General features: G+C 74.1%; 52 protein-coding genes (1 of these 52 cut by a window edge). 17 read left to right on the forward strand and 35 right to left on the reverse strand.

What is annotated here, in order from left to right:
• Positions 1–172 precede the first annotated feature (172 nt).
• From nusB to DPM19_RS20985, 5 genes are all read right to left on the reverse strand, one after another.
• Positions 173–589: a transcription antitermination factor NusB gene (gene nusB / locus DPM19_RS20965; RefSeq protein WP_111869684.1), complete on the reverse strand. Its 417-nt coding sequence runs from the start codon at positions 587–589 to the stop codon at positions 173–175.
• Complete coding sequence (efp, locus tag DPM19_RS20970; RefSeq protein ID WP_111869685.1) at positions 589–1,146, reverse strand: elongation factor P; 558 nt, start codon at positions 1,144–1,146, stop codon at positions 589–591. The genes nusB and efp overlap by 1 nt, the downstream gene beginning before the upstream one ends.
• A gap of 30 nt (positions 1,147–1,176) precedes the next feature.
• Positions 1,177–2,241 (reverse strand): M24 family metallopeptidase, encoded by a 1,065-nt coding sequence (locus DPM19_RS20975; RefSeq protein WP_111869686.1) that lies wholly within the window; start codon positions 2,239–2,241, stop codon positions 1,177–1,179.
• 61 nt (positions 2,242–2,302) lie between these two features.
• On the reverse strand, positions 2,303–3,349 hold the full coding sequence (locus DPM19_RS20980) for an LLM class F420-dependent oxidoreductase (protein WP_111869687.1): 1,047 nt from the start codon (positions 3,347–3,349) through the stop codon (positions 2,303–2,305).
• A 60-nt stretch (positions 3,350–3,409) separates the two neighbouring features.
• Entirely contained in the window at positions 3,410–4,066 is a 657-nt protein-coding gene (locus DPM19_RS20985) for an enoyl-CoA hydratase/isomerase family protein (protein WP_111869688.1), read from the reverse strand.
• A 111-nt stretch (positions 4,067–4,177) separates the two neighbouring features.
• Here DPM19_RS20985 and DPM19_RS20990 point away from each other — a divergent pair, with 111 nt between their 5' ends.
• Positions 4,178–4,756: a TetR/AcrR family transcriptional regulator gene (locus DPM19_RS20990; protein ID WP_233510546.1), complete on the forward strand. Its 579-nt coding sequence runs from the start codon at positions 4,178–4,180 to the stop codon at positions 4,754–4,756.
• A gap of 88 nt (positions 4,757–4,844) precedes the next feature.
• On the opposite strand, the gene DPM19_RS20995 is transcribed toward DPM19_RS20990, so the two are convergent.
• The 10 genes from DPM19_RS20995 to DPM19_RS21040 form a co-directional block, all read right to left on the reverse strand.
• Complete coding sequence (locus DPM19_RS20995; RefSeq protein WP_233510547.1) at positions 4,845–6,212, reverse strand: alpha/beta hydrolase domain-containing protein; 1,368 nt, start codon at positions 6,210–6,212, stop codon at positions 4,845–4,847.
• A gap of 221 nt (positions 6,213–6,433) precedes the next feature.
• On the reverse strand, positions 6,434–6,895 hold the full coding sequence (aroQ, locus tag DPM19_RS21000) for a type II 3-dehydroquinate dehydratase (protein WP_111869690.1): 462 nt from the start codon (positions 6,893–6,895) through the stop codon (positions 6,434–6,436).
• The gene (gene aroB, locus DPM19_RS21005; RefSeq protein WP_111869691.1) at positions 6,892–7,968 is read right to left on the reverse strand and encodes a 3-dehydroquinate synthase; all 1,077 of its coding nucleotides are present in this window, start codon (positions 7,966–7,968) and stop codon (positions 6,892–6,894) included. Before aroB ends, aroQ begins: the two co-directional genes overlap by 4 nt.
• Positions 7,965–8,471: a shikimate kinase gene (locus tag DPM19_RS21010; protein WP_199485220.1), complete on the reverse strand. Its 507-nt coding sequence runs from the start codon at positions 8,469–8,471 to the stop codon at positions 7,965–7,967. The genes aroB and DPM19_RS21010 overlap by 4 nt, the downstream gene beginning before the upstream one ends.
• 2 nt (positions 8,472–8,473) lie before the next feature.
• Positions 8,474–9,655, reverse strand: a complete 1,182-nt coding sequence (aroC, locus tag DPM19_RS21015; protein WP_111869693.1) for a chorismate synthase — start codon at positions 9,653–9,655, stop codon at positions 8,474–8,476.
• Between the two features lie 65 nt (positions 9,656–9,720).
• Positions 9,721–10,344, reverse strand: coding sequence for a prepilin peptidase (locus DPM19_RS21020; protein ID WP_233510554.1), 624 nt, complete (start codon positions 10,342–10,344; stop codon positions 9,721–9,723).
• 168 nt (positions 10,345–10,512) lie between these two features.
• Entirely contained in the window at positions 10,513–11,208 is a 696-nt protein-coding gene (locus tag DPM19_RS21025) for an SseB family protein (protein ID WP_111869695.1), read from the reverse strand.
• Between the two features lie 80 nt (positions 11,209–11,288).
• On the reverse strand, positions 11,289–12,395 hold the full coding sequence (gene bar, locus DPM19_RS21030; RefSeq protein ID WP_111869925.1) for a barbiturase: 1,107 nt from the start codon (positions 12,393–12,395) through the stop codon (positions 11,289–11,291).
• Positions 12,396–12,407: 12 nt separating this feature from the next.
• Positions 12,408–13,376: a carbamate kinase gene (locus tag DPM19_RS21035; RefSeq protein ID WP_233510562.1), complete on the reverse strand. Its 969-nt coding sequence runs from the start codon at positions 13,374–13,376 to the stop codon at positions 12,408–12,410.
• 136 nt (positions 13,377–13,512) lie between these two features.
• A complete protein-coding gene (locus DPM19_RS21040) occupies positions 13,513–14,679 on the reverse strand; it encodes a pyridoxal phosphate-dependent aminotransferase (protein WP_111869696.1) in 1,167 nt (388 codons plus the stop codon).
• 77 nt (positions 14,680–14,756) lie between these two features.
• Between DPM19_RS21040 and DPM19_RS21045 the strand changes: the two genes are divergently transcribed.
• Positions 14,757–15,551 (forward strand): carbon-nitrogen hydrolase family protein, encoded by a 795-nt coding sequence (locus DPM19_RS21045; RefSeq protein WP_111869697.1) that lies wholly within the window; start codon positions 14,757–14,759, stop codon positions 15,549–15,551.
• Positions 15,552–15,626: 75 nt separating this feature from the next.
• Here the strand turns inward: DPM19_RS21045 and DPM19_RS36415 are convergent, their stop codons facing one another.
• The gene (locus DPM19_RS36415; protein WP_111869698.1) at positions 15,627–17,450 is read right to left on the reverse strand and encodes a carboxyl transferase domain-containing protein; all 1,824 of its coding nucleotides are present in this window, start codon (positions 17,448–17,450) and stop codon (positions 15,627–15,629) included.
• Positions 17,447–18,841 (reverse strand): acyl-CoA synthetase, encoded by a 1,395-nt coding sequence (locus tag DPM19_RS21055; protein WP_111869699.1) that lies wholly within the window; start codon positions 18,839–18,841, stop codon positions 17,447–17,449. The genes DPM19_RS36415 and DPM19_RS21055 overlap by 4 nt, the downstream gene beginning before the upstream one ends.
• 163 nt (positions 18,842–19,004) lie before the next feature.
• On the opposite strand from DPM19_RS21055, the gene DPM19_RS21060 reads away from it, so the two are divergent.
• Positions 19,005–19,628 carry a uridine kinase family protein gene (locus tag DPM19_RS21060; protein WP_199485206.1) on the forward strand — a complete coding sequence of 208 codons (624 nt, stop codon included), beginning with the start codon at positions 19,005–19,007 and terminating at the stop codon, positions 19,626–19,628.
• Positions 19,629–19,646: 18 nt separating this feature from the next.
• Here the strand turns inward: DPM19_RS21060 and DPM19_RS21065 are convergent, their stop codons facing one another.
• Positions 19,647–20,288 carry a maleylpyruvate isomerase family mycothiol-dependent enzyme gene (locus DPM19_RS21065; protein WP_111869700.1) on the reverse strand — a complete coding sequence of 214 codons (642 nt, stop codon included), beginning with the start codon at positions 20,286–20,288 and terminating at the stop codon, positions 19,647–19,649.
• Positions 20,289–20,365: 77 nt separating this feature from the next.
• Positions 20,366–20,725, reverse strand: a complete 360-nt coding sequence (locus tag DPM19_RS21070) for a VOC family protein (RefSeq protein ID WP_111869701.1) — start codon at positions 20,723–20,725, stop codon at positions 20,366–20,368.
• Between the two features lie 73 nt (positions 20,726–20,798).
• Between DPM19_RS21070 and DPM19_RS21075 the strand changes: the two genes are divergently transcribed.
• Positions 20,799–21,854 carry a sigma-70 family RNA polymerase sigma factor gene (locus DPM19_RS21075; RefSeq protein ID WP_233510572.1) on the forward strand — a complete coding sequence of 352 codons (1,056 nt, stop codon included), beginning with the start codon at positions 20,799–20,801 and terminating at the stop codon, positions 21,852–21,854.
• A 189-nt stretch (positions 21,855–22,043) separates the two neighbouring features.
• Positions 22,044–22,238 (forward strand): hypothetical protein, encoded by a 195-nt coding sequence (locus DPM19_RS21080; protein WP_111869702.1) that lies wholly within the window; start codon positions 22,044–22,046, stop codon positions 22,236–22,238.
• A 257-nt stretch (positions 22,239–22,495) separates the two neighbouring features.
• Here the strand turns inward: DPM19_RS21080 and DPM19_RS21085 are convergent, their stop codons facing one another.
• From DPM19_RS21085 to DPM19_RS21100, 3 genes are all read right to left on the reverse strand, one after another.
• Positions 22,496–22,867 (reverse strand): ClpX C4-type zinc finger protein, encoded by a 372-nt coding sequence (locus DPM19_RS21085; protein WP_111869703.1) that lies wholly within the window; start codon positions 22,865–22,867, stop codon positions 22,496–22,498.
• Positions 22,868–23,030: 163 nt separating this feature from the next.
• Complete coding sequence (locus DPM19_RS36420; protein WP_233510602.1) at positions 23,031–27,176, reverse strand: hydantoinase B/oxoprolinase family protein; 4,146 nt, start codon at positions 27,174–27,176, stop codon at positions 23,031–23,033.
• 81 nt (positions 27,177–27,257) lie between these two features.
• Positions 27,258–27,893, reverse strand: coding sequence for a DsbA family oxidoreductase (locus tag DPM19_RS21100; protein WP_199485207.1), 636 nt, complete (start codon positions 27,891–27,893; stop codon positions 27,258–27,260).
• 120 nt (positions 27,894–28,013) lie between these two features.
• Here DPM19_RS21100 and DPM19_RS21105 point away from each other — a divergent pair, with 120 nt between their 5' ends.
• The gene (locus tag DPM19_RS21105) at positions 28,014–28,388 is read left to right on the forward strand and encodes an FKBP-type peptidyl-prolyl cis-trans isomerase (protein WP_111869705.1); all 375 of its coding nucleotides are present in this window, start codon (positions 28,014–28,016) and stop codon (positions 28,386–28,388) included.
• A 7-nt stretch (positions 28,389–28,395) separates the two neighbouring features.
• On the opposite strand, the gene DPM19_RS21110 is transcribed toward DPM19_RS21105, so the two are convergent.
• Both DPM19_RS21110 and DPM19_RS21115 read right to left on the reverse strand, forming a co-directional pair.
• Positions 28,396–29,295: a carbon-nitrogen hydrolase family protein gene (locus DPM19_RS21110; RefSeq protein WP_111869706.1), complete on the reverse strand. Its 900-nt coding sequence runs from the start codon at positions 29,293–29,295 to the stop codon at positions 28,396–28,398.
• 44 nt (positions 29,296–29,339) lie between these two features.
• Complete coding sequence (locus DPM19_RS21115; protein ID WP_233510605.1) at positions 29,340–29,966, reverse strand: SRPBCC family protein; 627 nt, start codon at positions 29,964–29,966, stop codon at positions 29,340–29,342.
• A 176-nt stretch (positions 29,967–30,142) separates the two neighbouring features.
• Between DPM19_RS21115 and DPM19_RS21120 the strand changes: the two genes are divergently transcribed.
• Positions 30,143–31,000, forward strand: a complete 858-nt coding sequence (locus tag DPM19_RS21120; protein WP_111869707.1) for a polysaccharide deacetylase family protein — start codon at positions 30,143–30,145, stop codon at positions 30,998–31,000.
• A gap of 17 nt (positions 31,001–31,017) precedes the next feature.
• On the opposite strand, the gene DPM19_RS21125 is transcribed toward DPM19_RS21120, so the two are convergent.
• The 6 genes from DPM19_RS21125 to DPM19_RS21150 all read right to left on the reverse strand — a co-directional run bounded on the left by DPM19_RS21125 (position 31,018) and on the right by DPM19_RS21150 (position 39,209).
• On the reverse strand, positions 31,018–31,941 hold the full coding sequence (locus DPM19_RS21125) for an SDR family NAD(P)-dependent oxidoreductase (protein WP_111869930.1): 924 nt from the start codon (positions 31,939–31,941) through the stop codon (positions 31,018–31,020).
• 173 nt (positions 31,942–32,114) lie between these two features.
• Complete coding sequence (gene cutA / locus DPM19_RS21130) at positions 32,115–34,508, reverse strand: aerobic carbon-monoxide dehydrogenase large subunit (RefSeq protein WP_111869708.1); 2,394 nt, start codon at positions 34,506–34,508, stop codon at positions 32,115–32,117.
• Positions 34,505–35,005 carry a (2Fe-2S)-binding protein gene (locus DPM19_RS21135; protein WP_111869709.1) on the reverse strand — a complete coding sequence of 167 codons (501 nt, stop codon included), beginning with the start codon at positions 35,003–35,005 and terminating at the stop codon, positions 34,505–34,507. Before DPM19_RS21135 ends, cutA begins: the two co-directional genes overlap by 4 nt.
• Positions 35,002–35,889, reverse strand: coding sequence for an FAD binding domain-containing protein (locus DPM19_RS21140; protein ID WP_111869710.1), 888 nt, complete (start codon positions 35,887–35,889; stop codon positions 35,002–35,004). Before DPM19_RS21140 ends, DPM19_RS21135 begins: the two co-directional genes overlap by 4 nt.
• Positions 35,886–37,319, reverse strand: coding sequence for a uracil-xanthine permease family protein (locus tag DPM19_RS21145; RefSeq protein ID WP_111869711.1), 1,434 nt, complete (start codon positions 37,317–37,319; stop codon positions 35,886–35,888). The genes DPM19_RS21140 and DPM19_RS21145 overlap by 4 nt, the downstream gene beginning before the upstream one ends.
• 189 nt (positions 37,320–37,508) lie before the next feature.
• The gene (locus tag DPM19_RS21150; RefSeq protein ID WP_111869712.1) at positions 37,509–39,209 is read right to left on the reverse strand and encodes a PucR family transcriptional regulator; all 1,701 of its coding nucleotides are present in this window, start codon (positions 39,207–39,209) and stop codon (positions 37,509–37,511) included.
• A 190-nt stretch (positions 39,210–39,399) separates the two neighbouring features.
• On the opposite strand from DPM19_RS21150, the gene DPM19_RS21155 reads away from it, so the two are divergent.
• From DPM19_RS21155 to DPM19_RS21175, 5 genes are read left to right on the forward strand one after another with little or no spacing between them, the layout of a single operon-like run.
• Positions 39,400–40,365, forward strand: coding sequence for a DUF2877 domain-containing protein (locus DPM19_RS21155; protein WP_233510611.1), 966 nt, complete (start codon positions 39,400–39,402; stop codon positions 40,363–40,365).
• A gap of 16 nt (positions 40,366–40,381) precedes the next feature.
• Positions 40,382–41,869: an FdrA family protein gene (locus DPM19_RS21160; protein ID WP_233510612.1), complete on the forward strand. Its 1,488-nt coding sequence runs from the start codon at positions 40,382–40,384 to the stop codon at positions 41,867–41,869.
• Positions 41,870–41,922: 53 nt separating this feature from the next.
• Positions 41,923–43,347, forward strand: coding sequence for a YlbE family protein (locus DPM19_RS21165; RefSeq protein WP_111869713.1), 1,425 nt, complete (start codon positions 41,923–41,925; stop codon positions 43,345–43,347).
• A gap of 42 nt (positions 43,348–43,389) precedes the next feature.
• Positions 43,390–44,301: an aldose 1-epimerase family protein gene (locus tag DPM19_RS21170; protein ID WP_111869714.1), complete on the forward strand. Its 912-nt coding sequence runs from the start codon at positions 43,390–43,392 to the stop codon at positions 44,299–44,301.
• On the forward strand, positions 44,298–45,512 hold the full coding sequence (locus tag DPM19_RS21175; protein ID WP_111869715.1) for a DUF6986 family protein: 1,215 nt from the start codon (positions 44,298–44,300) through the stop codon (positions 45,510–45,512). Before DPM19_RS21170 ends, DPM19_RS21175 begins: the two co-directional genes overlap by 4 nt.
• Before the next feature lie 141 nt (positions 45,513–45,653).
• Here the strand turns inward: DPM19_RS21175 and DPM19_RS21180 are convergent, their stop codons facing one another.
• Together DPM19_RS21180 and DPM19_RS21185 are read right to left on the reverse strand one after the other, a co-directional pair.
• Positions 45,654–46,415 (reverse strand): SRPBCC family protein, encoded by a 762-nt coding sequence (locus tag DPM19_RS21180; protein ID WP_233510613.1) that lies wholly within the window; start codon positions 46,413–46,415, stop codon positions 45,654–45,656.
• A 121-nt stretch (positions 46,416–46,536) separates the two neighbouring features.
• Positions 46,537–47,139 (reverse strand): nucleotidyltransferase family protein, encoded by a 603-nt coding sequence (locus DPM19_RS21185; RefSeq protein ID WP_111869717.1) that lies wholly within the window; start codon positions 47,137–47,139, stop codon positions 46,537–46,539.
• A 151-nt stretch (positions 47,140–47,290) separates the two neighbouring features.
• On the opposite strand from DPM19_RS21185, the gene DPM19_RS21190 reads away from it, so the two are divergent.
• From DPM19_RS21190 to DPM19_RS21200, 3 genes are read left to right on the forward strand one after another with little or no spacing between them, the layout of a single operon-like run.
• Complete coding sequence (locus tag DPM19_RS21190) at positions 47,291–47,815, forward strand: PadR family transcriptional regulator (protein WP_111869718.1); 525 nt, start codon at positions 47,291–47,293, stop codon at positions 47,813–47,815.
• Positions 47,812–48,498 carry an ABC transporter ATP-binding protein gene (locus DPM19_RS21195; RefSeq protein ID WP_111869719.1) on the forward strand — a complete coding sequence of 229 codons (687 nt, stop codon included), beginning with the start codon at positions 47,812–47,814 and terminating at the stop codon, positions 48,496–48,498. The genes DPM19_RS21190 and DPM19_RS21195 overlap by 4 nt, the downstream gene beginning before the upstream one ends.
• Positions 48,495–50,765, forward strand: coding sequence for an FtsX-like permease family protein (locus DPM19_RS21200; RefSeq protein ID WP_111869720.1), 2,271 nt, complete (start codon positions 48,495–48,497; stop codon positions 50,763–50,765). Before DPM19_RS21195 ends, DPM19_RS21200 begins: the two co-directional genes overlap by 4 nt.
• Before the next feature lie 31 nt (positions 50,766–50,796).
• Here DPM19_RS21200 and DPM19_RS21205 read toward each other — a convergent pair whose 3' ends face one another.
• Genes DPM19_RS21205 through DPM19_RS21215 form a run of 3 tightly spaced genes read right to left on the reverse strand, consistent with a single transcriptional unit; the run spans position 50,797 to position 53,913 of the window.
• Positions 50,797–51,897 carry an XdhC family protein gene (locus DPM19_RS21205; RefSeq protein ID WP_111869721.1) on the reverse strand — a complete coding sequence of 367 codons (1,101 nt, stop codon included), beginning with the start codon at positions 51,895–51,897 and terminating at the stop codon, positions 50,797–50,799.
• Positions 51,890–53,011: a vWA domain-containing protein gene (locus DPM19_RS21210; protein ID WP_111869722.1), complete on the reverse strand. Its 1,122-nt coding sequence runs from the start codon at positions 53,009–53,011 to the stop codon at positions 51,890–51,892. The genes DPM19_RS21205 and DPM19_RS21210 overlap by 8 nt, the downstream gene beginning before the upstream one ends.
• Positions 53,008–53,913 carry an AAA family ATPase gene (locus DPM19_RS21215; RefSeq protein WP_199485208.1) on the reverse strand — a complete coding sequence of 302 codons (906 nt, stop codon included), beginning with the start codon at positions 53,911–53,913 and terminating at the stop codon, positions 53,008–53,010. The genes DPM19_RS21210 and DPM19_RS21215 overlap by 4 nt, the downstream gene beginning before the upstream one ends.
• 107 nt (positions 53,914–54,020) lie before the next feature.
• On the opposite strand from DPM19_RS21215, the gene DPM19_RS21220 reads away from it, so the two are divergent.
• Positions 54,021–55,265 carry a sulfite oxidase gene (locus DPM19_RS21220; RefSeq protein WP_111869723.1) on the forward strand — a complete coding sequence of 415 codons (1,245 nt, stop codon included), beginning with the start codon at positions 54,021–54,023 and terminating at the stop codon, positions 55,263–55,265.
• Positions 55,266–55,329: 64 nt separating this feature from the next.
• Positions 55,330–56,461 carry the 5' portion of a selenium-binding family protein gene (locus tag DPM19_RS21225; RefSeq protein ID WP_111869724.1) on the forward strand. 266 nt of this gene lie beyond the right edge of the window, so only the first 1,132 of its 1,398 coding nucleotides appear in the window; the start codon lies at positions 55,330–55,332; the stop codon falls past the right edge of the window.

Below are 56,461 nucleotides of genomic sequence, written 5' to 3' on the forward strand. Positions count from 1 at the left end.
TGGGGCACGAGGACCTCCTACGGGTGCGGAGTGGCTGTGTGGTAGCTCCACACCACACCTGGGAGGTCCTCCCTATTTCAACAACATCCGGCCCGTGTCGCCGTCACCAACGTCCATGAGCAGTACACCTAGCCAGGACCGCCGACCCGGATCGCCGGACGCCGCGGATTCGTTACAGCGCCAGGGAGGGCTTGAGCCGTTGCAACCGTGAGAGCAGGCCGTTGACGAACCGGGGCGACTCCTCGGTGGACAGCTCGGTGGCCAGCGCCACCGCCTCGCTGATCGCCACCGCGTCCGGCACGTCGTCCACCCACAGCAGCTCGTAGGCGCCCAGCCGGAGGATGTTGCGGTCGACCGCGGGCATCCGCTCGAGCGTCCAGCCCACCGCGTAGGTGGCGATCAGCTCGTCGATCCGCTCCCGCTGGGCATGGGCGCCCTCTACCAGCCGCACGGCGTGCGGAAGGGCGGCCAGCTCCTCGCCCTCGGGGCGGCGGCGCTGGGCCAGCACGTCGACCGGGGACTCACCGCGCACGTCGGCCGCATACAGCACGTCGAGGGCGAGCTTGCGCGCCTTGGTGCGGGCGGCCATCAGCCGCGGCCGAGGTAATCGCCGGAGCGGGTGTCGACCTTGACCTTCTCGCCGGTGGTGATGAACAGCGGGACCTGGATCTGGGCGCCGGTCTCCAGGGTGGCGGGCTTGCTGCCGCCGGTGGAGCGGTCGCCCTGGAGCCCGGGCTCGGTGTGGGTGACCTCCAGCACGACCGCGGCGGGCAGCTCCACGTAGAGCGGGTTCTCCTCGTTGAACGCGATCACCGCCATCTGCTCGGGCAGCAGGTAGTCGGCCGCGCCGCCGACCGTCGCCGCCGGGATGTGCGGCTGGTCGTAGGTCTCGGTGTCCATGAAGACGAAGTCCTCGCCCTCGCGGTAGAGGTACTGCATCTCCCGCTTGTCGACGCTGGCCACGTCCACCTTGGTGCCGGCGTTGAAGGTCCGGTCCACGACCTTGCCCGACAGCACGTTCTTCAGCTTGGTGCGGACGAACGCGCCGCCCTTGCCGGGCTTGACGTGCTGGAATTCCAGGACGGTCCACAGCTGGCCGTCGAGGTTCAGCGTCATGCCGTTCTTGAGGTCGTTCGTCGTCGCCACGCGTCGTCTCTCCTGTTACGGCGCCCGCGCCTAGAGCACGAGCAGTTCCTTGGTCGTCCGGGTGAGGATCTCGGGACCGTCGGCGCGGACCACCAGAGTGTCCTCGATGCGCACCCCGCCCCGGCCGGCGAGGTAGACGCCGGGCTCGGCGGTGATCGGAACCCGGTCGGCCAGTTTAGCGGTCCGGTCGTACCCCATGAGCGGTGCCTCGTGGATCGCCAGGCCGACTCCGTGCCCGAGCCCGTGCGGGAAGTCGTCGCCGTGCCCCGCCTCGACGATCACCGTCCGCGCCGCCGCGTCGACGTCGTGGGCGGCGGCGCCGGGGCGGGCCGCCTCGATCCCGGCCCGCTGGGCCGCGTGGACCAGGTCGTAGATCTCCCGCTGCCAGCCGGCGGGCTCGCCCACGGCGACGGTGCGGGTCATGTCGGCGTGGTAGCCGCCGTACAGGGCGCCGAAGTCCATGGTCAGCAGGTCGCCCGCGGCGAGCGGGCGGTCGCCGGGGCGGTGGTGCGGCACCGCGCCGTTGGGCCCGCCGGCGACGATCGAGGCGAACGCGGGCGCCTCCGCGCCGAGGTCGACCATCTGCCGTTCGAGCGCGATCGCGATCTGCCGCTCGGTCACCCCGGGGGCGATCGTGGGCAGCACGGCGTCGAAGGCGCGGTCGGTGAGCGCGCAGGCCTCGCGGAGCAGGGCGATCTCGGCCTCGTCCTTGACCTGGCGCAGCCCTTCCACCGCCCGGCCCAGCGGGACGAGTTCACCGTCGGCCGCGGCGGCGATCTCGCCGTGCCGCTCGACCGTCACCTGGTGCTCCTCGTACGCCAGCCGGGCGGCCTTGGCCCGGGTGGCGAGCTCGACGGCGACCGGGCGGGTGACGAGGAGTTCGAGCTCCGGGCAGACCCGCCGGGCGGTCCCGGCGTAGCGGGCGTCGGTGGCCAGCAGCGCGGTGCCGTCGGCGCGCACCAGCAGGGCGGCGTTGCTGCTGGCCAGCCCGGTGAGGTAGCGGACGTTCACCAGGTCGGTGATCAGCGCGGCGGGGACGTCCCGCCCGGCCACCAGCTCGGCGAGCCGAGCGCGGCGGAGCTCGTGTTCTTCCATGTGGGCGACCCTATGCGGCCGTCGCCGTGCCCCGTCCGGGCGGGGCACGGCGACGGGGGCGTCACGCGTCGGCGACGAGCTCCCTGATCTTCTCGATCAGGGCCAGCCGGCCCTTGTGGTCACCGGCGATCGGGTTGATGTTGAGGGTGGTGACGCCGGACTCCTTCATCGCCGCCAGCCGCTCCCGGACATGGCCCTCGGGGCCGATGAGCGACATCTTCTGCAGCAGTTCGGCGGGGACCTTGGCGGCGGCCTCGTCCTTCTTGCCGGCGAGGTAGAGGTCCTGGATCTCCTCGGCCTCCTTCTCCCAGCCGTACCTGCGGCACAGGTCGTTGTAGAAGTTCCTGCCCTTGGCGCCCATCCCGCCGATGTAGAGGGCGGCCATCGGGCGGCCGAACTCCAGGTAGCTCTCGACGTCGTCGCCGATGGCCAGCGGGGCCTGGGCGACGACGTCGAGCTCGCCGAGCGAGGGGTCGCGGCGGGCCCGGCCGGCGGCCAGCGAGTCGCCCCAGACCTCACCGGCCTTCTCCGGCAGGTAGAAGATCGGCTCCCAGCCTTCGGCGATCTCGGCGGTCATCTCGACGTTCTTCGGCCCGATGGCGGCGATCATGATCGGGATGCGCTCGCGCACCGGTGTGTTGATCAGCTTGAGCGGCTTGCCCAGGCCGGTGCCCTGCTCGAGCGGCAGCGGCAGGGTGAAGTGCCGGCCCTGGTACTGGACGCGCTCGCGCCGCCAGACCTGTCGGCAGATGTCGATGACCTCGCGGGTGCGGCCCAGCGGGGCCCGGTAGGGGACGCCGTGGAATCCCTCGATCACCTGCGGGCCGGACGCGCCGATGCCGAGGGTGAACCGGCCGTCGGACACGTAGTCGAGCCCGGCGGCGGTCATCGCCAGCAGGGTGGGGGTCCGCGAGTAGATCGGCAGGATTCCGGAGGCGATCTCCAGCCGCTCGGTCTTGGCCGCGATGTAGCCCATTTGGCTCACGGCGTCGAAGCTGTACGCCTCCGCGACGTACACGATGTCGAGCCCGGCCTTCTCGAAGTCGGCCAGCTCGTCGACGGCCTCCTTGAAGCCGCCCGAGTAGCCGAGCGCCATCCCGATGCGCATCCGACGTCCCTTCTGTAAACCGAATCAGGTTCGGATCGAGTCCAACGATAGAGGGTCCGCTCAGGCTCCGGACAGCGCCTGGAGTACCGGCCGGTAGATGTCCGTGCGGATCTTGGCGATCGTCTCGCCGGCCTTCGGCGCCAGCGGGCCGGCCAGGCCCAGCGCGACGGGCAGCACCTCGGCCTCCGGCGCGGTGCGGTGCACGATGCCGGCGGCCAGCGCCTCGGCCGCCGGGTAGCGCCGTCCGGTGATCATGGCCTCGTGCGCGGTCGCGCTGGGCAGCCGGGTGGTGATCAGCGCGTTCATGCCCGGTGTGAACGACAGCCCGAGGTCGACCTCCGGCAGGCAGAAGTAGCCGCGGTCGTCGCGCATCACCAGGAGGTCGTGCGCCAGCGCGAGCATGCCCCCGGCGGCGAAGGCGTGCCCGTTGATCGCGGCCACCGTGGGCAGCGGCAGCGTGAGCAGCCGGGCGAAGAGCCCGTGCACCCGATCCAGGTAGGGGCCCCACTGGTCGCCGTTGGCACCGAGCCAGTCGAGGTCGAGACCGTTGGAGTAGAACTTTCCGGTTCCGGTCGTCACCAGGGCCCGCGGCCCCTCGGCCTTCTCCACGGTGTCGAGCGCGCCCCCGACGGCGTCCAGGAACTGCGGGCTGAACCGGTTCTCGCCGGCGTCAAAACGCAGGACGAACACGTCGCCGTCGCGCTGCAGATCGATCACGGGGGTCCCTTCGTTCGGGCCTGGCGGGCCACGCCAGGTGTATGACAACCGTCATATGAAGTTGCCGTCTTGGCCAGGTCGCGATTCTATGATGAATGTCATAATTCTGGGGTGAGCAAGTCGGACAGCAGGGATCGCATGGTCCGCAGCGCGGCGTACCTCTTCCGGGAGCGCGGCTACAGCGGGACGGGGTTCCGCGATGTCATCGCGCACAGCGGGGCACCCCGCGGCTCGATCTACCACCACTTCCCCGAAGGGAAGGCGCAGCTCGCCGAGGAAGCCGTCCGCTACGCCGGCGACTTCCTCAACGCCGGCATCACCGCCGCGGTGAGCGGCGACGACGCCACCGCCGCGATCGACGTCTTCGGCGGCTGGTGGCGCCGGGTACTGGTCAAGAGCGACTTCCGGGCCGGCTGCCCGGTGGTGGCCGTGACGGTGGAGTCGCACGACGACGCGCCCCGGCTCACCGCCGCCGCGGCGGCGGCCTTCGCCCGGTGGGAGGACACCCTGGCCACCGCGCTGGCCAACTCCGGCGTGCCCGACGAGCGGGCCGGGCGGCTGGCCACACTGATCGTCTCGGCGGTCGAGGGCGCCACCATCCTGTGCCGGGCCCGCCGCGACGCCCAGCCGCTCGACGACGTGATCGTCGAGCTCAAGGCCCTCACCCGGGCGGCCGTCCTCCCGGAATGAGGCGGGACGGGGCGGGGAACGCCACCGTCCTCGCCCTCCCGGAAACGCGCCGGGAAGGCGAGGACGGTCCGAGGTCACCTGACGGAGATCATTTGCCGAGGTCGGCGGCGAGGGCGTCCTTCAGGTTCAGCGCGGCGTCGGCCGGGGTGATGTAACCGGCGCGGATGTTGCGCAGGTCGGTCGCGACCACCGCGGCGACATAGCGGCCCTTGCTCGGGTAGAGCTTCTTCAGGGTCGCCTGGTCGTAGGGGGTGTACGAGCCGAAGAGCCGGCAGAAGCTCTCCCCGGAGTTGTCACCGTCGTTCAGCGCGGTCGGCACCGTCAGCTGGGACAGCCGGATGCCGCCCTTGACGAAGCCGTTCTCGTCCCGCGCCTTGGTCCCGTCGGCGTTGAACTGGATGACGGGGGCGGCCGGCGGCGGGGTGCCGCGCTCGGCCCAGCGCGCCAGGTGGTCGTAGGCCGTGCCGGTCACCTGGTGGATGGGCATCCGGCTGAACGGCTGCCGGTCGCAGTTGTACTGCGTGACGCCGCCCAGGTCGCGCTCGGAGAGCGGGCCCCGGTACTCCTGGCCGTCCCAGCCGGAGTGCGCGGAACCGGCCACCTCCCAGCGGCGGAACACGTTGCTGTCGGCCCGCCGGTCGGGGGTGCGCACGTCGGTCTCCGAGAGCACCTGGAAGACCGGCTCCTTGCCGACGCGGGTGGGTGCCCCACCGACGATGAAGCCGTAGCCGTCGAAGACGGGCTGGATCTGCGGCAGGACGCGGTCGTAGTAGACGACCATCCGGCCCGCCGACTGCGAGGCGCCGATCGCCAGGATCGTCTTGGCCTTCAGCCCGCCCAGCAGCTTGGTGCCCTGGGGCGAGCGGATCGCCTGGGCCGCCTGGCTGAAGATGTCGTAGGACAGCTGGTCGGTGGTGAACTGGCCCGCGCCGGTGACGTCCAGGTCGCCGTAGCGGGCGGGGCTCCAGCCGCGCAGCTGGTCAACGCCGACGCGCTGGGCCGACACCCCCACCCAGGCGTAACCCTCGCGAAGGATGTCCCGGTAGTTCCAGAGGGCGTCCAGGTCGTAGCCGGCCGTGACGTTCTGCCACTCGACCAGGACCCGGCCGTTGAACTTCTTGGCGTTCGCGGGACGCCGCACCACGACGCGCGTCTTGTACGCCACGTCCGTGCCCTCGACGGCGCCCGTGGCGCTGTAGGCGTCGGCCTTGCCGGAGAGATGGAACTCCTCCTCCACGAAGCCCGCCTTGCGCAGGTCCAGGTAGGTGGAGAAGAAGGGGTAGGTGTCCTTGATGTTCGGCGACTTGGGGTCGCCCGGCGCGGTGCCGGGGAGGGGCCCCTGCACGGTGGGCCGTGCCACCGGGGACGGCGCCGCGGAGGCCGCCGCCGGCGCCAGGGCGACGAGTGCCGCCGTACCGACGAGAACGGCGAGCGTTCGTCGGGTGAATCCGACCACGTCAGGTCTTCCTTTCCTCGACGTGTGAGGTGGGCCGGATCAGGATCGCCCGAAACCAGGAAGATGACCATGGAAAAACGGCGAAACCGGCGAAAATACCGATCGCACCACCGATAGGTGACGCCAGATACCGAATCCGGACAAATCCCCGGCAACCCGGCCCGCCGAGCAGCGGAAACGCCCCTCCGGGCCGCCACGGACGGTACGTGCCGGCAAGGCGTTCAGGCGCCGGCGATCGCCTCCGCCGCGAGCATGTCCGCCACCGCCTGCAGGGCCAGGACGTACGACGTCATCCCGAACCCGGCGATCGTGCCGGTGGCCACCCCGGCGACCACGGAGGTGTGCCGGAACTCCTCGCGGGCCGCCGGATTGGAGATGTGCACCTCCACCAGTGGCGCGGTGCGCTGGGCGAGTGCGTCCCGCAGCGCGTAGGAGTAGTGGGTGAACGCCGCCGGGTTGAGCACGATCGGCAACCGGGCGTCGGCCGCCTCGTGCACCCAGCCGACCAGTTCCGCCTCGTCGTCGGTCTGCCGGACCTCCACGTGCAGGTCCAGCCGGCGACCGGTCTCCCGGCACAGCTCCACCAGGTCGTCGAACGTCGCCGCGCCGTAGACGTCGGGCTCGCGGGTACCCAGCCGGCGCAGGTTCGGCCCGTTCAGCACCAGGACCGTACGGCCGCTCATCCGGACACCCGCCGGTAGGCCGCGGCCAGCAGGTCCTCGGCGGGGGCCGCCAGGCGGCCCGGCTCGGCGAGGCCGTCGAGCACCACGAACCGCAGGGTGGCCCCCCGGGACTTCTTGTCCACCCGCATGCCCTCGCGCAACGCCGGCCAGGCGTCCGCCCGGTAGGAGGTGGGCAGCCCGACCGAGGCGAGCACCGCGCGGTGCCGGTCGACCAGGCCGGCGGGCAGCCGGCCGGCCAGCCGCGACAGCTCGGCGGCGTAGACCATGCCGACGGCCACCGCGTGCCCGTGCCGGAACCGGTAGTCCTCAGCCTTCTCGATCGCGTGCGCCAGGGTGTGGCCGTAGTTCAGGATCTCCCGCAGCCCGCTCTCCCGCAGGTCCGCCGCGACCACGTCGGCCTTGACCCGCACGGCCCGCTCCACCAGTTCCCGGGTGTGCGGCCCGGCCGCCCCGCAGGCGCCCTCGGGGTCGTCCTCGACCAGGTCGAGGATCACCGGGTCGGCGATGAACCCCGCCTTGATGACCTCGGCGAGGCCGCTGATGTAGTCCTCGCGCGGCATCGACTCCAGCGTGGTCAGCTCGCACAGCACCCCCGCCGGGGGGTGGAAGGCGCCGACCAGGTTCTTGCCCTGCGCAATGTTGATACCGGTCTTCCCGCCGACCGCCGCGTCGACCATGCCGAGCAGCGTGGTGGGCACCAGCACCGCCCGGACCCCGCGCAGCCAGGACGCCGCGGCGAACCCGGCCAGGTCGGTGGTGGCCCCGCCGCCGACACCGACGACCGCGTCGGACCGGGTGACGCCCACCTCGGCGAACCGGGACCACAGCCCGGCCAGCACGCCGACCTCCTTGGCCGCCTCGCCGGCGGGCACCGGCAGCGGGTGCACCACCAGCCCCGCCGCCTCCAGCGCCTCCCGGACCGGGCGGGCGATCTCAGGCAGCTCCTCGTTGTGGACGACCGCGACGGTGCGCACGCCCTCACCCAGCAGGCCGGGCAGCTCGGCCAGCACTCCGGTGCCGATCACCACGTCGTAGGGGTCGGCCCCCCCGACATGCACCCGGGACGACGTCACGACAGCGCTCCGGTGAGCTCCTCGGCCACCTCGGCCGGGGCACGGCCGTCGGTGGCGACAGTGATCACGGCCAGCGACTCGTACACCGGGCGGCGCTCCTCCATCAGCGCGCGCAGCCTGCTGCGCGGGTTCAGCACCAGCAGCGGCCGGGCCGCGGCGAGGCCGACCCGCTGGACGGCGTCGGCCAGCCCGACCTCCAGGTAGACCACGGTGTGGCCGGCCAGCAGCTCCCGGGTCGGCTCGGCCAGGATCGCCCCGCCGCCGAGCGCCAGCACGCCCTCGTGCTCGGCCAGCGCGGCGCGCACCGCCGCGCGCTCCAACTCGCGGAAGCGCTCCTCACCGTCGTCGATGAAGATCTCACCGATCGGCTTGCCGGTGGCGGCCTCGATATCGGCGTCGGTGTCCCGGAAGGGCACGCCGAGCCGCTCGGCCAGCGCCTGCCCCACCGTGGTCTTGCCCGAGCCCGGGGGGCCGATCAGCACTGCCTTGGGTCGTGTCATGATCCCTACTTGATGGCCAGCGAGGACAGGTAGCCCTGCGCGTTGCGGGCGGTCTCCTCGACGGAGTCGCCGCCGAACTTCTCCAGCGTCGCGTCGGCGAGCACCAGCGCCACCATCGCCTCGGCGACGACCCCGGCGGCGGGCACCGCGGTCACGTCGCTGCGCTGGTTGATCGCTTTGGCGGGCTCGCCGGTGGTGACGTCGACGGTGTCGAGCGCGCGGGGCACGGTCGAGATCGGCTTCATGGCGGCCCGGACCCGCAGCACGTCACCGGTGGTCATGCCGCCCTCCACACCGCCGGCGCGGTTGGTGCGCCGCCGGATCCCGTCGGGGCCGTTCTCGATCTCGTCGTGGGCGCGCGATCCGGGCCGGCGGGCGGTGGTGAAGCCGTCGCCGACCTCGACTCCCTTGATCGCCTGGATGCCCATCAGGACGCCGGCCAGCCGGGAGTCCAGCCGACGGTCCCAGTGGACGTGGCTGCCCAGACCGGGCGGCAGCCCGTACGCCAGCACCTCCACGACGCCGCCGAGGGTGTCGCCGGCCTTCTTGAGCTCATCGACGTGGGCCACCATCGCCGTCGCGGTGCCCGGGTCGAAGCAGCGCACCGGGTCGTCGTCGATCGCGGGCAGGTCGGCCGGGGCGGGCGGTGGCGCGTCCTCGGGGACGGCCACCTCGCCGAGCGCGACGACGTGGCTGAACACCTCGGCGCCGAGCACCTGCCGCAGGAACGCCTTGGCCACCTCGCCGAGCGCCACCCGGGCGGCGGTCTCGCGGGCGCTGGCCCGTTCGAGGACCGGCCGGGCGTCGTCGAACCCGTACTTCTGCATGCCGACCAGGTCGGCGTGGCCGGGCCGGGGCCGCGACAGCGGGGCGTTGCGCGCCTGGGCGGCCAGTTCCTCCGGGTCGACGGGGTCGGCGGCCATCACCGTCTCCCACTTGGGCCACTCGGTGTTGCCGACCTCGATCGCCACCGGGCCGCCGAGGGTGCGGCCGTGCCGGACACCGCCGACGATGGTCACCTGGTCCTGCTCGAACTTCATCCGGGCGCCCCGGCCGTGGCCCAGCCGGCGCCGGCGCAGCGCCTCGGCGATGTCGGCCGAGGTCACACGTACCCCGGCCGGCAGTCCCTCCACGATCGCGACGAGTGCGGGCCCATGGGACTCCCCCGCGGTCAACCAGCGCAGCATGCCGTGAATCCTTTCATCCCCGCACGAGGGTACGCGTCCGCTTCCGAAGCGTGAGACGGCGGTCTTCAGGCGTGGACGAGGATCGCCAGCAGCGTCCCGGCCACCATGAACGGGCCGAACGGGATGGCGCTCTTGCGGTCCGCCCGGCGGGTGACCAGCAACGCGATCGAGAAGAGGCCGCCCAGCGCGAACATGCCGAAGACCCCCAGCAGCCACGCCGAGGAACCCAGCCAGCCCAGGTAGAGACCGAGCGTCCCGGACAGTTTGACATCACCCAGGCCGATCGCGTTCGGCACGACGAACCACTGCACCGCAAAGAACAGCCAGAGCGCGCCCAGCCCGGCCAGGGCGAACACGTAGCGGGCGGCTCCGTCGTCGGTGAACGGGACCGCCACCGCCAGCAGGACCAGCGCGATCGGATACGACGACAGGGTGAGCGGGTCGGGCAGCCGGCGCAGCGGGATATCGATGGCGCTCAGCACCACACCGAGCACCCCCAGGTAGACGTACGCCGGCAGTTCGGGCCGCGCCCCGATCCGCCAGACCAGCAACGCCACCACGGCCAGCGCCGTCAGCGCGATCGGCCAGGGGGCGCGGGCCACCGGCGCGAACCAGTGCGGCCCGGTGACGGTGTCGTCGGCACCATCACCGGCCGGTGCGGTCGGAGAGTCGGGGGGATACTCGGCCACGAACCCGACCCTAGCGGCTCGGCGGAGCCGCCGGCCGCCTCGTCTCATTCGTTCACTGCACGGCCACTTCGCGCGCTTCCCGGTCCGGCGGTGCCGACGTGCCGCCCCGCCCGTCCCCGGGCCGGCCGTACCGAACGCCACACGCGTTCGCACCGGCCGTCCCCCGGCTCAGCGGCGGACCACGCCCAGTTCGACCCCGCCGACGATCCGGCCCTGGAGCAGTTCGGCGAGGCGATCGGTCACCCGCTGGACCACGGCCCGCTCGTCGTGGTCGGAGTCGACGCCGAACCGGATCGACAGTTCGGCGGTGTCGCCCGCCGCCACCCGTACCCCGACGACCCCGGGCTCGGTGCCGAAGGCCGCCTCGATCGCGGCCAGCACGTCGGGGTCCTCGTGCGGCGGCGGGATCGGCCTGCCCTCGCCGAGCAGGTGCAGCCGGACGCCGTCGACCGCGAACGGCACCGGGCCGGCCACGTCGATGACCAGGGCGTCGGCGCCGTCGTCCAGCGCGGCCCGGCACGCCTGCCGGGTGTCCACCGGCACCGGGCGGGCGTCGGAGCGCCAGCGTTCGAGCGTCTCGGCCGAGGTGAACCCGAGCATGCCGCGCCGGCCGTCGGCGCCGATCAGGGTGGGGACCGCCATCTCGCTCTCCTTCTCCCGGCGCAACCCGTCGGGAGAGGTGTCGTCCAGTTCGGTCACCACCGCGACGACCGGCATCAGCAGCCGCGCGCCCGACAACTCCTGGAGCACGGCGTGCTCGCCGACACGCCCGGCGGCGTACCCGGTGAGCGCCGCGCTCAGCCGCGGGTCGGCACCGCCGTCGTCGTCGGGAAACCGGGGTTGGATGAGACTGGGTCCTGCCACCCTGGCAGCGTATAACCCCGACGACCACTCCTCGTGTCCATCCGTGCGCTTCGTGACACTTCCGGAACGTGCCGTGCGGTTCAGCCGAGATCGGCGACGGCGGCGACCGTGCCTCCGCCGGAGGGGCCCTGGTGGACGGCGGCGACCGAGACGAACACGGCCGGATCACCCGTGACGGACGCCGCGACCCCACCCACACAGGCCTTGATCTGGCGGTGCCAGTGCACGTCGGAGTCGTCCAGCATGATGTTGCGGCGGCCCCGCACCGAACCCGAGGGGTCGGCCTCGCACTTGATGAACACGTTGACGAGCCGGTCGTCGAGGTCGGTGGGGTGCGGCCGGTCGGGCAGGTCCAGCCCGGCGGAGCGGATCGCCGCCCAGATCCCGTCGGCGTCCAGCGCGTCCGCCATCACCCCGTGGCCGATGCGGTAGCGACCGCCGATCCCGCGGACGTTGCCGACCACCACGATCTGCGCCCGGTCGAGTTCCACCCCCGAGGAGCAGGACGCCACCGAGGAGTACAGCGCCAGGTCCCGGTGGATCTGCTCGGCGGCGGGCATCTCGATCTCGCCCAGCGCGACGGCGATGCCGAGCGCGGTGGTGGAGTTGGAGATGTCCATCGACTTCAGCGTGTCCTCGGTCACCACGTCGTGGCCGCGCCGTTTGGCGTCGTTGATGGTGTCGAGGGTGAGCAGCGGGGTCTTGGTCTGCACGTAGTGGACGTCGGCGGGGTCCTCGATTCCGGCGGTCTTCATCGCCGTCCGGACGCCGTCGGCGACGGTCTCCACCATGGCGGGCCGGCCGATGTCCTCAGGGCGGATGATCTCGCTCATCGCCACCCCCACCGACACCCGGGGTTCGTCGGTCACCGGGGCGTCGGCCGGATCGACGGTGGCGAAGATCGTGGCGTGCGGGCTGAGAACGCCGTCGGTGCCGCCCGACCACACCAGCGGCACCCGCGCGACCTCGTCGGCGCTCCGGCTGCCCCGCTCCAGCAGCACCTCGCGGAACGCCCGGTCGGCCAGGATGCGGGTGTAGTCGTTGACGCCGCCGTTCCCCTCGGTCTTGCCGACCACCGCCAGTACGCGGTCGGCCTCGATCACACCCTCGTCGATCAACCGGGTCAGGCCGGAGGCGTCGGTGACGCTGTCGATCGGGATCTTGCGCACTTCGATCGGGTCGGGCATCGCCATTCCTCGCTACTCCTGGGTTCCGACGGTCACGTTCTCGGCCTCCACGATCGTTCCCGCCGTACCGGCGGCGGCCGCGGCGATGCCGTCCAGCGAGGTGATCGCGGCCCGCCGGCCGCCGCTCGTCACGAACCGCACCGCGGCCTCCACCTTCGGGCCCATGCTCCCCTCGGGGAAGTGCCCGGCGGCGGCCAGGGCGCGCAGTTCCCCGACGGTGGTACGGCCCAGCGACCTCGCCTGCGGGGTGCCGTAACCCGCCTGCACCCGGTCCACCTCGGTGGCGATGACCAGCACGGACGCCCCGACCAGGCGGGCCAGCAGCGCCGCGCCGAGGTCCTTGTCGACCACGGCCTCGACGCCGCGCGGGGCACCGTCGACGGGGACGACCGGCACCCCGCCGCCCCCGGCCGCCACCACCACGTGGCCGGCGTCGAGCAGCGCCGTCACGGCGGGCGCCTCCAGGATGTCGAGAGGGTCGGGGGAGGCGACGACCCGGCGCAGCCCGCGCTCCCCGTACGACCGCCAGTGACTGCCGAGGATCGCGCACCGCTCGGCCTCCTCCGGTGAGAAGTACCGGCCGATCGGTTTGGTGGGTGCGGCGAAGGCGGGGTCGCCCGGGTCGACCAGGGTGCGGGTGACCAGGGCGGTGACCGGCCGGGAGGCCCCACGGTCGGCCAGCGCCCGGTCCAGCGCGTTCATGATCAGCACGCCGACGGTGGCCTGGACCTGCGCGTCACACCAGTCCAGCGGGACGGGTGGCACGACCTGCGCGGCCAGTTCGTTCTTGATCAGCAGGTTGCCGACCTGGGGGCCCGAGCCGTGGGTCAGCACCACCTCGGCACCGGCGGCGACCAGATCGGCCACCGGTTCCATGGCGGCGGCCACGGCCCGTGTCTGGGCCTGCGGAGAGGCGCTCCCGTCGGGCGCCGTCATCGCGTTGCCGCCGAGGGCGACGAGGACCCGCTCACCGATCACCACATGCGAAAACTACCGTCCCGAGGCCGCCGGCTCCCGGGCACAGGTCGCCCAATCCCGGGGTCCCGGCTGGCAGAACCTGCCGAGACAGAGCGGCGGACCCCGCGCAGCCCGGCCGCCCGGTGGGCGGTACCGCCGTTCACAGGCCGAGGCCGCGCAGCCGGTGGGCGGCGGCGTCGATGACCTCGTCGCGCTTGCAGAAGGCGAACCTCAGGTAGTGGGCGCCCTCGGCCTGGCGGTCGTAGAAAACCTGGGTCGGGACGGCCGCCACACCGGCCTTCTCCGGCAGCGCCCGGGCCAGTTCCAGGCCGTCGGTGAAGCCGAGCGGCCGGATGTCGGCCTGTACGAAGTAAGAACCCTGCGGCCGGTACGTCGTGAACCCGGCCGCCGTCAGGCCGTCGATCAGCCGGTCGCGCTTGGTCTGGAGCGAACCGCGCAGCCCGGCCACCCAGTCCTGCTCGTGTTCGAGGGCGTGGGCCACCGCCCGCTGGTAGGGGGCGCTGGCCGTGTAGGTGAGGAACTGCTTGACCGTCTGCACCGCCCGGACCAGCGGCCGCGGGGCGGTGATCCAGCCGACCTTCCAGCCGGTGGCCGAGAACGTCTTGCCGGCCGAGGAGATCGCCACGGTGCGCTCGCGCATGCCGGGCAGGGTGGCCAGGGGGACGTGCTCGGCGCCGTCGAAGGTGAGGTACTCGTAGACCTCGTCGGTGACCGCGATCAGGTCGTGCTCCCGGCAGAGATCGGCGATGCATTCGAGTTCGGCGCGGGTGAAGACCGTGCCGGCCGGGTTGTGCGGCGAGTTCACCAGGAGCAGCCGGGTGGCCGGGCCGATCGCGGCGCGCAGTTCGGCGGGGTCGAAGGCGAACCGGCCGCCGTGCGGGCGCAGGGTGACCGGGCGGTGCGTCGCCCCGGCCAGCGCGATCGTGGCCGTGTAGGAGTCGTAGTAGGGCTCGAAGACGACCACCTCGTCGCCCGGCCCGGCCAGTGCCAGGACCGCGGCGGCGATCGCCTCGGTGGCACCGACGGTGACCAGCACCTCCCCGTCAGGGTCGTACTCCAGCCCGTAGCGGGCGGCCCGCTGCGCGGCGACCGCCGCCCGCAGTTCGGGCACCCCCGGGCCGGGCGGGTACTGGTTGCCGCCGGAGCGGATCTCCTCGACCGCCCGCTCCAGCATGGCCGGGGGACCGTCGGTGTCCGGGAAGCCCTGGCCGAGGTTGATGGCCCCGGCCCGTACCGCCAGGTCGGTCATCTCCGCGAAGATCGTCGTGCCGAACCCTCGCATGCGTTGCACCAGCGGATCGTCCACCCGGCCAGCCTAGGACCCGGCGGCCGCGCAGACGCCGGACGGCTCATGCATCCGGGCGGGGCGGGCACACTGGGGGCATGCGCGTGGCACTGTGTCAGATCGAGGTCGGTGACGACCCGGCGGCCAACTTGAAGACGATGCTGGACGCGATCGCCGCGGCGGGCGACGCGGATCTGGCGGTGTTCCCGGAGGCGGCACAGATCCGCTTCGGCAACGACCTGGCGGCGGCGGCCGAGCCGCTGGACGGCCCGTTCACGACGGCGCTGGCCCAGGCCGCCCGGGAGCACGGCACAGCGGTGATCGCCGGCATGTTCGAACCGGCCGACGACGGGCGAGTGCACAACACGGTCGTCGCGATCGACACCGACGGCACCCTGGCCGGCTCCTACCGGAAGATCCACCTGTTCGACGCGTTCGGGTTCGCCGAGTCCGACGCCATGGCGCCCGGCACCGAGCCGCTGGTGGTCGAGCTCGCCGGAGCGCGGGTCGGGCTGATCACCTGCTACGACATCCGGTTCCCGGAGCTGGCCAGGGTGCTGGTCGACCGGGGCGCCGAGATGCTGGTGGTCACCGCGGCCTGGGCGCAGGGGCCCTTCAAGGAGGAGCACTGGGTCACGCTGGTGCGAGCCCGGGCCATCGAGAACACCTGCTGGACCCTCGCCGCGGACAAGGCCCCCGACACGACCCGCCCGCCGGCGGGCGGCCGGACCGGCGTCGGCCGCAGCCTGGCCGTCGACCCGATGGGCGCGGTCCAGGCCGACCTCGGCCCCGCCCCCGCCGTGCGCGTGGTGGACGTCGACCTGGCCCGCACCGCCGAGGTCCGCGCCGTCCTCCCCAGCCTCCGGCACCGCCGCCCCGACCTGCTCGGCTGAACCGCCCCGGGTTCCGCCGGCGCCCGAGGCGCCCCGCCCCGATCACGGCCGGGAGCGCGTTCCCTGTCCGCCGGGTCAGCGGGCGAGCGGGGTGAAGCGGCTCCGCCGGGCCGGTGCGGGGGCCGGGGCCGCGTGCAGGGCGGTCAGTTCCCGTTCCAGGATCGCCGCGGTGCGGTGGCAGAAGGGTTCGGGTTCGTCGGCGGCGTCCGGGTGTTCCGGGACGAGGCGGTCGGCGACGCCCGTGCGCAGCAGGTCGGCCGAGCCGATGCGCTGGGCCTCGGCCAGGTCGGCGGCGCGGGCGGTGGTCCGGTGGACGATCACCGAGGCGCCCTCCGGGGGCAGGGGGGACAGCCAGGCGTGCCGGGCGCACAGCACCCGGTCGGCGGGCAGCAGGGCCAGGGCCGCTCCCCCGGTGCCCTCGCCGAGGAGCAGGCAGAGGGTCGGCGCGGCCAGCGTCATCAGGTCGGCCAGGCAGCGCGCGATCTCCCCGGCCAGGCCGCCCTCCTCGGCCTCGGCCGACAGGGCCGCGCCGGGAGTGTCGACGACGGTGAGCAGCGGCAGGCCCAGTTCGGCCGCCAGCCCCATCCCGCGCCGGGCCACCCGCAGCCCGGCGGGGCCGAGCAGGTGGCCGGCGCGCTGGTCGCGCCGGTCCTGGCCGACCACCACGCAGGGCGCGGTGCCGAACCGGGCCAGCGCCAGCAGCAGCCCCGGATCGGCCTCGCCCGCCCCGGTCCCCGACAGGGGCGTCACGTCCCGGGCGCCGTACCGCAGCAGTTCCCGTACCCCGGGCCGCCCGTCCCGCCGCGACCGCCCCACCGACTCCCAGGCGCTCGCGGGCGGGGCGTCCCCGCCGGGGGCCGGAGCGGGCTCGCTCGACGGATCGGCGGAGGCGGCCGCGCCCGCCGGGCCGGGCCGGGCCATGGCCTCCGGCGGGACGTGGGCGCGCAGCGGATCGCCGTGCGGAGCGGCCTCGTCCACCGGCTCCGCCGAACCACGCGGCCCGGCGGCCGCCGGAGAGACATGGGCGCGCGGCGGATCACCGTGCGGAACGGCCGGGCCGGGCCGGGCAACGGCCTCCGGCGGGACGTGGGCGCGCAGCGGATCACCCTGTGGAGCGGACTCGTCCACCGGCTCCAGCAGGCCATGCCGGTCGGCGTCCTGCGGGACCCGGAGGGCCGGCGGGGCGGTCCCGTCTCCGGCCCGCCGCGGGCCGGCCTGGGTACCGGCGGACAGGACGGTGAGGACTTGGTCGGCCACGCCGGCGACGTCGTCGGGGCCGACCACCGCGTCGATCAGGCCGCGGGCGTACAGGTGCTCGGCGACCTGGACGCCCGGCGGGAACGGCTCCCCGTGCAACGCCTCGTACACCCGGGGGCCGAGGAATCCGATCAGCGCGCCCGGCTCGGCGGCGGTCACATGGCCGAGCGAGCCCCAGGAGGCCAGCACCCCGCCGGTGGCGGGGTGGCGGAGGTAGACCAGGTACGGCAGCCCGGCGGCGCGGTGTTCCATGACGGCGGCGGTGATGCGGGCCATCTGGACGAAGGCGGCGGTGCCCTCCTGCATCCGGGTGCCACCGGAGGACGGGGCGGCGAGCAGCGGCAGCCGTTCGGCGGTGGCCCGCCGCACGGCGGCGACGATGCGGTCGGCGGTGGCCGTCCCGATCGACCCGGCCAGGAAGCCGAACTCGCTCACCACGAACGCCACCCGGTGCCCGCGCAGCAGGCCCGCCCCGGTCAGGACGGCCTCGTCGCAGCCGCTGCGCTCGCGGGCGGCGGCCAGTTCGGTGGCGTACTCCGAGCCGGGCTCGGCCGGCTGGGCGGGCGGTTCGTCCCAGGACGTCCAGCCGGGGTCCAGCACCCGGTCCAGCAGGCCGCGGGCGCCCACCCGCCCGGCGTTCACCGGTCCGCCAGCCGGGTCTTGACGACCTTGCCCATGGCGTTGCGGGGCAGGGAGTCGACCAGGTGGACCAGCCGGGGGCGCTTGTGCACCGACAGCTGCCCGGCGACGAAGTCGATCAGTTCCGGCCCGGTCACCCCGTCGGCCACGACGTACGCGGTCACCTGCTCGCCCAGGTCGGCGTGCGGGGTGCCGACGACGGCCGCCTCGCGCACCGCCGGGTGGGCGAGCAGCGCGTTCTCCACCTCGCCGGCGCCGATCCGGTAGCCACCGCTCTTGATCAGGTCCGTGGAGGCGCGGCCGACGATCCGGTGCCGCCCGTCGGGGTCGATCACCGCGATGTCGCCGGTGCGGAACCAGCCGTCGGCGTCCAGCACCTCGGCGGTGGCGGCCGGGCGGTTCAGGTAGCCGCCGAACGGGACGGGGGTCCGCACGTACAGTTCGCCGGGCGACTCGCCGTCGGCCGGTACCGGGCGACCCTGCTCGTCGGCCAGCCGGGTGCGCACCCCGGGCAGCGGGGTGCCGACGTACCCGGGGCTGCGTTCCCCGCCGGCGCGGGCGCTGACGGTGATCAGGGTCTCGGTCATGCCGTACCGCTCGACCACCCGGTGCCCGGTGCCGGCGGCCAGCCGTTCGAACACCGGGACGGGCAGCGCCGCGCTGCCCGACACCAGCAGCCGGGCCGGGCGGAGCGCCGCGGCGGCGGCCGGGTCGGCGGCGATCCGGGACCACACGGTCGGCACCCCGAAGTAGAGGGTCCCCCCGGCGCCGGCGTACGCCTCCGGCCGGGGCCGGCCGGTGTGCACCAGCGGTGAGCCGACCCGCAGCGCCCCCAGCACCCCTAGCACCAGGCCGTGGACGTGGAACAGCGGCAGCCCGTGCACCAGGACGTCGTCGGGCGTCCAGGCCCACGCCGCGGCGAGCGCGTCCAGCCCGCCGGCGATCGCCTGCCGGGAGATCAGGACGCCCTTGGGTGCTCCGGTGGTGCCGCTGGTGTAGAGGATGAAGGCCGTGGCCGCCGGCGGCGGCGTGGCCGGGCGGGCGGCGGCGGCGCCGAGCCCGTCGAGGGGCACCAGCGGCAGGCCGTCCGCCCCGGTGCCGGCCGCGCCGAGCAGCAGTTCGGCCCCCGAGTCGGCGAGGATGTGCGCGCGCTCGGCCGGGCCGGAGTCGGGCGGCAGCGGTACCACGGGGACCCCGGCGAGCAGCCCGCCCACCACGCCGATCACGGTCTCGGCGGTCGGGGTGGCGTGCAGCGCCACCGCACCGGCCCCGGCGATCTCGGCGGCCACCGCCAGCGCCCGGCCGGCCAGTTCCTCCCGGTGCAGCGCGTGCCCGGCGACCGTCACCGCGGGCTCCGACCCGCCGGCCCACAGTCCTGCGAGCAGATCCGTCATCGGTCTCTCCCGTCGGCCCGGGCGTCCCGCCGTCCCGGAACGGCCGGTGCCTCCCCGCGGCCGCCAGGCGGGACGTTCTCCCCGGCGGGCCGGCCGGTCGGTTCGGGGGGCAACTCCTGAGGCAAAGACGACCTCCTCGTTCCTGTCGGGCAGTATGCCCGTTATGGCACCCAGGATCATGACCTACCCCGCACTGGTCCGGCGGCTACGGGCGCTGGACCCGTCGTGCGGGCCGGTCCGGGTGGTCGCGATCGACGGCCCGAGCGGCGCGGGCAAGTCGACCTTCGCCGGGCTGCTGGCGGCGGCCCTGGGCGGGGCGCCGGTGGTCCGCTCCGACGACTTCCCGGTTCCCTGGGACGGCGACCCGCTGGCCTGGTGGCCGCCGGTGGTGGAGCAGGTGCTGTGCCCGCTGGCCGCCGGCCGTCCCGGCGGCTACCGCCGCCACGACTGGCGCACGGGCGCGTACGTGGAACACGTCGAAGTCCCCGTCGCGGACGTCCTGCTGATCGAGGGTGTCGGCGCCGCCCGGCAGGAGTCCCCCGCGGCGTCCCGGATCTGGCTGGACGCCCCCCGCGACCTCCGGCGCCGCCGCGTGCTCGACCGCGACGGCCCGGAACTCGCGGCGGCCTGGGACGTCTGGGCCCGCGCCGAAACCACCCACTTCGGTGCGGACCGCACCCGCGACCGTGCCGACCTCCTGATCGACTCGGCCCGGGCCCTCCGCCCCGGGTTCGCGGCGATCTCCGGTGCCGCGCCAACGCTGATCCCCCGTACCCGGCGGGACTGACCCTTCGGGTGCGGGAGATCAGCGTTGGCGGAGGGCGGCGACGCCGTCCCCTTCCAATGCGTCGCAGTACGCCGAGCGTCCGGTCATCGCCATGATCAGGGCCAGCGTGGGGCCGGACACGAGCGGCCCGGAGCCGGTGGTGAAAGGACCGTCGGTGGCGACGAGCCGCAGGCCGGCGATCCGCCCTTTGGCGAGGACGACGAGGTCGGAGCCCTGGTAGTACCCGGCTACCTGCGTCAACGTGTCGATCGGGTAGTCACGCCGGATGCCCAGCGGGCGCCGGATGTCCTCCGCGTGCACGATCGTCTCGCCGAGCATCGCCAAATCCGGGAGAGGCGGTTTGGTGGTGCTCGTCACGCTGTCACGGAATCTCTCGAGCGTCTCGGCCGGGGTCGAGCCGAGTTGCTCGGCCAGCCGCATGGCCACCTGCCGGTCGAAGTCGAACCGGCAGCGGATCACGCCCGCCAGCCAGCGCACCGGGGTGAGCCTGGCCGCGGCGGTCAGGTGGGCGAGCACCTCGCGTACCGTCAGCCCGGCGCACAGCGACGGTGTCGCCCATCGCTCATCGGTCAGGCTCGCCAGGTCGGCCGCCAGGGCGGCGCGCTCGGCGTGGATCAGCGGCCAGGTCCCGGCCCGCGCCGTCGCTCGCGTCTTGGGCATGTCGTGGACTCCCGTCGTGGTTCATGACCCCGGCCGATCGTGCCGGCGGTCAGGTCGCATGGGTCTGGACGTACCGGTCACGGGCTCTGCAGGCCGACGAGGTTGCCGTCCGGATCGGCGAACACGGCGATCCGGCCCAGGGGCGTCTCCGCCGGCTCCAGGACACGGGTACCGCCCAGGCTCTCCGCCCGCGCGAGCGCGGTGCCGACGTCGTCGACCCGAAAGTAGGTGACCATCCCGGTGTAGGGGCTGCCGGGACCGGCCTGGCCGATCCCGCCCGTCGGCCGGCCGTCGTCGTCGCCGACGAGGGCGTAGGTCGCGTCGATGGCTTTCACGGGCCAGTCGAACATCTCCTGGTAGAAGCGCCGCGCGCGGTCGGCGTCGGGCGTGGAGATGTCGAACCACGCGGGTGCGTGCGAGTGGCGGGCCTGCGTCATGTGGTTTCTCCCGGCGGGGTCGATGGTGGTCGGTCGTAGTGGTGACTCCCCTCGCAGGGCAGAATCGTCGCTCGTGGGCGAAGTTTTCTCCGGACGGTCCGCGGGCCCGGTGGTGCAGGCCGCCGAGCAGGCCGACCTGGCCCGGGCACGCGCAGGGGACGACGCGGCGTTCACCCGCCTGGTCCAGCCGTTGCGGCGGGAGTTGCACGCGCACTGCTACCGCATGCTCGGCTCCACCCATGACGCCGATGACGCCCTGCAGGACGCGCTGCTGCGGGCGTGGCGGGGGCTCGCGCGGTTCGAGGGGCGTGGCTCACTGCGCTCGTGGCTGTACGTCGTGGCGACCCGCACCTGCCTGGACGTCGTCGGCACCCGGGTCAGGCGCGCGATGCCGGTCGACCTCGGCCCGGCCAGCGACCATGCCGTGCTCGGCTCGGCGCCGCCGGCCGACGTCGCCTGGCTGGGCCCCTACCCCGACGCCGGTCTCGACGACGGCCCCGCCGGGCCGGCCGCGCACTACGAGCAGCGGGAGGCCGTCGAGCTCGCCTTCGTCGCCGCCCTGCAGCACCTGCCGGCCAACCAGCGGGCGGCACTGCTGCTGTTCGACGTCCTGGGCTTCTCCTCGGCCGAGATCGCGACCATGATGGACACCTCGGCCACCTCGGTGAACTCCGCCCTGGCCCGAGCCCGCAAGATCGTTGCGGAGAAGGTTCCCGGCCCCGCCCAGCAGCGGGCGCTGCGGCAGATCGGCGACGCCCGCGTGCGGGAGGTCGTCACCAGGTTCACCACGGCACTGGAACGGGGCGACGCCGACGCCCTGGTCGCGCTGCTCACCGAGGACGTCACCTGGTCGATGCCGCCGCTGCCGCACTGGTACCGCGGCCTCGCGGCCGTCACCGACTTCGCCGTCCAGGTCCCGCTGACCCGCTGCCCCAGCTGGCGCCACCGCCCCATCGGCGCGAACGGCCAGCCGGCCGTCGCGTGCTACGTCGGGGAGAACCCCACCGCCGTTCACCACGCCTGGTCGATCAACGTGCTGACCCTGCGCGGCGACCGCATCACCGATATCACGTCGTTCCTCGGCGCCGAGCACTTCGCGCCCTTCGGGCTGCCCCTCTCGGTGCCCTGAGCCCGCACCCGGACCGCCCCGGCGCCGTCGCGGCGCCCGGGCAGGGGTGGCCGGCGCCCGGCCCACCGTGCTCGGTGGCGCAGGAGCGAACGTCAAGGTGACATAACCCTGCCCCTACTTTCTGTAATCACGGAACCTCATAGCGTGATAGATAGGTGTCTGGTTCCCCTCGCTCCCCAGGAGAGACACATGCCTTCCAAGAAGAGGCTCGCCGCCGTGAGCGGCGTCCTGGCGACCGCCGCCCTCACGGTGGCCGCGTTCGCGTCGGCCCCCGCGCACTCCCCCGCCACCGCACGCGAGGACGGCACCCGGGTCCTCGCCACGACCGACCTCAACATCTCGCTCCACTCGCTCAGCACGTCCCCCCTCTTCAGCTTCAGCTGACGCCGGCCTCCGGAACCGCCGGACCTCCCCGGGCGGCACGGCCCGCACACCCGGGGCCGGCGGACCCGGCCGGATCGAGTCCGCCGCCCACCATGAGCAGGGCCCCACGCCCGGAACCCGGTGTCCCGCCATCCGTCGGCGGCGGGACACCCGCAGGCCGGGCACCGCCATCGCATCCGAGGACCGAGCGGCCGACCGAACAGGACCCGCCCTCGCACCGCCGGCCGCCCGGCTTCGGGAAGACCGGCGGGCCGGCGTCACTCCTCGCCGGAGAACCGCTCCCAGGCGGACTGGCGGGTGATGCCGAGCGCCTCGCCGATCCGCGCCCAGGTGACCCCGCGCCGGCGCAGTTCCTGAACCCAGGAACGCAGGTTGGCCTCGACCTGGTCGGCAACCGCGGCGACCCGGGGAACGTGGTAGAGCATCTGCTCGTCCGTCAGCGCCCCCCACACCGGCAGGCGTACCTCGACCGGCTTGTCGCGGTACTCCTCGATGACCGACTCGGCCAGGCCGACGCACTCGTCGCAGATGTGCACCCCGGGCCCGGCGACCAGCCTGCTCACCTCGGTGCTCGGCTTGCCACAGAAGGAACACCACAGCCGCTCGGCCGTGGAATCGGACGTGCTCATGCCACCTCCAAGTGTCAGGTTGACCCTGACACGAAGATAGCCGCGTCAGGGCCAGCCTGACAACCCACAGGGCGGGCACCCGGCCTCCGATGCCGCGATCCCGGGATTCCGGGATTCCGGGATTCCGGAACGTGCGCATAAGGGACAAGTGAGCGACCAGAGGTCAGAGCCGGTCCACCTCCGCCCCGGCGGCGCCGCCCGACAGGGCCGGGAAGCCCGGGCCGCGGTCGAAGAAGGGGGCGGGGCCCCGGTCGGCGCGGAGCGTCGCGCGCAGCGCCTCGGTGGCCGCCGCGTCGGCCCGCACCTCGGCCGCGGAGCCGTCCACCGCCTGCCGGACGGTCACCACGACGCCGTAGTCGGCGCGAGCACCCTCGACCGAGACCTTGCCGTCGCGAACGTCGGCGGCCACCCGGGCCGGGTCGCGGTCCAGCGGGTCGCCCCAGCCGCCGCCCCCGGTGGTCCGGATCCGGATCACCTCGCCGGCCCGCACCGGCTCCCCGTCCACCAGGCCCTCCATCTCCCGCTCAGCCGGGCCGCCCGGGTCGATCGTCACCCGGAACGGGCGGCCCGCCCGGCCCCCGTTCACCCCCCAGCACGCCAGGATCGAACGGTCCGCGATCGACATGAACCGGGCGTCGCGCAGCATCCGCAGATGCTTCTCGTAGCCCAACCCGCCCCGATGCTCCCCCGGCCCGCCCGAGTCGACCGCCAAGCCGAGCCGCTCCACCACGAACGGCCAGCGCGCCTCGGCGAACTCCGCCGGGATGTTCCGCGAATCCGGCACCACGTGGACGGTGTCCTCCCCGTCGGCGTAGTACCGGCCGCCCGAGCCGCCGCCCAGCACCTCCCGCATCAGGTACGGGCCCCGGTCGTCCTCCCCGTACACACCGGTGTAACGGATGGTCTCCTGGTCGGCGGGCATCCGGCCGCCGGTGGCCTTGGCCAGCACCCCGGCCAGGACGCCCAGCAGCCGCAGGATCACGAACGTCCGGGCGTTCGTCGGCGCCGGGAAGATCGGGGTCAGCAGGGTGCCCTTCTCCGGGAAACGCAACTCCATCAGCGGCACCACGCCCTCGTTGACGTCGAGCTCGGCCATCCGCTCGGGCGTGTCGGCGAGATTGCGCAGCACCGGCGCCAGCCACTTCGCCAGGAACACCCCGCCGGCATAGTCACCCGCATGGTTGATCGGGCCCTTGGCCTGCGGAGACGTCCCGGTGAAGTCGAGCACCAGCGGGACCTCGGCCGAGTTGTCGACCGTCAAGGTGATGCGCTGGGCGTGCAGCCGGGGCGGATCGACACCGTCATGCTCGGCGTAGTCCTCCCAGACGTACTCGCCGTCGGGGATCTTGGCCAGCAGCTCGCGGCGGAACGTCTCGGTGGTCTTGTCGATGATCGCGTCGAAGCACGCCTCGATCGCCGCCCGGCCGTACCGGTCGAACAACTCGCCCAGCCGGCGGGCGCCCAGCAGGCACGCCGAGCACTCCGCGTCCAGATCGCCGGCCAGCGAATCGGGCATCCGCGAGTTACGGGTCATGATCCGCAGCGCCGCCGCGTTCGGCACCCCCTGATCCCACAGCTTGATCGGGGGAACCATCAGGCCCTCCTCGAACGCGCTGCGGGCCGCCGACGGCATCGAACCCGGCACCGCGCCACCGATGTCGTCGTGATGGCCGAACGCCTGCACGAACGCCACCACCTCGCCCCCGTGGAAGACCGGCACCGTGACGCACAGATCCGGCAGGTGCCCGATCCCGCCCTCCGACAGGTACACGTCGTTGTGGAAGAACACATCGCCCGGGCGCATCGTCTCCACCGGGAAGTCCCGGGCGATCGGATGCACCAGCGCCGAGTACGAGCGGCCGGTCAGCTTGCGCAGCCGCCGGTCATGGATGCCCGCCCGGAAGTCGTGCGCGTCCCGGATCATCGGCGATCGGGCGGTCCGCGCGATCGCGGTCTCCACCTCCCGCTCGACCGACGCGAGGGTGCCTTCGACGATCTCAACGAGAATTGAGTCGGCTCTGTTTGCTTGGCTCGCTTCGCTCGCTTGTCGCGGCGCCTTCGGCGCGCCGTCTTCCCTCGTCGCGGTGAAGATCGCTCGTTCCTCACGATCTTCACCGCTCCTCAGTCCAGACGGCGCGGGCGCCGCTCCCTGACCGCCTCGCTGCGCATCGGCGGCTCTCTCGTCCGTCCAGTCCGGTTCTTCTGCGTCGGGCTGCCGGTCTGGACGGGTGATGACGAGGGTGCCGTAGGGGTCGACGGTGATTTTGAAGCCGGGGTGAAGGGGGAGGGTGGAGCCGAATTCCTCGATCACCGCTGGGCCGTGGATGACCGTGCCCGGGGTGAGGCGGTCGCGGCGGTAGATCGGGGTGTCGGTCCACGCGCCGAAGTGGACGGGGCGGGTGGCGGTGCGGGCGTGGTCGGGGTCGGGGTCGCCGGGTGGGCGGGTGGGTAGCTTGGGGCGGGTGATCGGGCCGATGCCGGTCAGGCGGAGGTTGACCCACTCGACCTCGCCGACGCCTGAGGTCACGTCGCGGTAGGAGTAGCCGTACAGGCGTTCGTGGACGTCGTGGAAGCGCTTGACCACCTCGGCGCGGAAGGCGTCGTCGACCGGGCCGTCGGGGGCGGGGACCCGGACCTCGAAGGCCTGGCCGGCGTAGCGCAGGTCGGCGGAGCGGGCGTAGCGGCGGTGGTCGGGGGTGAAGCCCTCGCGGTCCAGGGCGCGGGCGGCCTCGGTCTCCAGGTCGGTGAGGACGCGGGCGGCCCGGTCAATGTCGAGTTCGGCGTCGCGGGCCACGAAGGTGCGTACGTAGTCGTTGCGGACGTCCACGGTGAGCAGGCCGAACGCCGAGAGGTTGCCGGGGTTCTCCGGTACCAGCACGGCGGGCAGGCCCAGGACGTCCAGCAGCCGGCAGGCCGACAGCGGGCCGGACCCGCCGAACGCGACCATCGGGTAGTCGCGCACGTCCAGGCCGCGCTTGACGGTGATCTGCCGCAGGGCGTTGGCCTGGTTCCAGGCGCTGATCTCCAGGATGCCCTCGGCGCAGCGCTCGGGCGACAGGCCCAGCTCGGCGGCGAGCGCGGTGAGACCGTCCCGGGCGGCGGCCACGTCCAGCGGGATCTCGCCGCCCAGCAGGTGCGGGGGGATCCGGCCGAGCACGGCGTGCGCGTCGGTGACGGTCGGCGCCCCGCCCCGGGTGCGGCCGGGCGGGACCGCGCCGCCCCGGCCGTAGCAGAGCGGGCCCGGGTCGGCCCCGGCGGAGGCGGGACCGACCTTGAGCGTGCCCTCCGGGGAGAGCCAGGCCATCGAGCCGCCGCCCGCCCCGACCGTCACGACGTCGATCATGGGGATCTTGGACGGGTAGCGGCCCACCGACCCCTCGGTGGTCAGCGACGGTTCCCCGTCGAGCACCAGGGCGACGTCGGTGGACGTCCCGCCGCCGTCCAGGGTGATCACCGAGCCGTGGCCGCCGGTGCGGGCGACCAGCGCCGCGCCCAGCGCCCCGGCGGCCGGCCCGGACAGCACGGTGGTGATCGGCTGGTGCACGACCTCCTCGGCCGACAGGACGCCCCCGTTGCTCTTCATCACCTGGCAGGGCGGGGCGTCCAGGGCCGCCAGCCGCTCGGCGATCCGGGCGAGGTAACGCGTCATCGCGGGCTTCACGGCGGCGTCCACCAGGGTGGTGACCGACCGCTCGTACTCGCGGTACTCGCGCAGCACCTCGCACGACAGCGACACCACCGCGGCGGGGTGCTCCCGGCGCAGCACCTCGCGCATCCGCAGCTCGTGCGAGGGGTCGGCGTAGGAGTGCAGCAGGCAGACGCCGATCGTGTCGACGCCCTGCGCGCGGAACCGGCGGGCGACGGCGACCGCCCCGGCTTCGTCGAAGGGCCGCAGCTCGGCTCCGGTGTGGTCGAGCCGGCCGCCCACGGTGGCGACCCGGTGCGCCGGGACCAGCCGGGGCGGCTTGACCCAGAAGTAGGAGTTGCCGTACCCGTCGGGCACGCTCTGCCGGGCGATCTCCAGGACGAACTCGAACCCCTCGGTGGTGATGAGGCCGAGGTCGTCGATCCGGTCCTCCAGCAGCCGGTTGGTGGCCACCGTGGTGCCGTGCGAGAGGGCCGTCACCCGCCCGCCCAACCGGTCGAGCATCGCGGTCACGCCCGTCATGAAGCCCGCGGCGGGATCGCCCGGGGTGGAGGGCGTCTTGGTGGTGACGATCTCTCCGGTGTCCTCGTCGAGCGCCACCACGTCGGTGAAGGTGCCGCCCGTGTCGATCCCGATCCGCAGCCGCCGTCCAGCAGAGTCCATGGCACCCAGGTCTACCGGCCGGTCACCGCCGAAAGAACCGTCGAGTCCTGCCAACGGCGGGCCGCCGGTTTGGGCGAGCCGTCAGGGGCGGGCCGCCAGGTGGGTCGCCACCTCGCGCAGCGCCCCCTCCAGCACCTCTGTGGGCTGCGCCCCGGAGACCCCCCACTCCCCTTCGAAGAGGAAGAACGGCACCCCGCTGATGCCCAGCGCGCGGGCCTGGTCCAGTTCCCGCCGCAGTTCGGCCGCACCCTCGTCGGCGGCCAGCAGGTCGCGCACGGCGGCGGCGTCCAGCCCCGCCTCGGCGGCGAGTTCCGCCAGGGTCGCGGCGTCCCCGAGGTCGCGGCCCTCGGCGTGCTGGGCGCGGAAGAGCCGGCCGACCACCGCGTCCTGGACGCCCGCGCTCCCGGCCAGCGCGATCACCCGGTGGGCGTCGAAGGTGTTGACGTGCCAGGCGTCCTCCGGCGCGTACGGCAGCCCCTCGGCGGCGGTCAGCCCGCGCAGCCGCTCGTGCGCCTCGGCGACCCGCTCGGCGCCGCCGAACTTGTCGGCCAGGTGCGCCGCGGCGGGGACGGCGGCGGCCGGGGCGGTGGGGTCGAGCTGGAAGGGGCGCCAGGTCACCGTCACGTCGCCGGCGAAGCGCTCCGTCGCGGCCGCGAAGCGGGCCCGGCCGAGGTAGCACCAGGGGCAGACCAGGTCGGAAAAGATCTCTACGTTCACACCGGAGCCCAACCTGCTCGGGAGTGCCGGCATTCCCGGTGGCGGGTCCCGGCTAGGCTGGCCGCCGGCCTGCGTGCAGGCCGCACCTCTTGACGAACACACCTCACCGGGAGCCTTGCGATGGCGCTTGAACGGCCCGAGATCGATTTCCCCGAGGGCGAGCCGCCCACGTACCTCGACATCACCGACATCACGGTCGGCGACGGCCCGGAGGCCGTCAAGGGCTCCACGGTCTCCGTGCACTACCTGGGCGTGTCCTTCTCCACCGGCGAGGAGTTCGACGCCTCCTGGAACCGCGGCCAGGCCTTCGAGTTCCCGCTCGGCGGAGGCCGCGTGATCAAGGGCTGGGACATGGGCGTGGCCGGCATGAAGGTCGGCGGCCGGCGCAAGCTGGTCATCCCGCCCCACCTGGCCTACGGCGACCGCAGCCCCAGCCCGGCCATCAAGCCAGGCGAAACCCTCATCTTCGTAGTCGACCTGCTCGCTGTGAACTAACCCCTCTTCATCCGTAGGGGAAGGGCGTGGCCGCCGGGCCGAGGAGTTCGGCGGCGTGCCGCCCGTACAGCTCCAGGTTGCGTTCGGCGAGGTGGTCGAAGGACTGCGGGACCGACGAGCCGGGGCTGAGCGCGGCCATCGCGGTCGCCGGGTCGAGCCGGGCCGTGATCCAGCATTCCTGGGTCGCGGCCCGGGCCACCACTTCGGCGGTCGGCGTCACGATCAGCGAGTTGCCGAAGTAGAGTGTGCCGCCCGGATCGGCCCCCACCGCGTTGGCGCCCACCACGTAGACATGGTTGTCGTAGGCGCGGGCCCGGGTGGTCAGTTCCCAGATGTCGGCCGGGCGCAGCAGTGCCGACGGGCGGCAGATCACCTCGGCGCCCCGCACGGCCTGGATGCGCCACAGTTCGGGGAAGTCGCCGTCGAAGCAGATGGCCATCCCGATCCGGCCCAGGTCGGTGTCGGCCACGCACACCTCGCCGCCGGGCGTCACCCAGCCGCCGCGGCGGGCGTCCTCGACGCCGAACGGGTGTGTCTTGCGGTACACCCCGAGCAGGTCGCCGCCCGGGCCGACCAGCACCGCCGCGTTGTGCACCACCTCGGGCCGGGCGCCCCGTTCGTAGGTGCCGAAGCACAGGTGCACGCCCAGGTCGCGGGCCGTCTCCTGGAGTGGCTCGGCGATCGGTCCGGGCAGCGGCGACACCAGTGACCACAGCTCGGCCGTGGGCAGGCCGGGGACGAAACCGGTCGTGCACGACTCGGGCAGCACCACCAGTTCGGCGCCGGTGGCCTCGACGCACCGCCGGACGAGATCGGCCGCCCGCTCCTGGTTGGCCCGGACCGATGCGGCGGTCAGCGGCCCGGGGGCGGGCGCGAACTGCACCGCGGCGGCGGTGAAGGCCCTCATGACCGGGGTCCGGTGGAGAAGCTCATGGTTCCAGTGTGCCCCGGTCAGCGGCGCGACCGGCGGCCCAGCGCGTACCCGAGGAGGACGCCGGCGAGCGCGGTCAGACCGCCCGCCGCGAAGGCCGCCAGCGGCGGGGCGGGGCGCGCGGCGACGGGGGCCGCGTAGACGGTGCCGGGGACCGGTTCGGCCGGGGCGGCGGGCGCGGCGGGCGCGACCGGTTCGGCGGGGGCGGTGAAGGTGCGCTCGACGGCGGCGAAGAACTCGCCGGCCGTCCGCCGGGCGACGGTGCCGAGCATCCGCTGGCCGACCCCGCCGATCATGCCGCCCACCACGGCGTCGGCGTCGTAGTCGACCCGGGTGCCGGTGTCGGCCTCCGACAGCCGTACGGTGACGGTGGCGTCGACCGTGCCGGGGGCTCCCTCGCCCTGGGCGCGTAGCACGAACGAGTGCGGCGGTCGCTGGTCCGACAGCGCGACCCGGCCCACGTAGGTGCCCTTGATCGACGCGACCCCGGCGGAGACGGTCATCTCGTAGGTGTCGGTGCCCAGCGCCTCCAGCCGGCTGCAGCCGGGGATCGTCCGGGCCAGCACGGCGGGGTCCTGCAGGGCGTCCCAGACCCGGGGCGGCGGGGCCGCGACGGTGGCGCTGCCGGTGACCTTCATGCTGTGCATCCAAACACTCCCCCCGGAGGGGGCGAAGGGCAACTCCTGCCCAACGGCTGCGGATCGCGTTGTCAGGTGCGCCTTGGCCGTCCGGACGTGATCAGATATGCCTGGCGTACAAACTTTTGTCCGCATCCGCGCGTCAACCGATGCGTACGTTCACCTGCGTTCGAGAGGGTCGGTCGATGCGAGGGAAGATCCCGCTGGTCTCCTGTGCGGTCGCCGCCGTGCTCGGCGTCGCCGCGGGCGTGCAGCCCGAGATCAGGACGGCGGTCGCGACGGCCGAGGAGGGGCCGACGACGCGGGAGCGGCTGGTGGCCGCCTTCGCCGACCAGACCTGGCCCACGCCCAGGCCCGGTTCCTGGACGCCGGCCAGGCCCGCCCCGGACGGGCTGCCGCCGGTCATCCGGCGGATCAACACCCAGGAGAAGGTCGTCTTCCTGACGATCGACGACGGCTACGAGTACGACGCCGAGTTCGTGGAGATCGTCCGCCGCGAGAAGGTCCCGATCCTGACCTTCCTGACGTCGACGTACGTCAAGGGGTACGGCCAGTACTTCTGGGCGCTGCGCAACGCCGGCTCCCAGATGGAGAACCACACCGTCAGCCACCCCAACCTGGCCGGGCTGGCGCTGGAGGGGCAGAAGAAGCAGATCTGCGGGGCCTCCGACACCATCGCCCAGCAGTACGGGCGGCGCCCGCAGATCCTGCGCCCGCCGTTCGGCAGCATGAACGAGATCACCCGGCAGGCGGCCCGCGACTGCGGGATCAAGTCGATCCTGATGTGGACCTCGGAGTTCTACAACGGCACCACCTCGCCGAGCGGGGTGCACAACCAGTTCGTGCACGGCGACGGCGGCACCAACGTGATCAAGCCCGGCGACGTCATCCTGATGCACTACCGCAAGGGCCTGGCCGCCGACTTCAGGTGGATCCTCCAGCAGATCAGGCAGGCGGGTTTCCGGCCGGCGGCGGTGGAGAACTACCTGCCCCGCTCGCTGGGCGGCAACGCCCCCGACCCCGCCCCCAAGCCCGCCGGCTGACGCCGGCCGCGGGGCCGTCAGGCGGGGGCGAAGGCGTAGCGGACGCCGGTGCGGGTCTCGGACAGTTCCCACAGCGCGCGGGCGGCCTCGGCGTGGCGGAGCACGCGGTCCCGGGTGCGGACGGCGGGGGCGCCGTAGAACTTGAGCGGGCTGCCCGGGGCGACGTAGGAACCACCGGGGACGTCCGGATCGGTCGCGGCGTACAGCGGGAACCGGGCGCCGTCGGCGACGGGGCGGAACGCCAGCCGGAGCATGAGGGCGATCATGGTGTGGTAGGCCCGGCCGCGGCCGGCGTTGGCGCCGCCGGTGAGGATGCCGGTGCGGCAGACGCAGGGGGCGGCGGCGACGCTGCGCAGCCGGTCGCCGGCCCGGCGCTGCAGTTCCAGCGCGAAGTACAGGTTGGCCCGCTTGGACCGGGCGTAGGCCGCGAAGGTGTTGTAGCGGCCGCCGCCGGTGGGGTCCAGCCGGGCCGGGTCGAACCGGGCGAAGCGGTGGCCCTCGCTGCCGAGGGTGACCACCCGGGGGTCGGGGGCGGCGAGCAGCCGGGGCAGCAGCAACCCGGTGAGCGCGAACGGGCCGAGGTGGTTGACGCCGAACTGCGACTCGAACCCGTCGGCGGTCCGGGCGAACGGCACCGTGGAGATCCCGGCGTTGTTGACCAGCAGGTCGAGCCGTTCGTGGTCCCACCCGGCGGCGAACGCGCGGATCGAGGACAGGTCCGCGAGGTCCACCTGGCGCGCCTCCGCCCGGGCGCCGGGGACCTCGGCGCGCAGCCGCTCCACCGCGGCCCGGCCGCGCTCGAGGCTGCGGCAGGCCAGGACGACGTGGGCGCCCTGGCGGGCGAGTTCGGTGGCCGTGACCTCGCCGAGGCCGGAGTTGGCGCCGGTCACCACGGCGACGCGGCCGGACTGGTCGGGAATGGACGCGAAGCTCCGGGCCACGGCGTTCCCTCCGTACGCGGCACCGGAACCCGGCACCGTTCCTGATCACTCGGCCCCAAAATGCCACACGATCTTCCCGGCTCCAATCCCCCGCCCGCCGAAACCAGGGGGAACGGGCGTGCCGAAACGATCACGACTGCCGACGGCAACGTGATCGTCATCCGGGAGGTGCTTCAGAGCCGCAGGGACGGGTCGGTCCCGGCGCGCAGGCGGAGGTGGAACAGGTCGTCCGGGGAGATCGGCATGGCGTCGACCCGGATGCCCTCGGCGTCCTCGATCGCGGCGGCGAGCACGGCCGAGACGGGGATGACGCCCGCCTCCCCGGCGCCCTTGATGCCCAGCGGGTTGAGCGGCGACGGGGTCTCCAGGTGGTCGGTCTCGATCCGCGGGATCTCGGTGGCGTAGGGCATCAGGAAGTCCATGAAGGACGCGTTCAGCAACTGGCCCGCCGGGTCGTAGGCCATCCGCTCGTACAGCGCGCCGCCGATGCCCTGGGCGACGCCGCCGTGGATCTGGCCCTCGACGATACGCGGGTTGATCATGCGGCCGCAGTCGTGGACCACCGCGTACCGCAGGATGCGGATCTCGGCCGTGTCGGGGTCGGTCTCCACGACGGCGGCGTGCATCCCGGCGGCGAAGGTGGAACGGACCGGGGAGTAGTAGTCGCGGCCCTCCAGCCCGGGCTCGTCGCCCGGGGCGACCGGCGGGGCGGCGGGGTCGGCGGGCGCCGCGAACTGGGTGGCGCGCTGCGCCTCGGCGTCGAAGGCGTAGCGCAGCGGGTTGGCCAGCACCGCCACCGTGCGCAGCGGGATCGCCGCGGTCGCGTCCCCCTTGACGTGCACCGTGCCGTCGGTGATCTGCAGGTCCCCGGGGTCGGCCTCCAGCGCGTCCCCGGCGATCCGCAGCGCCTTGTCGCGCACCTTCCGGGCGGCCAGCGCGACGGCGTTGCCGCTCATCACCGCGGCCCGGGAGGCGAACGTGCCCACCGCGTAGCCGAACCGCCGGGTGTCGCCGGTGGTCACGTACACGTCCTCGATCGGCACGCCCAGTTCGGCGGCCACGATCTGCGCGAACACGGTCTGGTGCCCCTGCCCCTGGGAGGTCAGGCCGGTCGAGACGTGCACCCGGCCGGCCGTGTCGACCTCCACGTGCCCGCCCTCGTAGGGGCCCACCCCGGTGCCTTCGACGTAGCAGCCCAGCCCGATGCCGATCCGGCGGCCCCGCGACCGGGCGGCCTCCCGCAGCTCGGCGAAGGAGTCCCAGCCGATCAGGGCGAGGGTCTTGCGCAGCATCTCCGGGTAGTCGCCGGAGTCGTAGATCAGCGGACGGCCGTCCTGGAAGGTCAGGCCCTGGTCGTAGGGGAACTCCTCGGGCTGGATGAAGTTCGCGGCCCGTACCTGCGCCCGGTCGCGGCCCAGGTGCCGGGCGATCCGGTCCATCGTCCGCTCCATGCAGAACACGCCCTGCGGGCGGCCGGCGCCCCGGTACGGGGTGACGATCACCGTGTTGGTGTAGAGGCTGGTGAACTCCACCCGGTAGGCGCCTGGTTTGTACGGCCCCAGCAACTGGGTCGAGGTGATGATCGGCACGATGATGCCGTACGGGGTGTAGGCGCCGTGGTCGTGCAGGATGCGCACGTCCAGCCCCAGCAGCCGGCCCTCGTCGTCGAAACCCACCCGGACGAACTGCACCTGGCCGCGCTCGTGCGCCGACGCCACGAAGTGCTCCCGGCGGTCCTCGGTCCACTTGATCTCGCGGTCCAGCAGCCGGGCCGCCCAGGGCACCAGCACCTCCTCCGGCCAGGGGTGCACGATCTTCACCCCGAAGCCGCCGCCCACGTCCGGGGCGATCACCTCCACCTTGCCGGGGGGCAGGCCCAGCCGGGCCGCCACCGCCATCCGCACGCTGGTGGAGGTCTGGGTGGAGGAGTAGACCCGCAACGACTCGTCGGCCGCGTCCCACCGGGCGTACACCCCCCGCCCCTCCAGCGGGGTGGACGCGCTGCGCTCGATGTCCAGCCGGAACTCCAGCACGTGCGGGGCGGCCTCGATCGCCGCCGGGGCGGCCCCCACCTCCTGGACCAGGTGGGCGCCCACGTTGCCCGGCACGTCCTCGTGCACCAGCCGCTCCGCGGCGGCGGCGTTCTCGATCCCGACCACCGGGGGCAGCGGCTCGTAGTCGACGCGGATCAGCTCCGCCGCGTCCTCGGCCAGGTACCGGTCGCGGGCGACGACCATGACGATCGGCTCGCCGACGTGCCGCACCACGTCCCGGGCCAGCGGCAGCCCGGTGCGGCCGTGGGTCATCGCCGGGTGCGGGATCAGCAGCGGCAGCGGGTCGCCCACCCCGCCCGGCAGGTCCTCCCAGGTGTAGATCGCGACGAGCCCCTCGACGTCCACCGCGGCGGACAGGTCGATGTCGAGGATGCGGGCGTGCGCGTGCGGCGACCGGACGAACGCCGCCGCCAGCGCGTCCCGGCCCAGGTCGTCGAGGAACCGGCCGCCGCCGGTGAGCAGCCGGGGGTCCTCCCGCCGCTCGATCGGCTCCCCGAACAGTGAGGTGGTCATGTGGGCTCCTCCGCGAGGAGTTCGGCGGCGCGGCGCACGGACTTGACGATGTTCTGGTAGCCGGTGCAGCGGCACAGGTTGCCGGAGACGCCCTCCAGCACCTCGTCGTCGGTGGGCCGGGGGTTGTCACGCAGCAGCGCGGTCACCGTGCACAGGAACCCGGGGGTGCAGAACCCGCACTGCAGCCCGTGGCACTCCTGGAACGCCCGCTGCACCGGCGACAGCGCGCCGCCCGCGCCGGCCAGCCCCTCCACGGTGGTGATCGAGTGGCCGGCCGCGGTGACGGCGAACATCAGGCACGACCGGACGGGCTCGCCGTCCAGCAGCACCGTGCAGCAGCCGCACACCCCGTGCTCGCAGCCGACGTGCGTCCCGGTCAGCCCCAGGTCGTGCCGCAGGAAGTCCGACAGCAGCCGCCGGGCCGGCGCCGGGGCGGACCGGGGCGTCCCGTTGACGGTCATCTCGATCTCGTGGTGTTCGGCCGGTCCGAGCCTCATGAATCTGATCGTCCTCCTTCGGCCGCGGCGGCGCGCAGCGCCCGTTCGGTGAGCACCCCGGCCAGGGTGCGGCGGTATTCGGCGCTCGCGTGGATGTCGGGCTCGGGGTCCAGCCGCGCCGCGGCGTAGCCGCCCACCTCGGCCCAGTCGCACTCCCCCGCCGGGCGGCCCTCCTGGGCGGCCAGCGCCGGGCCGGTCAGATCGAGCACCACCGGGGTGGCGGCCACACCCAGGTAACCGGCGCGGGCGGTGGCCACCCGCAGGTCCTCGTCCAGCCCCACGGTGACGGCCACCCCGGCCAGCGCGTAGTCGCCGTGCCGCCTGGACAGCTCCCGGAAGGCGGTGCCGGTGCGCGGCGGCAGGGCGGGGAAGAACGCGGAGACGGCCAGTTCGCCGGGCAGCAGCGCCGACTCCAGCGGCCCGGTGAAGAAGGCGCCGGCCGGGACGGTCCGCCGGCCGGTCGCCGACCGCACCTCCACCGTCCCGTCGAGCAGGGCGAGCACCGCGGGCAGTTCGGCGGCGGGGTCGGCGTGGGCCAGGCTGCCCACCACGGTGCCCCGGTTGCGGATCACCGGGTGGGCGACGTTTTCCAGTGCCCGCCGCAGCAGCGGCTGGACGCCCGCCGCCGCGTCCGACCGTTCCACCCGGGAGTGCCGGGCGAGCGCGCCGACCCGCACTCCCCCGGCGGTGACCTCCAGCGTGTCCAGGGCGGTGATCCGGTTGATGTCGACCAGTTCGGCGGGCGCGGCCAGCCGCATGTTGAGCAGCGGCACCAGGCTCTGGCCGCCGGCCAGCACCTTGCCGCCGTCCCCGGCCTCGGCGAGCGCGGCCAGCGCCGCGCCGAGGGTGTCGGGGGCGTGGTAGGCGAACGCGGGTGGTTTCACGAAGCGGACGTACCCTGCTCCGCCCCGCTCTCCCCGGCCGGGACGGGTGGAGCGCCCGTCCGGGTCGCGATGGCGCGCAGCAGGTGGTACCCGGCGAGCGCCACGATCGTGCCCAGCGCGATGCCCTCGATGGAGAAGTCGTCGGTGATCGGGTGCACCACCGGGCCGATGGCCAGGATGATCCCGGCGCCGATCGGGACCATGTTGACGGGGTCGGTGAAGTCGACCCGGTTCTCCACCCAGATCTTGGCGCCGAGCAGGCCGATCATGCCGTAGAGGATCACCGTGACCCCGCCGAGCACACCGCCGGGGGTGGCCGCGACCAGGGCGCCGAACTTGGGGCACAGCCCGAACAGGACCGCGATCAGCGCCGCGACGTAGTAGGGGGCGGTGGAGTAGACGCGGGTGGCGGCCATCACGCCGATGTTCTCGGCGTAGGTGGTGGTCGGCGACCCGCCCACCGAGGAGGTCGCCATGGTGCCGATCCCGTCGGCGAAGATCGACCGGCCGATCATCGGGTCCAGGTCGGTGCGGGTCATCTCGCCCACCGCCTTGACGTGACCGGTGTTCTCCGCGATCAGCGCGATGACGGCGGGCAGCACGAGGAGGATCGCCGACAGCTTGAAGTCGGGGGCGTGCATCGACGGCCAGCCGAACCAGTCGGCCTGGCCCACCGCCGAGAAGTCGACCCGGTCGTGCGGGAAGGCCGTCGCCACGCAGTAGGGGCCCTCCGGCCCGCACGCCCGGCCCGCGGCGTCGCGCAGGTTGGCCCCCGGCAGCACCGAGGTGATCTGCCCGAACAGGTCGAGCACCCACGACAGCGCGAATCCGAAGACCAGGCCGAGCAGGATCGCGATCCGGCCCATGAACCCCTTGGAGGCCACCATGACCACGAAGACGAACGCCATCGTGATCAACGCGATCCAGTGGTCCTGCGGCCAGTAGGTGTCGGCGACCACGAAGGCCAGCCCGAACCCGATGAGCATGACCACCGCGCCGGTCACCACCGGCGGGAAGACGCGGTGGATGACCTGGACGCCCAGGAAGTGGATCGCCAGTCCCGCCAGCGCCAGCACCGCCCCGGCGATCAGGATCGCACCGGTCACCCAGGCGTCCGTCTGCGCGCTGTCGACCCCGGCGCGGATGGCGAAGACGCCGCCCACGAAGGAGGCGCTGGTGCCCAGGTAGCTGGGCACCTTCCCCTGCACGATCAGCAGGAAGAGGATGGTGGCGACGCCGGACATCATCACGGCGAGGTTCGGGTCGAGCCCCATCACTAGCGGGAACACGAACGTCGCACCGAACATGGCGACGACGTGCTGGGCGCCCAGCCCGGCGGTGCGCGGCCAGCTCAGCCGTTCGTCCGGCTGAACCACTTCGCCCGGCGCCGGGCTCTTCCCGTCACCGTGGACCCGCCATCGAAAAGCCATGTCGCCCTCCTTCGGGCTCGGCGGGCGATCCCCGGGTCGATCCCGCGTGGCGCCGGAGGCGTCCCTTGTGGGGTCCGCGCCCGGCCGCCGGTCCTGTTATGCGGGCAAGGTAGAGGCAGCCGGGGCCCCCGGCATCGGCGACATGTGCCAAACCGGGTCCGCCGACGGTGTCTGCCCGGCCGTAGCGGGTCAGATTCCCCGCATCCGCAGCACGTGCAGGGCGAGGGTGAGGTTCAGCCGCAGGTGTGCGTCCTCGGTGAACGGGCCGAGCATCCGTTCCAGCTTGCCGATCCGGTAGCGCAGGGTGTTGTAGTGGAAGTGCAGCCGGCGGGCCGTCTCGGCCACGTTCAGGTTCGTCTCCAGCAGCACCTGGAGGGTGCGCCGCAGGTCCACCAGTTCCGGGTCGTCGTCGCCGGCCAGGTCGCCCAGCGTCTCGCGGACGAACGCGTGCAGCTCGGCCGGGTCGGACACCAGGCTGAGCAGCCGGTAGACGCCGAGCTGGTCGAAGTGCGCCACCGCGCCCGCGCCGTGCAGTTGCCGGCCCACCCGGACCGACTTGCCCGCCTGCTCGTAGGCGCCGGGCAGCGCGGCGGCGGAGTCGACGGTGCGGCTGATGCCGGTGGAGAAGGTGCGGCGCACCGGCAGGTGCTCGCCGAAGATCGCGGTGGCGTCCTTGGCCAGGACGGCCGGGTCGACGTCGGTGCCGACCACGGCCACGACCTCGTTGGCGAACCCCGCCACCGCGCCCCGGGGGTCGCGGCGGCGGACCGCCGCCGTCCACGCCGCGGCCAGCCGGTCCTGGGAGATCCGCTCCTCGGTGCGGCCGGCCGGCGCGCCCTCGGCGCGGGGCGGCGGGCGGCGCCCCTCGGCGTCGAGTTCGGCGACGACCACGGCGACCGGGCGGCCGAAGTCCCAGCCGAACGCCGCGCAGTGCGCGACCACCCGGTCGTCGTCGCCGGCCCGGCCGGCCAGGACGTCGCGCAGGAAGTCGGCCCGGTACTTGCTCTCCACCGCGGTGATGGCCTGCTGCTTGGTGATCACCAGGGCGGCGACGGTGGCCGCGCGCTCCAGGATGCCGATGTCGGTCTCGCGCAGCGCCCCGCCCGCGCTGTAGGCGATGATCCGGCCGTGGTCGAACCCGCCCGCCACCACCGGCACCACCAGGTGGTCGGACTTGTCACCAGCCCGGTCACCAGCACGGTCACCGGCCCTGTCGCCAGCCCGGTCACCGGGCCCGGCGTCGTCGGCCAGCGACCGCATCGCCTGCAGGTGCTCTGGCGCGCCCGAGCCCGCCAGCACCCGCCGCTCCCCGTCCAGGGCGAGGACGGCGACGTCCAGCAACGTGGCGACCTCGTCCACGACCTCCTGGAGCCCGCCGCCGCCCAGCACGATCTGCACCAGGGCCCGGTGCACCTCCTCGGTGCGGGCCAGGACGGCCGCCTGCCGGTTGAGGATGTCGGTGAGCACCTGGTTGAGGATGTCGTCGAACCCGACGTCGCCGGGGAGCAGGATCAGCGGGAAGCCCAGCCGGTCGGCCTGCTTGATCATCTCCGGGGGCAGGTCGTCGAGGTAGCGGCCCAGCTTGATCGCCAGGGCGGCCAGGCCCCGTTCGTCCAGGTCGGCCACCAGCCGGCCGAGCGACTGCGGGGTGTTGCGCAGCGGGTACCCGGTGGTCAGCAGCAGCTCGTGCGGCTTGACCCAGGCGAGGATGTCGGGCACTTCCATGACGTTGAGCCGCTGCACGATGCGGCCCAGCCCGTCCGTGCCCCCGATCAGCCGCGCGTCGGCGAGGGTCGAGACGCCGAGGACCTCGCCCACCGACAGGCCGTAGGTCAGGGTGCCGGTGCTCGACAGGCGCAGCGCGGGCGGTCCCGGATCGGAGTACGGCATGCCAGGACTCACCTCAGCGCTCACCAACGGATCAAAGTACTAACTGGTACGCGGCTAACGATGACAAGAAATACGAAGGATGACAACCAGACTTGGCATCTTTCTCCATACGTCGCGCTCCGGTGTCGGTTTACGTTCACCTCCAAGTACTAGAGCCCACCGGCACTGATCGTTCTTGGAGGGCCCACCCGTGACCGCCGTACGCGCGCCGCTTACCCTGCCCGCGCCGTCCCGGTCCGCACGGGGCGAGATCCAACGCCCCCACGTTCCGGGTGCCGCCAGCGAAGCGCTGCGCGGCCTGCTCGACCGGCCGCGCTGCGCGGCCCGTGTCATCGCCGTGTTCCCCGCGGCGATCTATCTTCAGCTCCGCACGCCCGACGAACCCCGGGTGCTCGCCGTGGTCTCCAGCGACGCCGTCCGGCTGCCGAACTCCGTCGTGGTGGCGGCGGGCAGCCGGGAGCGCCCGTTCGGTGCCGTCCGCGAGGGCGACGAGGCCGAGGTCGGTGACGGCTGTGTGGAGATCACCGCACCCGGTCCGAGCTCCGCCGGGCGGCTGCGGGTCCGGACCCGCCGCTGGTGGAACCCCACCCCCGCGCTCGGCGTGCTCCCGCTGGCCGGCCTCGCGCGGAGCGTCCGGGCGCTGGAGGGCGCCCTTCCCGAAGGCGACTGCGGACTGGCCGGCCACCCCGGCCCGAAGGCGCTCGCCGACCGCTGCGCCGCCGGCGACCTGGCCCACGCGGTGGACGCCGCCGAACGGATCGTCGGGCTCGGCCCGGGGCTGACCCCCAGCGGCGACGACGTCCTGGCCGGGCTGCTGGTCTCGCTGCGGCTGGTCGGCTCGGCGGTGGGCGAGGGCGGCACCGCCGTCTGGCTGGCCGACTGGCTGGGCGCCGCGGTGACCGCGCACGCCGACACCCGTACCACCTCGCTGGCGGCCACCCTGCTGCACTGCGCGGCCCGGGGCCAGGCCGGCGCCGAGGTCGCGGCGGTGCTGCGCGCGGTGGCCGGGCACGAGCCGATGGAGCCCGCGGTGCGCCGCCTGCTGGCGGCCGGGCACACCTCGGGCGCCGACCTGGCGTGGGGGCTGCTGGCCGGCTGCCGGGCGACCCTGGCCCTGGCCACCGCCGCCGCCGACGGCCGGAGGGTCTCCGCGTGACCGGGGACGGGCTGCCGTGAACGCTCCGGCCGAGCGGGTGGAGCTGCTCCCGGGAACGTACCGCGACTCCGTCACCCTGATGCGGGTCAGCCGGACTCTCGCGGAGCGCTCCGGGGTACGGGACGCGATGGTCGCGATGGCCACCGGTCTCAACCTCGACCTGCTCGACCGGCTCGGCTTCACCGCACCCGACAAGGCCGGGCCCAACGACCTGCTGGTCGCGCTGCGCGCCGACGACGAGCCCGCCCTGGCCGACGCCCGGCAGGCCCTGGACGCGCTGCTGGCCGAGGCCGCGCGGCCCGCGCCCGGCGGTCTGGGCGCCCCGCCGTCCCCCCGCACCACCGGCGCCGCCGCGGCCCGGGCGCCGGCCGACCTCGCGCTGATCTCCGTGCCCGGCCCGTACGCGTTCGCCGAGGCGATGGACGCCCTGTCCGCCGGGCTCAACGTGATGGTCTTCAGCGACAACGTGCCGGTGGCCCAGGAGATCCGGCTCAAGGAGGAGGCGGCCCGCCGGGGGCTGATCGTGATGGGCCCCGACTGCGGCACCGCCGTGGTCGGCGGGGTGGGGCTGGGCTTCGCCAACGCGGTGCGGCCCGGCCCGGTCGGGATCATCGGTGCCGCCGGCACCGGATCCCAGCAGCTGATGTGCCTGCTCGACACGGCCGGCGTCGGGGTGAGCCAGGTGCTGGGTGTCGGCGGGCGCGACCTGTCCGCCCAGGTGAGCGGGCGCTCCACGCTCCAGGCCCTGGCCGCGCTCGACGCCGACCCGGCCACCGAGCTGATCGTGGTGGTCTCCAAGCCGCCCGCCCCCCGGGTGGCCGAGCTGATCCGTGCCGCGGCCCGGCGGCTGGACACGCCGGTGGTGTTCGCGCTGCTCGGCCCGGGCCAGGACGACCTCACCGCGGCCGCCGGCCGGGTGCTGGCCGCGCTGGGCCGCCCGGAGCCGCGCTGGCCGCGCTGGCCCGCCGCCCCGCCCCCCGAGGCCCGTCCGGGAGCGCTACGCGGGCTGTTCGCCGGCGGCACGCTGTGCAACGAGGCGATGCTGATCGCGAGCCGCGCGCTGGGCGAGATCCGGTCCAACATCCCGCTGCGCCCGGAGTGGGCGTGGCCGGGCGGTGCCACGGGCGGCCATCTCATGATCGACTTCGGTGAGGACTCGCTCACCCGGGGCCGCGCCCACCCGATGATCGACCCGGCGCTGCGGCTGGACCGGCTGGCCGGCGAGACGGCCGGCGACGACTGCGGGGTGGTGCTGCTCGACGTCGTCCTCGGGTACGCGGCCGACCCCGACCCGGCGGCGGCGCTCGCCCCCGCGATCGAGGCCGCCGTCGCCCGAGGGCTGGGCGTGGTGGTGTCGCTGTGCGGCACCGCCGACGACCCGCAGGACCGCGACCGGCAGGCCGCCGCGCTGTCCGGCGCGGGCGCGGCCGTGTTCGCCTCGAACGCCGAGGCCGCCCGGCACGCCGTCGCGCTCGCCGGGGGAACACCGGAAGGGGCCGGGTGACGTCCCCTTGCTGACCGGGCCGCCCGGCCCCGGTCGCTCTGGGAGGAGGGCCCATGAGGCCGAATGACACCGCCCGCCTGAACGGGCTGCTGGACCGCGCGCCGCGGATCGTCGCGACCGGGACCGCCGTGCTCGCCGAGGCGCTGGCGCAGCAGGCCGTCCCGGTGGAGACCGTGGACTGGAGCCCGCCGCCGCCCGGCACCGAGGACCTCCTCGCCCGGGTGCTCGGCGACCCGCGCCGGGCCGACGCCGACGCGACCGCGGTGCGGCGGGTGCTGTCGGCCCGCCCGCAGTGGGTGGACGTGCGCCCCGCCCGCGAGGTGCTGGGCCTGGAACCCGGGACGTTCCTGCACGCCGGCCCGCCGCTGGACTGGGACCGCGCGTCGGGCCCGATGCGGGGCGCACTGATCGGCGCGATGCTGCTGGAAGGGCTGGCCGGCACTCCCGAGGAGGCCGAGCGGGCGCTGGCGGCGGGCGCGGCGCACCTCTCCCCCTGCCACCACCACGGGACGGTCGGCCCGATGGCGGGCGTGGTGAGCCCGTCCATGTGGATGTTCGTGGTGGAGGACGCCCGGCACGGCGGCACCGCGTACTGCTCCCTCAACGAGGGGCTGGGCAAGGTGCTGCGGTACGGGGCGTACGGCCCCGAGGTGATCGAGCGGCTGCGCTGGATGTCGGCCGTGCTCGGCCCGCTGCTGCGCGCCGCCGTGCGCCGGCACGGCCCGGTCGACCTGCGGGCGATCATCGCGCAGGCCCTGCAGATGGGCGACGAGCTGCACAACCGCAACCGGGCCGCGACCTCGCTGCTGGTCCGCGAACTGGCCGCCGACCTGGTCGCCGGGGACGCCCCGGCCGCCGACGTCGCCGCGGTGCTGCGCTTCGTCGACGGCAACGACCACTTCTTCCTCAACCTGGCGATGGCCGCGGCCAAGGCGAGCGCGGACGCCGGCCGCGACGTCCCCGGCTCCGGCCTGGTGGTGGCGATGGCCCGCAACGGCACCGACTTCGGCATCCAGGTGTCGGGCACCGGCGACCGCTGGTTCACCGGACCGGCCGGGACGCCGGACGGCCTGTACCTGGCCTCCTACGGCCCCGGCGACGCCAACCCCGACATCGGCGACTCCACGATCACCGAGACCGCCGGGCTGGGCGGCTTCGCGATGGCCGCCGCACCGGCGATCGTCCGGTTCGTCGGCGGCGAGGTTCCCGACGCGCTGACCGCCACCCAGCGGATGTACGAGATCACGATGGCCGAGCACCCCGACTACCAGGTGCCGATCCTGTCCTTCCGCGGCACGCCGACGGGCATCGACGTCACCCGGGTGGTGCGCACCGGGATCCTGCCCACGGTCAACACGGGCATGGCGGGACGGGTCGCCGGCACCGGGCAGGTCGGCGCCGGCCTGGTCGCCCCGCCCGCCGAGATCTTCACCGCCGCCCTGGCCGCCCTGGCCGAGGCGGTCCCCCGGCAGCCGTGAAAAACCGGGCGTTCCCTCCGTCCAGCGGGTAGAACAGCGCCCATGAGCCACCCCGTCACCGGACACCAGTACGAGATCGCCGCCGGCCCGTACCGCGCGGTCGTCACCGAAGGAGGCGCGGGACTGCGCGAGCTGACCTGGGAAGGCCGGCCGCTCGTCCTGTCGCACGGCGCCGACGAGCCCGCCCCGGCCGCCTTCGGCCAGCTGCTGATCCCCTGGCCCAACCGGATCGACCGGGGCCGCTACTCCCACGGCGGGGCCGACCACCAGTTGGACGTCTCCGAGCCCCGCTACGACTGCGCCATCCACGGGCTGGTGCGCTGGGCCGCCTGGGACCTCGCCGAGCACCGCCCGGACGCGGTCACGCTCACCCACCGGCTGCTCGGCGGCGCCGGTTACCCGTTCCGGCTCGACCTCACCGCCGAGTACGTCCTGGCCGGCGAGGCCGGCCTGACCGTGCGGGTGACCGCGCGCAACACCGGTCCGGTCGCCGCGCCGTACGGGCACGGCGCGCACCCGTACCTGACCGTGGGCAGCCCGATCGACGACTGCGACGTCACCGTCCCCGGCGAGCGCTACCAGCCCGTGGATGAGCGGATGCTGCCCGCCGGCCCGCCGGTGGACGTCGCGGGCACCCCCTACGACCTGCGCAAGCCCCGCCGGCTCGGGGAGCAGGCGATCGACAACGCCTACACCGGGCTGCGCCGCGACGCCGCGGGACGGGCCTGGGCGCGGCTGTCGGGCGGCGGGCGGACCGTCTCCTGCTGGGTGGACGACACCCATCCGTGGCTGGAGATCTACACCGCCGACGAGGCCCCCGCCGAGCACCGGCGGCGCGGGCTGGGGGTGGAGCCGATGACCTGCCCGCCGAACGCGTTCGCCACCGGAATCGATGTGATCGAACTCCAACCGGGTGACGCTTTCAGCGGGTCATGGGGGATCATGTCGGGGTGAACCTGAGCGTTTCCTCGACGGACGACCTGTCCGCCCGCGTGGCCGCCGTCCAGGCCGAGCACGCCGAGCACTTCACCGGGCCCGCCCAGGGCCGCCAGCCGGTGCACACCGTGTACGTACCCGCCGACCGATTCTCCCGGACCACCCCGGCCGACTTCGGCGCCGAGGCGCTGCGGCTGCTCAACAACCACATGCCGGGGCCAGGCTCGTTCGGCGCGGCCTTCGGCCTCGACCCCGAGATCGCGGGCACCGTGCGGGAGCGGGTGGCCGCCAAGCTCGTCCGCGAGCCGGTCGAGGACCTGCGGATCGACTTCGAGGACGGGTACGGCTACCGCCCCGACGCCGAGGAGGACGCGCACGTCGCCCAGGTCGTCGAGGCGGTCGCGGCGGCGTACCAGGTCAAGGGCCTGCCGCACTACTGGGGGCTGCGCGTCAAGCCGTTCTCCGAGGAGGGGAACCGGCGGGCGATGCGCACGCTCGACGCGTTCCTCACCCAGCTGCGCGACCGGCTGGGCCGGCTACCGGGCGGCTTCGTGGTCACCCTGCCCAAGGTGGTGATGCCCGAGCAGGTCGCGATCTTCACCGCCTACCTGGAGCGGCTGGAGAGCGCGCTGGGCCTGCCGTCGGGCATCCTGCGGTTCGAGGTGCAGATCGAGACCGCCGAGTCGATCGTGGACCATCGGGGCGAGTTCGGGCCGCGGGCGATCGCCGCGGCGGGGGCCGGGCGCGTCACCGGCGCGCACTTCGGGGTGTACGACTACACCGCCGCGATCGGGCTGCCGCCGCAGGAGCAGCGGCTCGACCATCCCGCCTGCGACTTCGCCCGGCACGTCATGCAGGTGAGCCTGGCCGGCACCGGGATCAGGCTGTCGGACGGCTCCACCAACGTGGTGCCGCGCAACGACGGGCCCGACGAGGTGAACCGGGCGTGGTCCGTCCACGCGGCGCACGTGCGGCATTCGCTGCGGCACGGCTTCTACCAGGGCTGGGATCTGCACCCGGCGCACCTGCCCAGCCGGTACGCGATCGTCTACGCCTTCCACCTGGGCGGGGTCGACGACGTGATCGGCCGGGTCCGTGCCTGGCACGAGCAGGCGGCCGCCCGCGGCGGCACGCTGGACGAGCCCGCCACCATCGCGGCCCTGACCGACCGGCTGCGCCGCGCGGTCGACTGCGGCGCTCTGGACGCCGACGTGCTGCCTCGGGTGTGACCCGCCGGCGCCCGGGCCGCGTCGGCCCGGGGACGCGCGGGATTCGGCGGGATCGCGGGTGACCCGCGCGCTCGGGCCGCGTCCCGGCCGGTGGGGCGCCGCCCACGGGCTCCCCGCAGCCCATGGTGGCCGGCCGGCCGCTCAGCCGCGCCCGTCCTGCCCGGCGTCGGGGGCGAACTGCGCGAGCGCGGCTTCGGTGGCCGCGGCAATGTCGTCGGGACCGGCGGTGCCCGAGGCTTCGACGGCCGCGGTCCAGGCGCGGATCGACTGGCGGGAGAACTCCTGGGCCTCCGGGGAGTTCGCCGCCGCGACGGGGTCGTCGGCGACCTCTCCGGCCAGGAACAGGCCCAGCGCCAGGAAGGCGCCGTCCCAGCCGGGGCCGACGTAGAGCGCGCCCGCGCCGCTGCCGGCCATCGCCAGGGGGACGGTGTGCTCCAGTTCGAGGGTGGTGCCCTCCCCCTCGGGGGACAGCCGCACCTCGACCACGCTGATCTCGGATCCGAAGGTCACCCGCAGCAGGCGGGGCGGCTCGCAGCGCAGGATCTGCCCGCCCGCGTTGCCTTCCAGCTGGAAGTTCCCGCCGACGCGCAGGTCGCCGCTGAGCGGGTAGAACCAGCGCTTGACCCGGTCGGGGTCGGTCAGGGCGTCCCAGACGTCCTCGGCCGTCGCGTCGTAGTCGCGCCGCACCCGGACGCTGACGACCTCACCGGTGTCGGTCGTCTGGCGGCCGACCTCGCGGTGCAGGGCGTTGATCTCGGCGATGATGTCGATCACGGTTCTCCTCCTGGGCGTGGGGGTGCCCGCACAGCGGGCCGATCGGCGTTCGCGCCTGCCGCGGGCGAGTTCGGTGGCTAGCGCGTCCAGGCGCCGGCTCCAGGACCGGCGGAGGCGTTCCAGCCGCATGTCGCCTCCCTCGGGGTGGGACAGGCGGCGGACGCCCCGGTCCGGACCGGCACGAACCCGCTGTTCCGCGCTCGACTATTGCAGCGGCCACTTATATAAGTCAAGCTTGTTATATAGATGCTCAGCGGCGGTTCCAGGCGGCCAGGTCCGCCGGGGTGTCGATGTCGCCGGGGTCGGCGACATCGTCGCAGGGCACCTCGGTGACCAGGTCCGGGTGCGCGCGCAGGAAGCCCCGGGCACCGGCGTCCCCGGTCGCCGACTCCGCGACCGCCGCCAGGTACTCGTGGCCGATCAGCACCGGATTCCGCGGCCGGCCGCCGTAGGTCGCCACCACCAGCCCGGCCCCGGCCGCGCGCGCCGCGACCAGCCGCCGGACGGCCTCGGCGGTGATCCCGGGCTGGTCGACCAGGGCGACGACCGCGGCGGGGCAGCCGGGCGGCAGCGCGGCCAGTCCCGCGCGCAGCGACGAGCCCATCCCGGAGTTCCAGCCGGGGTTGTGCACCACTGTCGCCCCTGGCACCCGCACCGGCGCCGCACCGGTCACCACGATCACCGGGGTGCAGCCCGCCGCGCGCAGCATCCGCGCCCCCCGGTCCACCAGCCGCTCCCCCGCGAGCTCGACGAGCGCCTTGGGCCGCCCGAGCCGCCGGCCCGCCCCGGCCGCCAGCAGCACCCCCGCCGCGCGTCCCGGACCAGCAGGAGCACCATGACGACTCGAACCCATGCTCCACAGGCTAGGACGAACCCCTCACTCCTCATGGGCGAGGTCGAACCCGGCTACGCGCGATGGCTCCAGCGGTACGGACACCTCGCCCGCATCGACGGAAATTTCGGTGTATAGACGGGACGTATACATCGAGCGTATAGTCCTCGACATGAGCGTTCCCTTCACCCTGCTCGGCCTGCTCGAACGCGAGCCGAGTCACGGCTACGACCTCAAACGCGACTACGACGCCTTCTTCGGCCGCGGCAAGCCGTTGCCGTTCGGCCAGGTCTACGCCACCCTCGGCCGGCTCGCCCGCGACGGCAAGGTGGTGGTGGGCGAGGCCGAATCGGGAGCCGGCCCCGACCGCAAGCGCTACGTCATCACCGAGCGGGGGGCGACCGAGTTCGAGACCTGGCTCACCGAGCCGGTCGAGGCCGAGCCGCACCTGCAGACGGTGCTGTTCACCAAGGTCGTGCTGGCGCTGCTGCTGGACCGCGACGCGGGCGGCTACCTCGACGCCCAGCGCGCCGCCCACCTGCGGCGGATGCGCGAGCTGACCGAGATCAAGCGGTCCGGCGGCCTGGTGGACGCGCTGCTGGCCGACCACGGCCTGTTCCACCTGGAGTCGGACCTGCGGTGGATCGAGCTGACCACGGCCCGCCTGGACGCCCTGGCCAAGGAGGTGCGGTCATGAGCGGACCCCTCATCAAGGCGCGCGGCGTCGCCCTGTCGTTCGGCCGGACGCCCGCCCTTCAGGGCGCCGACCTGGCGGCGGACGCCGGGGAGGTCCTGGCCGTCATGGGCCCGAGCGGATCGGGCAAGACGACGCTGCTGCACTGCCTGGCCGGCATCCTGACCCCCGACTCCGGCGAGGTCCACTTCGCCGGGCGCCGGGTCGACACCCTGGGCGAAACCGAACGCAGCGCCCTGCGCCGGGACCGGTTCGGGTTCGTCTTCCAGTTCGGCCAGCTCGTCCCCGAGCTGACCGCCGAGGAGAACGTCGCGCTGCCGCTGCTGCTGGCCGGCACCCGCCGGGCCGCGGCGCTGAAGGAGGCCGGTGCCTGGTTCGAGCGGCTCGGCCTGGACGGGCTGGAGCGGCACCGCTCCGGCGAACTGTCCGGCGGGCAGGCACAGCGGGTCGCGCTCGCCCGCGGCCTGGTCGGCCGCCCGGAGGTCCTGTTCGCCGACGAGCCGACCGGGTCGCTGGACTCGCTCACCGGCGAGCACGTGATGGACCTGCTGGTCGGCGCCGCCCGCGAGCGGGGCACCACCGTCATCGTGGTCACCCACGAGCCCCGGGTGGCCGCCTACGCCGACCGCGAGGTCATCGTCCGCGACGGGAAGGCCACCCCGCTGACCGCCCGGGCGGGTTCATGATCGGCTTCGGGCTGCGCCTCACCCTGCGCGGCGGCCGGGAGGCGGCCGTCCGCCTCGTCGTCACCGCGGCGGCCGTGGCGCTGGGAGTCGGCCTGATCCTGGTCACCCTGGCGGGCATCAACGGCGTCGACGCGCAGAACGCCCGGTACGCGTGGCTCAACTCGGGGGTCACCGACGCCACCTCGCCCACCGCCGAGCCGTCACCGGACCCGCTGTGGGGAATGCTCGGCGCCGACATCCACGACGGCGCGCGCATCACCCGCGTCGACGTCGCCGCCACCGGCCCCCGCTCCCCGGTCCCGCCGGGCATCCCGCGGCTGCCCGGGCCGGGGCAGTACTACGCCTCGCCGGCCCTCGGCGCGCTGCTCGACTCCGTGCCGGCCGCCGAGCTCGGGGCCCGCTACCCGGGGCGCCGGGTCGGCACGATCGGCGCCGCGGCACTCCCGTCCCCGGACTCGATGATCATCATCGTCGGCCGCACCGCCGAGGAGCTCGCGCGGACACCCGGCGCGGCAAAGATCACCAGCATCGCCACCAGGTCGCCCGGCGACTGCACCGGCTGCCGGTTCGGGCTCAACGCCGACGTCCTCGGCCTCATCCTCGCCGTCACGTCGGCGGCGCTGCTCTTCCCCATGCTCATCTTCATCGGCACGGCGACCCGGCTCTCCGCCGCGCGCAGGGAACAGCGTTTCGCCGCGATGCGCCTGGTCGGCGCGACCCCCCGGCAGGTCTCGGTGGTCTCGGCCGTCGAGTCGACCGTGGCCGCCGCCGCGGGCACGGTCGCCGGCTTCGGCCTGTTCCTCCTGCTCCGGATACCGCTGGCGGACGTGCCCTTCACCGGCGAGCCGTTCGCTCCGGGCGACCTGTCGCTCACCCCGGTCGACGTCCTGCTCGTCGCCGTCGGCGTCCCGCTGGCGGCCGCGGTCGCGGCCCGGATCGCACTGCGCCGGGTGCGGATCTCACCGCTCGGGGTGAGCCGGCGGATCACGCCGCGCCCGCCCCGCGCCTACCGGCTGATCCCGCTCGTCCTCGGCGTCGGCGAACTCGCCTACTTCGTCGGCCGGCGCCCCGACACCACCAACGGCCAGATCCTGGCGTACATCTCCGGGATCCTCCTGATGATGGCGGGCCTGCTCATCGCCGGGCCGTGGCTGACCATGGCCGGCTCCCGGATCATGGCCCGGCGCGCCAGGCGGCCCGTGACGCTCATCGCCGCCCGGCGGCTCGCCGACGATCCGCGGGCCGGTTTCCGCGCCGTCAGCGGGCTCGTCCTCGCCCTCTTCGTCACCAGCACGGCCGTCGGGGTGATGACAACGATGATCGCCGAGCGTGGCGTGCCGGACGCCGGCCCGGCGGCCCGCGGCACGCTGATGGTCGACCTCTCCCGGGGCGAGGCGGAGCGGGGCGCGCCGGAGGCGTCCGGGGCGCCGGTCCCGGACCGGGTCCTGGCCGGGCTGCGCTCGGCTCCCGGCGTCCGGGGCGTGACGGTGATCCACACCAATCCGCTCGGCACCATGGTTCCCGTCGGACGCTGGCACATGGAGGCCGGCCTGGTGGCGTGCGAGCAGTTCGCCGGCATGCCGGGGTTCGGCCGCTGCGCGCCCGGGGCGGTGGCGGCGTCCGTCCCCCCGCACTTCGGCGCCTTCGACACGTCGGCCTCCTCTGCCTGGAGCAGGACGGTCTGGCCCGCCGCCGCCATCTCCGCCGAGCGGCTCCGCGACCTTCCGGCCCAGGGGGTCCTCGTCCGCACGGACGGCTCCCGGCAGGCGATCGAGCGGACGAGGACGGCCCTGGCGGCCGCCTTCCCCGACCCGCGGTGGCCGCCCACCACCGTCGCGGAGGCCGGCGCCGATGCGGAGAACGCCCGGATCCTCGCCGGATTCCAGCAGTTGGCCGGCGTCGTGACCGTGGTCAGCCTGTGCATCGCCGGCTGCAGCCTGGCGGTGAGCGTCGTCGCCGGCCTGAACGACCGCAAGCGCGCCTTCAGCCTGCTGCGGCTCGCCGGGGTCGAACTCGGCACGCTGCGCCGCGTCGTCGTCCTGGAGAGCACGGTCCCGCTGCTCATCGCCGCCGTGGTGGCGGCGGGCAGCGGGTTCCTGGCCGCCCGGCTGTTCCTCGAAGCGCAGTTGCAGTACGCGCTCCGGCCACCGGGAGCCGGGTACTACGTCATGGTCGGCGCCGGTCTCGCCGTGTCGCTCGGGGTCATCGCGTCCACCCTGCCGCTGCTGCGGCGGGTCACCGGGCCCGAGACCGCCCGGAACGAGTGACCGCCGCACCCCGGGGGCCCCGCCCCCGGGGTCACGGCTCGCCGTGGATGCGGCCGGTGGTGTGGGCGAGGGGACGGCCGGAGCCGCCCCAGCGGAGCTGGATCAGCTCGGCGGCGATCGAGACGGCCGTCTCCTCGGGGGTGCGGGCGCCCAGGTCCAGCCCGATCGGCGAGCGCAGCCGGGCCAGTTCCTCCTCGGTCAGGCCCGCCTCGCGCAGCCGGGCCGCCCGCTCGTCGTGGGTGCGCCGCGAGCCCATCGCGCCGATGTACCCGGCGGGGGTGCGCAGCGCCACTTCCAGCAGCGGGACGTCGAACTTGGGGTCGTGGGTGAGCACGCAGATCGCGGTCCGCTCGTCCACCGCCGTCTCGGCGAGGAACACGTGCGGCCACTTCACCACGACCTCGTCGGCGTCCGGGAAGCGCTTGGCGGTGGCGAACACCGGCCGGGCGTCGCACACCGTCACCCGGTAGCCGAGGAACTTGCCCACCCGGGCCACCGCCGCCGCGAAGTCGATCGCGCCGAACACCAGCAGCCGCGGCGGCGGGGCGAAGCTCTGCACGAACACGCCCAGGTCGTCCAGCCGCCGCTCCCCCTGGGCGCCGTAGCGGCGCACCCCGGTCAGCCCCTGGGCGAGCATGCCCCGGGCGTCGTCGTCGACCGCCGCGTCCAGCCGGTTCCCGGCCAGCGTGCCGGCCGCCCGGTCGGGCCAGATCACCCGGCGGGCGCCCAGCCGGCCCGGGCCGGACACCACGGTGGCGACCGCCACCGGCTCCCGCGCCTCGATCGACGCGGCGACCTCGGCGAACCTCGGGTAGCTGTCCGGCCCGACCGGCTCCACCAGGACGTCGATGATCCCGCCGCAGGTCAGGCCCACCTCGAACGCGTCGTCGTCGCTCACCCCGTACCGCTGGACGAGGGGTTCGCCGGACTCGATGGCCGCGCGCGCCAGCTCGTAGACCGCGCCCTCCACGCAGCCGCCGGACACGCTGCCCACGGCCTCCCCCTTGGCCGACACCGCCATCGCCGCCCCTGGCGGGCGGGGCGCGCTGCGGAACGTGTCGATCACGGTGACCAGCCCGAACGTCTCGCCGGCCGCGTACCAGTCGGTGATCTCCGTCAGCACCTCACGCATGACCGCTCCCCTCTCCGCCCCGGCGGGCGCTCTCCCCGATCAGCCGGGCGAGCCCGGTCAGGGCCTCGACGCTGTGCCCGGCCACAAAATCGTCAACGTGCGGGAGGGCCGCCGCCATGCCCGCGGCCAGCGGCTCGTACCCGGGCCGGGCCCGGTGCGGGTTGACCCACACCACCCGGTGGGCGAGCCGGTGCAGCCGGGCCATCTGCTCCCCGAGCGGCCGGGCGTCGCCGCGTTCCCAGCCGTCGGAGGCGACCACCACGACGGCGCCCCGGGCCATGCCGCGCCGGCCGAACCGGTCGAGGAACTCCTTGATCTCCTCGCCCAGCCGGGTGCCGCCGCTCCAGTCGGGGATCAGCGCGGTGGCCGCCGGCAGCGCGGCGGCGGGGTCGCGGTGCCGCAGCTCCCGGGTGAGCCGGGTCAGCCGGGTGCCCATGCTGAACGCCTCGGTGGTGCGCCCGCCCGAGCGCACCGCCGCGTACGCGAACCGCAGCAGCGCGCCGGCGTAGGGACGCATCGAGCCGCTCACGTCGACCAGCACCACCACCCGGCGGGGCCGGGGGCGGGGCGCCCGGCGGCGGAGCGGGGACGCCTCGCCGCCGCGCCGCAGCACCTCCCGCACCGTGCGGTGTGGGTCCGGGACACCCGCCCGGGCGGGGGCGTACCGGCGGGACCGGCGCCGCGGGACGGTCGTGCGCAGCAGGGCGATCAGCCGGTACGCCTCGGCCCGTTCGGCGGCGTCCAGCCGGGCGAGGTCGCCGCGCCGCAGCACTTCGGTCACGTCGGCCGGGGCCGGGACGGCCCGTTCCCGCGACTCGCCGGGCCGCCCCGGCACGGCGGCGGGCCGCGGGACCGCCCGGCGCCGGGACGCCGACCCGGGCCGGCCGGGTGGCCGGCCGCCGAAGTACTCGGCGAAGCAGCGGTCGTAGCGCGGCAGGTCGTCGGGCCCGGCGCAGAGCGTCAGCCGGCCCGCCCAGTACACGTCGGCGGGGTCGAGCACGTCGAGGTGGCCCAGCGCCGCGGCCGTCGCCCGCAGCCGGGCCGGATCGGCGCCGACCCCGGCGTCCCGCAGCGCCCGCCCGAATCCCACGAGCAGGGCGGCGACACCGCTCACTGGGGCGTTCCCTCGCCGGCGAGGAGGGCGACCAGCCCGGTGGTGAGGACGTGCTCGTGGTCCTCCCGGTACTTGAGGACCGTGCCGAGCGTGGCGGTGACGAGACCGGCGTCCAGTTCGCGGGCGCCCAGCACGAGCAGCGCCCGGGCCCAGTCGAGGCTCTCGGCGACGCCCGGCGGCTTGACCAGGTCGGCGGCGCGCAGCCGGCCGGCGGCCCTGGCGATCTCGCGGGCCAGCCGGTCGGTGACCTCGGGCAGCCGGCGGCGCAGGATCGCCGCCTCGCGGTCGGGGTCGGGGTGTTCCAGCCAGTGGTAGAGGCAGCGGCGCTTGAGCGCGTCGTGCACCTCGCGGGTGCGGTTGGAGGTGATCACCACTACGGGCGGCTCGGCCGCGCGCACCGTGCCCAGTTCGGGGATGGTGATGGTGAAGTCCGACAGCACCTCCAACAGGAAGGCCTCGAACTCGTCGTCGGCGCGGTCGACCTCGTCGATCAGCAGCACGCTCGGCGTCGTCTCCAGCGCCCGCAGCAGCGGCCGGGCGATCAGGAAGCGGCGGTCGTACAGCTCGGCCTCCAGCCGGGCCGCGTCGGCCGCGCTTCCCGTCGCCTCGGCGGCGCGCAGGTGCAGTAGCTGGCGCGGGAAGTCCCAGTCGTAGAGCGCCTGGGCGGCGTCCAGCCCCTCGTAGCACTGCAGCCGGATCAGCGGGGCGTCCAGCACGGCGGCGAGGGTGCGGGCCAGTTCGGTCTTGCCGACCCCGGCGTCGCCCTCCAGGAACAGCGGCCGGCCCATGCGCAGGGCCAGGAAACCGGCGGTGGCCAGGCCGGGGTCGGCCAGGTAGCCCCGCCGGTCGAGCAGGTCGGCGAGCTGCGCCGGCGAGTCGAGGAGACCGGCTGCGTTATGCACGCCCCTAGGCTACTCATTGCCCCCTCGCTATCCGATCACCGGTCAATTCGGGCATATTTCATGCATTTCTGGTTGACTTAATAGAGAAATCTGACCATCATCGGGTCATGAACGAGGACCTCAGCGACGAGTCCGGCTACGAACAGGCGCGGGCCCGGCAGTGGGACCGGCTGACCCGGCGCGGCCTGCTGCACGCCTCCGCCGGCGCCGGGCTCGGCGCCGCCTTCTCCGGCCTCGTGGCCGGCCCCGCCCGGGCGGCCGGTCCCATCGTCAAACCCCTGCCCCCGGAACTGTTCGTCACCCACGGCACCAACGCCGAGACGCGCTGGGAGGCGCTGCGCGGGACGGGCGACCTCACCCCGGCCGACCGCTTCTTCGTCCGCAACCACACGTCCACCCCGCTGATCGACGCCCGCACCTGGCGGCTGCGGTTGTGGGGCACCGGCCTGCACGGCGCGCCCGCCGAGGAGCGGCCGGTCGAGTTCTCCTACGAGGACCTGCTCGGCATGCGCGCCGAGACGCTGACCGCGTTCATCGAGTGCGCGGGCAACGGCCGGTCCTTCTACACCACGCAGCAGGGCCAGTCCGTCTCCGGCACCCCCTGGAAGCTCGGCGCGATCGGCGTGGCGCGCTGGCGCGGGGTCCCGCTGGCGACCGTCCTGGAACGTGCCCGGCTGCGGCGGAACGCCGTCGACGTGCTGCCCCGGGGCCTGGACGCCGCCTTCGTCAGCGGGGGCGTCGACCTGGGCCGGGTGCGCCGCCCGCTGCCGGTCGCCAAGGCGCTCAAGGACGTGCTGCTGGCCTACGAGATGAACGGCCGTCCGCTGCCGCCCGACCACGGCTTCCCGGTCCGCCTGGTGGTGCCCTCCTGGGTCGGCATCGCGTCGATCAAGTGGCTGGGTGACATCCAGGTGTCGGACGTCCCGCTGTTCTCACCCTGGAACACCACCTTCTACCGGATGTACGGCGCCGGCCACCCGCCGGAGGGCGGCCCGCCACTGACCCGCCAGGTGGTCAAGAGCGCCTTCGAACTGCCCTGGGACGCCACCCTCGCCGCCGGCCGCACCCACGTGCTGCACGGCCGGTCGTGGTCGGGCGACGGGCGCGTCGGCCGGGTGGAGGTGAGCACCGACGGCGGGCTGACCTGGCACCGCGCGGCGCCGCGCGGCCGGCAGCCGGCCCGGAGCTGGCTGCGCTGGGAGTTCCGCTGGCGGCCCGACGGCCCCGGCGCCCACGAGCTGCTGGCCCGGGCCACCGACGAGACCGGGCTGGCCCAGCCCGCCGAGGTTCCCCACAACACGCAGGGGTATCTCTTCGGCGCGGTCGTCCGCCACCCCGTCACGGTGGCCTGATCCGGTCCTTGCGGCCCGAGAGCCCACGATGTGACGATGCTCACACTTCGCCCGAGGAGTTCCCATGCCGCGCTGGAAACCCGACCCCACCTTCTACCCCTCCCCGCGCGACGCGATCGCCGGGCCACCGGAGAAGCTCGCCTACGTCGCCGCCTTCGACCGGGCCGCGCAGACCCCCGACGCGATCGCGGTGCTCGACGTCGACCCCGGATCCGGCTCCTACGGCCAGGTGGTCGGCTGGACCTCCCTGCCGCACACCGGCGACGAGCTCCACCACTTCGGCTGGAACGCGTGCAGCAGCGCGCTGTGCCCGTCCGCCCCGCACCCGCACGCCGAGCGGCGCTACCTGATCGTGCCGGGGCTGCGGTCCTCCCGCATCCACGTGCTCGACACCCGACCCGACGCGGCGGCGCCGCAGGTCGTCAAGGTGATCGAAGCCGAGGAGCTGGCCGCGAAGGCCGGCTACTCCCGCCCGCACACCGTGCACTGCGGGCCCGGCGGCATCTACGTGACCGCGCTGGGCGGGGCGGACGGCGCGGAGGGGCCGGGCGGCATCGCACTGCTCGACCACACCTCCTTCGAGGTGCTGGACCGCTGGGAGGCCGACCGGGGCCCGCAGTACCTCGCCTACGACGCCTGGTGGCACATCGCGCACGACGTCCTGGTCAGCTCCGAGTGGGGCACCCCCTCGATGATCGAGGACGGGGTGGTCGCCGAACTGCTGCTGGGCCGCAAGTACGGGCACGCCCTGCACTTCTGGGACCTGCGCGGGCGCAAGCACCTGCAGACGGTCGACCTCGGCGACGAGCACCAGATGGCGCTGGAGCTGCGGCCCGCGCACGACCCCACCAAGAAGTACGGGTTCGCCGGCGTGGTGGTCAGCGTCGAGGACCTGTCGGCGTCGGTGTGGCTCTGGCACGAGGAGGACGGCCGGTGGACCGCCACCAAGGTCATCTCCATTCCCGCCGAGCCGGCCGACCCCGCGGCCCTGCCCCCGGTCATCCAGCCGTTCGGGGCGGTGCCCCCGCTGGTCACCGACATCGACCTGTCCGTCGACGACCAGTGGCTGTACGTCTCGTGCTGGGGCACCGGCGAGCTGAGGCGCTACGACGTGAGCGACCCGTTCCACCCGGTGGCGGCCGGGTCGGTGCGGATCGGCGGCATCGTGAACCGCACCCCGCACCCCGCCGCGCCCG

The sequence above is a fragment of the Actinomadura craniellae genome (assembly GCF_003289645.1).
Lineage (GTDB): Bacteria > Actinomycetota > Actinomycetes > Streptosporangiales > Streptosporangiaceae > Actinomadura_D > Actinomadura_D craniellae.

Coding starts and splice junctions, on each gene's coding strand:
- DPM19_RS21060 (WP_199485206.1), top strand. CDS start 19,005: ATGGCACCCAGGATCATGACCTACCCCGCACTGGTCCGGCGGCTACGG.
- aroQ (WP_111869690.1), bottom strand. CDS start 6,895: ATGAGCGGCCGTACGGTCCTGGTGCTGAACGGGCCGAACCTGCGCCGG.
- DPM19_RS21195 (WP_111869719.1), top strand. CDS start 47,812: ATGAGCGGACCCCTCATCAAGGCGCGCGGCGTCGCCCTGTCGTTCGGC.
- DPM19_RS21045 (WP_111869697.1), top strand. CDS start 14,757: ATGCGCGTGGCACTGTGTCAGATCGAGGTCGGTGACGACCCGGCGGCC.
- DPM19_RS21145 (WP_111869711.1), bottom strand. CDS start 37,319: ATGGCTTTTCGATGGCGGGTCCACGGTGACGGGAAGAGCCCGGCGCCG.
- DPM19_RS21110 (WP_111869706.1), bottom strand. CDS start 29,295: ATGAGGGCCTTCACCGCCGCCGCGGTGCAGTTCGCGCCCGCCCCCGGG.
- DPM19_RS21105 (WP_111869705.1), top strand. CDS start 28,014: ATGGCGCTTGAACGGCCCGAGATCGATTTCCCCGAGGGCGAGCCGCCC.
- DPM19_RS21180 (WP_233510613.1), bottom strand. CDS start 46,415: ATGCGGCTGGAACGCCTCCGCCGGTCCTGGAGCCGGCGCCTGGACGCG.
- DPM19_RS21220 (WP_111869723.1), top strand. CDS start 54,021: ATGAACGAGGACCTCAGCGACGAGTCCGGCTACGAACAGGCGCGGGCC.
- DPM19_RS21185 (WP_111869717.1), bottom strand. CDS start 47,139: ATGGGTTCGAGTCGTCATGGTGCTCCTGCTGGTCCGGGACGCGCGGCG.
- DPM19_RS21080 (WP_111869702.1), top strand. CDS start 22,044: ATGCCTTCCAAGAAGAGGCTCGCCGCCGTGAGCGGCGTCCTGGCGACC.
- DPM19_RS21190 (WP_111869718.1), top strand. CDS start 47,291: ATGAGCGTTCCCTTCACCCTGCTCGGCCTGCTCGAACGCGAGCCGAGT.
- DPM19_RS21135 (WP_111869709.1), bottom strand. CDS start 35,005: ATGAGGCTCGGACCGGCCGAACACCACGAGATCGAGATGACCGTCAAC.
- DPM19_RS21120 (WP_111869707.1), top strand. CDS start 30,143: ATGCGAGGGAAGATCCCGCTGGTCTCCTGTGCGGTCGCCGCCGTGCTC.
- DPM19_RS21070 (WP_111869701.1), bottom strand. CDS start 20,725: ATGACGCAGGCCCGCCACTCGCACGCACCCGCGTGGTTCGACATCTCC.
- DPM19_RS20975 (WP_111869686.1), bottom strand. CDS start 2,241: ATGGAAGAACACGAGCTCCGCCGCGCTCGGCTCGCCGAGCTGGTGGCC.
- cutA (WP_111869708.1), bottom strand. CDS start 34,508: ATGACCACCTCACTGTTCGGGGAGCCGATCGAGCGGCGGGAGGACCCC.
- DPM19_RS21150 (WP_111869712.1), bottom strand. CDS start 39,209: ATGCCGTACTCCGATCCGGGACCGCCCGCGCTGCGCCTGTCGAGCACC.
- nusB (WP_111869684.1), bottom strand. CDS start 589: ATGGCCGCCCGCACCAAGGCGCGCAAGCTCGCCCTCGACGTGCTGTAT.
- DPM19_RS21170 (WP_111869714.1), top strand. CDS start 43,390: ATGAGCCACCCCGTCACCGGACACCAGTACGAGATCGCCGCCGGCCCG.
- DPM19_RS21055 (WP_111869699.1), bottom strand. CDS start 18,841: ATGACGGATCTGCTCGCAGGACTGTGGGCCGGCGGGTCGGAGCCCGCG.
- DPM19_RS21205 (WP_111869721.1), bottom strand. CDS start 51,897: ATGCGTGAGGTGCTGACGGAGATCACCGACTGGTACGCGGCCGGCGAG.
- DPM19_RS21165 (WP_111869713.1), top strand. CDS start 41,923: ATGAGGCCGAATGACACCGCCCGCCTGAACGGGCTGCTGGACCGCGCG.
- aroC (WP_111869693.1), bottom strand. CDS start 9,655: ATGCTGCGCTGGTTGACCGCGGGGGAGTCCCATGGGCCCGCACTCGTC.
- DPM19_RS21115 (WP_233510605.1), bottom strand. CDS start 29,966: ATGCACAGCATGAAGGTCACCGGCAGCGCCACCGTCGCGGCCCCGCCG.
- DPM19_RS20980 (WP_111869687.1), bottom strand. CDS start 3,349: ATGCGCATCGGGATGGCGCTCGGCTACTCGGGCGGCTTCAAGGAGGCC.
- DPM19_RS21065 (WP_111869700.1), bottom strand. CDS start 20,288: ATGCCCAAGACGCGAGCGACGGCGCGGGCCGGGACCTGGCCGCTGATC.
- bar (WP_111869925.1), bottom strand. CDS start 12,395: ATGCCCGACCCGATCGAAGTGCGCAAGATCCCGATCGACAGCGTCACC.
- DPM19_RS21085 (WP_111869703.1), bottom strand. CDS start 22,867: ATGAGCACGTCCGATTCCACGGCCGAGCGGCTGTGGTGTTCCTTCTGT.
- DPM19_RS21200 (WP_111869720.1), top strand. CDS start 48,495: ATGATCGGCTTCGGGCTGCGCCTCACCCTGCGCGGCGGCCGGGAGGCG.
- DPM19_RS36420 (WP_233510602.1), bottom strand. CDS start 27,176: ATGGACTCTGCTGGACGGCGGCTGCGGATCGGGATCGACACGGGCGGC.